Source organism: Sphaerospermopsis sp. LEGE 08334, assembly GCF_015207205.1.
Taxonomy (GTDB): Bacteria; Cyanobacteriota; Cyanobacteriia; order Cyanobacteriales; family Nostocaceae; genus Sphaerospermopsis.
In genome coordinates this window covers 57,672-114,090 of sequence record NZ_JADEXH010000002.1, presented here as the reverse complement: position 1 = coordinate 114,090, position 56,419 = coordinate 57,672, and the positions used below count along the sequence as shown (strand labels likewise).

Here is a 56,419-nt window from a genome sequence, read left to right as displayed (position 1 = left end):
GCTTACGTTTTTGACGTAAATACTTCAAATTAGTGCCTGGTTTAACGGTTCTAATTTAAGATTTTGGATTTTGGGTTCTAACTTTGTGCATAAAAGATAAAAAATATACCATACAATAGTGTAATAATGTCTAGAATATTGTAGAGATATCAATTACATTCTTGTTTAAGATGCAAACTGTAAAACCTTCCTCCTCAATGCTGTCTATTACGCCAAAACTATGTCAACCTTTAAAAATTGTCGCTTTGGGGGATAGTTTAGTATATGGATATGGGGACCATGAAAAAGGTGGTTGGGTAGAACAATTAAGACGCTGGTGGATGTTACCGGATAGTGTGGGTCATGTGCTTTATAATTTGGGGGTAAGGGGCGATCGCACTCAGCAAGTCTCACAACGGTTAGAAGTAGAATTTCGTCACCGTGGAGAAATTAGAAACCGAGTTCCTGATTTAATTATCCTCTCTGTTGGCGTTAACGACTCACCCCGTTTAGGTCGTCCCACTGGGAAAAATTATACAGATTTTGCGGAATTTGAAACAGCGATCGCCACATTATTAGATCAAGCACAACAACTTTGTCCAGTCCTCTTTGTCGGTATGGTCCCGGTTGATGAAGCCAAAATGCCTTTTCTCGATTGTTTATACTACAATCATGCTGATCAATACCGCTACAAAGAAGCTACCCGTCAAGCTTGTGAACAAAGAAAAATTCCCTATTTGGATATTTTTGATCAATGGATGTCACATAATGAAACTTGGAGAAGTCAACGCATGACAGCAGATGGACTTCACCCCAACACTCTCGGTTATCAGGACTTATTAGAAGCTGTCCTCAACTGGTCTGAACTATCTCAATATCATTGTCAAGTAGATTATCAACTTAAACTATAGTATGTAAGAATTCAGGAGTCAGGAGTCAGGAGTCAGGAGTCAGGAGAAATATATATATATATCGTGTTCCCTGTTCCCTGTTCCCTGTTCCCTATTTACCATTTTTAATTTTTAATTTTTAATTTTTAATTTTTAATTGTTATGACTCCCACTTTATTTGGTCGGTGGCAAACTCGATTATTATTATTAGCAACTGTTGGTGTATTAGTATCCATACCTTTTGCTTTAGGGTTAATAGGTTCTGGTGCGAATATAGTTTATTTCTTTATACTTGCTTATGTTGCTATTTTTGGTTTAGTTTGGGATGTTGTTTATAATTATCTGCAAAAGTCTCGCTGGGATAGAGACTGGCCAGCAGCTTATCAATTTTTTGCAGGTATTTGGGAGATGATATTTGTTTTTTGTGGAGTAAAGATTTTTGGGTTTTTACCTATACCTATACCCAAAGAAGAATTATCAATAGGTGCGTTTTTATTACATTATTCTGTAGTTTGGTTGGCGGTTTTTATGAGTTCGCAAAGTTTAATGAGAATTATTTTTCCCCGTTGGCGTTTTCGTGGTGGACAGTGGTTATAAAAGACAGAGTTTTTTTCACGCAGATGCGCAGAGGAGTACGCAAAGTTTAATGGTTAAATGTTTATGTGGGTTATCTAAAATTTGATCTTCTAGATTATGATGGGAAATAAAGTTTCTAATTACTCATATTACAACACAACTTTTAAAGCTTGCTCGATAATATTTACATATTCCTCTACTTTATACATCCGATAGGCAATTTGATCAATTTGATTTCTGATTTCTATTTGTCTGAGCAAAACTGTTTCTAAATCTGCTCTACCTACTTCCTGTGTAACTCTATTCGCAATCACTTCTAAAGTACGAAGATTACTAAATCTATCTTGATCATATCTCTTAACTTTAATGACATCAAAAGCAATATTCACTAAGTTTCCTATTTCCCGTGATAATTTTTGTTTGCGACGGAAAGAAGCATCAAATTCAGTTAAATAAATTAATCTTGCTAACAGATATCTCCGTAAATAAGAATTACGAATATTCACGTTAGCTATTTCTATCCATTCTCTATCCCCTTCTTTCCAATCTTCATCATCGGTAATTTCTCCCCACATTATATATCCATTTGCAGTTGGTTCAATTTTTAATGCTAATAAATGTCCTTCTGCATTTGCATTAGCACTTTCCCATTCAATATCAATAGCATAATCACCTGTTAATTGATGATATTCATTTAACGATACTTCTTTACTAGGAATTTTCCCAGCTTTAGCTTCATAAGTCGTGATAATTTGATAGCGATTTTGCCATATTTCATGAGCTTCACGACTTAATTTTATTAATTCTTGATAATCATAATTTGTCTCATCATTAAATGGGAGAATTGGTAAATCACCAACTTGATTTTCAAAATATTCAAATATTCCTTTTCCTGTTAATTTGCCAATTCCACCTAATGCACGATAGCGAAACTCTAAAACTTGGGAATTGATTAAAGCACAGATATAGTAAAGGATATTAACATCAGTATTTGCACATTTGATATAAGCAGCTACATCACTTTTAAAACCAAAAATTCCCTGTTCATCAACAAAAAACTTATTAGAATTTGCACGACGGGGAAAGAGAATTTTTGCATCTCTCATTCCGTAACGTGGCCGATGCAAATGAAACCACTCATAACTACTGGTTTTATTTCTATAAACATCTCTGCTTTCTAATTCTGAACGATTTTCCTGTAAATAGGTTTTGACAGACTGTGGTAATTCTTCCCATTCTGTTTGATGAGTATAGTACAAAATTTGTGTATCTGGTGGTTCACAACCATAGGAATTAATATCAGAAATCGCAACTCTTTGTAAATAATATTCATCAGGAAATCTTTGTTTAAATTCACCTTCAAAAATAGAATCACGACCTGTAGTAATACCTTCTGTATAACGTACCCAGTCTATATCTCTTAATTTAGTACCCGATTTATCAATTTTCTCAAAAATATGATTATAGGGTGAAATTTGCCAACGATTATCATTTAAACTAGATTGGGTAATATCTACCTGGGTTACACCATCAATTAAACTTAAACAATTATCATCATTCTTAAAAGTATTTTTCACAATATCCAAATCCAGAACATAAAAAGTAGTAAAAGTATCTTCTGGTTGAGGATTTTTCCTTTGCAATTGCATAATACAGGTAGCAATTCCCGCTTGAAAAACTTGATGTCCTAAAAAATCAATAATGTTAACTATCTTCGTATTTTTACAAATAAATTCTCGTAAACTTCTAGATTTATCACCTTGAATAAAAGAACGAGAAATGATAAAACTTAAATAACCATCTTCCTGTAAAATATCAAAACCCCGACGGAAGAAATAAAATAAAATATCTGTTTTATCAGTATAAATATCAGGATAGGCAAATTTTAACCATTTTAATTCTAATGCACCTCTACCAAAGGTAGCATCAACATTAAAATAAGGAGGATTACCAATTATTGCAGAAAATCCTCTTGCTGATTTTGGTAATCTAGGATCAAAAATATAAGGAAATTCCAATTCCCAATTAAATGGTTTTTTTAGTACAACTTCCTCAACCGCAGTTGATAAAATCATTAATTCAGATTTTACCCTTGCTAATTCTCCTGAAGTCCAATTTTTTAAACCCCAATTTTTTAAACCATTTTCTAAACTTTGATCAGCATGATTTTCTTGTATGATTAACTTTCTAATTTCTTCTATCTCGTTATCTTCAGCATCTCGATTTTTAATTAAATTAACTACCGAATTGATACTTTCATCACTAGCAAAAAAAGCAGTTAACACAGGATTAATTTCTTGATTAATTGCGGTAATTCTAGTTTCTAAATTACTCACAGCTTGATTTCTTTCAATTTCTGTTTGGGTAGTATCTCTAGCAATTTTAGCCAAATCTGCGACTATTGCTAATTGTGTTTCAAAAGGCTGTAAATTAGCAGGACTATGAACTAAACTATCACCAACACGAATATTTAAAGTTAGTGCAGGGAGATGGGAATAAATAGAACCATTGCGTCTACCATATTCACCGGGACGCGCACGTAATAACCTAGTCCATAATGATAATTTTGCTAATAAAACCGCTTGGGGATCTCGATCTACTCCATGCAGCATTTTTACTAAAATTTGTTCTTCAGGATTAATAATTGGTTGGGGTGCTACATGACTAAATAAATCAAAATTTGTGGGAATTTTGGCATTTTGACAAGCTAGATTATAACGTTTAATTTCTGTTAATAAATAATCAAATGCACCTAATAAAAATGAACCAGAACCACAAGCAGGATCAAGCACTGTAATTTCTAAAACCGATGCTGCTACTAAATAAGCTTGTTGTAATTCACCTGCTGCTAGTAATTCAATTGCTTGATCAATTTTCGGTTTTACTAAAGGTTGTAAAGTTTGCTGAACAATCCGACGGACTATATAATTAGGAGTATAGAAAATACCTTCTTTTTTGCGAGTTTTTTGATTTTCTAAGATTTGAATAATATCATTTTCTAAAATTAATTGATGAGCCAAAAATTGTTCATAAGCAGTACCTAAAATATCCTGGGTTAAAGTTGTAAAATCATAGTTATAAATTGAACGATAATTAGCCAATGTTCCTGTAATGGGATAAAGTATTCCCTGTTGGGGAACAGCATTAATCACAATAATTGATTCTAAATATTCAACATCAATAATTAATTCATCAATCCAGGAAGGTTGAAATAATTCAGTATTATATCCCACCCATGTATGACGAAAAGCACGCCTTAATTCTTCAATAAAAGGTAAATCAGGAAAAGTTTGCTGCCAGTTGTAATAAACTCTACCCAAATAATTAAATGGCATTTCTCGGCTAAAGGTTTCTAAAAGTCTAATTAAGAGAAATCGATTCAGAATAATTTGGGCAGCTTCACGAATTTGATCTAAACTTAAATCAGGGTGAGATTTTTTAATACCATTAGCAATAATAATTCGCCAAATTTTTAAATCTGCTAGAAATTTAGCACCTAATTCTTCTCTAGATTTTTCACTATAAAAAGCTTCTAAACGATTACTAGATAAATTTTCCCGGACTAAACAATTGTATAATGTACTAATCAATTCAGGATCATTTTTCAGATCCTCCATTGTAAAAGACCAAAAAGGTTTGCGATCCTGTAATCTTAAAATATGCCATTCTCGAAAGTTAGATAAAATAATCCAAAGAACAGGCTCTTGTGTACCAATATCTAAACTATAATTTCTGATATAATCTAATACTTGCTTTTCATTAGCTTCCCAGATATTTTTATCCCATAAACTTTTAGCTTCAAAGAGCAATTTTGGATGTTTTCCGATTTCATTACGCAGCAAATAATCCACCCATGTCGTAGTACCAATTAAACTACGAATTGCGCCTTCTAAAGTCCGGTATTCCGAAGTATAACCGAGAGCATCTAAAACAGGTACAATGAGACTATCTTTAGTATTTTCTTCTGGTTTACCACTACGTGGTGAACCTAACATAGTTTCTGCTGTTGTAATTAACTGAGTAATATTTTCGCGGAATTGTGATAGTGACATTTACTTACTCATTCATGAATCATCATCTATGATACCTAGTTTTTTATCCTTTTGATGAGGCATAAAAAAAATTTACATATAAGTGGAATAATACAAAAATCACAAAAAAATCTCCCTCAAACCTTCTTTTCTTCCTCTTCTTCACTTCCATTCCTTCGTGTCCTTCGTGTCTTCGTGGTTCATTCCTTTGCTCCTTTGCCACTTTGCGCGAAACAAAACCATAAAAAAAACCGCCTATTCCTGTAAAAAACAACAACAAAATAAGCGGCTTTACCAAAAATTTAAACCTAAAAATTAATTATTAGCAGCAGCTAATTCTGCTAAACGTTCCTGTTGATCTTGAGAAATACAAGATTGAATCAAAGTTTCTATATCACCTTCTAAAACAGGACTCAAAGTGAAATTCTGTCCCAAACGATGATCAGTCACCCGACTATCTTTATAGTTGTAAGTGCGGATTTTTTCTGAACGAGAACCAGTACCAACTTGCGATCGCCTCATCGAAGTTACAGCTTCCTGTTGTTCCCGCAACTTCATTTCATAGAGTTTCGCCCGCAAAATTTGCATCGCCCGTTCCTTGTTCTGTAACTGACTCCGTTCTTCAGTACAGAAAATGCGGATACCAGTCGGTTTGTGCATCAAGTCAACCGCCGTTTCCACCTTGTTCACGTTTTGTCCACCCGCACCACCAGAACGCGCAGTAGTCATTTCAATATCTTTCGGGTCAATATGCACCTCTACATCATCCACTTCTGGCATAATAGCCACCGTAGCTGTAGAAGTATGTACCCTACCCCCCGCCTCCGTAGCAGGAACACGCTGCACACGATGAACACCAGCTTCAAACTTCAGCTTACTGTAAACACTATCGCCTTGAATTTCCAGAATTACTTCCTTGAAACCGCCCATCTCACCCAGAGACTCGCTGACTAACTTCACTCTCCAACCTTGAGTATCAGCATAGCGGGAATACATTCTCAGCAGATCACCAGCCCAAATACTAGCTTCATCACCACCAGTCCCAGCGCGAATTTCCAACATGATGTTTTTATCATCATTCGGATCACGAGGTAGCAGCAATATCTTCAACCTGTCTTCCAGATGTTCTATCTTATCTTCTAATTCCTTCACCTCAAAAGCTGCCATTTCTTGCAACTCTGGATCACCATTAGACTCTTTAAGAATTTGACGCGCCCCAATTAATTCTTCCTGGGCAGTTTTCCAAGTTTCGTAAGTATTAACAACCTCTTCTAAAGAAGAACGAGACTTAGCAATTTTTTGATACTCATCAGGATTTTTCGCTGTATCCGGGTCAGCCAAACGGCGAGTTAATTCATGAAAAGTTTGTTCAACAGATTTAAGTTTCTCCAGTAAATATGATTCTGCCATAACGACTTCACAAGCTCCTAAAAAATAACAAGTTGGCTCAAGCATAAAATGACAAGTGACCCCACAACCATGCAGGGTCCTTGTAGTGCGGGCATCTTGCCAGCACAAGCTATAGCCAACCAGCTACTTTTTCTTTTTACCGCCTTGTTCGCCAGACATACCATACTTGCGGAGGAAGCGTTCCACACGACCCTCAGCGTCAATAATTTTCTGAGTACCAGTGTAATAGGGGTGGTTTCCAGACCAAACATCTACGTGCAATTCCGGTTTTGTAGAACCAACAGTCATCACAACTTGACCGTTACAGTAGACCTTAGCCTCTGGATACCACTGGGGATGAATATCAGGTTTAGCCATTTTTCCTTTTGTGGTGTTTCTCTATCAAAATTATAACTTTCAAACTTTGGTAACTAAGAGAATTTTAGATTTTAGATTCAACATCAAAACGCAATTAAAACCATTGATTCAGTAACCCAAATTGCTAGTGATAGTCTTCAGAGGACAGCAGGGAAGAATAACCAAGAAAAACAGGACTTACAGAAAATCTCTCTAAACCTTCTTTCCTTCGTGTACTTCGCTTCTTCGTGGTTCATGCTTTAGTGACTTGTACACAAATCAGAAAAAATTCATTCTCAACTCTAAAACTCCCAACTAGCAACTTACATTAACAGAAAACCATCTGCGTTTATCTGCGTCCATCTGCGTTGAAAATTCAAAATCCAAAATCCAAAATCCAAAATCCAAAATTGATTAACGTTTGGAGTATTGAGGAGCTTTACGAGCTTTGTGCAAACCGTATTTTTTCCGTTCTTTAGCTCGTGGATCACGAGTTAAATAACCTTCAGTTTTCAAAGGTGAACGGTTATCAGGATCTAACTGACACAAAGCACGAGCGACACCCAAGCGAATAGAGTCAGCTTGACCAGTTAAACCACCGCCTTCAGCTTTTACTAAAATGTCATATTCGCTTTCTAGTCCCAAAGTCTCTAAAGGTGCTTTGATCGCTCCTAAGTAGTTGGCATTGAATTGGAAGTATAATTCTCCATCTTTGCCGTTAACGGTAAATTTACCTTCACCGGGAACTAAGCGTACTTGTGCGACTGCGGACTTACGGCGGCCAGTACCCCAGTACACAGCGCGACCGCTATTAGCTTCTGCTACTGTCATTATTAATTTTCTCCAGGAATTGTGTTAACAATTAGTTCTTTGGGTTTTTGTGCTGCGTGGGGATGGGTAGGACCAGCGTAAACTTTCAACTTTGTAAATAGTTGTTTACCCAAGCTGTTTTTAGGCAACATCCCTTTCACAGCGTGTTCTAAAATCCGTTCAGGTAGGCGTTGTTGCAATTTAGCAAAGGTTTCTGTTTTCATCCCACCAGGACGGCCAGAATGACGACGGTAAACTTTTTGAGTGCGTTTTTTACCGGTAACTGCTACTTTTTCGGCGTTGATGACAACTACGAAATCACCAGTGTCTAAGTGGGGTGTATATTCGGCTTTTCTTTTGCCTCTGAGAACCATAGCAATTTCGCTTGCTAGTCTACCCAGGCGTTTATCGGTGGCATCTACTACATACCACTCGCGCTCAAGTTTTTCTTGAGGAGGAAGGTAAGTTTTACTACTCATTGTTATTTTTCCTTTGTCGGTTTTGAGTGGTCAGTAATCAGCTTTCAGTAATCAGCTTTCAGTAATCAGCTTTCAGTAATCAGTAATCAGCAATTAGTTGTAAGTTTTACTAATAACTAATGACTAATGACTAATGACTAATAACTAATAACTAATGACCAAACACTAAATATGGTTGGGTGTCGTACCAAATTTCCTGGGGAAAGGGAAAATCAGGATATCCTACCCTTAACAAGCATAAGCCTTGAGGTGGTGCGGCGTATTTCACTTTTTCCCGGTTTTCTGTTTGCCAGATGTTGGTGAAATCTTCGAGCGATCGCTGTCCAGAACCAACTTCTACCAGCATTCCTACTAATAACCGCACCATACCGTATAAAAATCCATTTGCCTGAATTTCAATATGCAGCAATGAACCTTTTCGGTAACATTCCGCCGCTTGTACTTCCACCCAGGAATGCGATCGCGCTGATCCGGCACGATGAAAAGCCGCTAAATGATGTTTTCCCAGCAGAGGTTTCAGGGCAGCTTGAATTAAATTTTCATCCAAGGGAGCATAATAATAATGCCAACTGAAGGAGTTCACAAACAAGTTTGGTAGAGCTTCAGTATAGATTGTGTATCTGTACCGACGAAACACTGCATTAAAGCGAGCGTGCCAACGGTCATCTACACCCGCCGAAGCCCTGATTAATATATCTGGGGGTAAGTAACTGTTCAAAACTGTTGCCCACTTGTGTGCGGGTATATAACCTGTAGCATCAAAATGGGCGACCTGAGCAGCTGCATGAACTCCGGCATCAGTTCGCCCTGCGCCGTGAAGTGTCACGTGATACCCCAGAACAGTAGCTATAGCTGTTTCTATCTCTTCTTGGACTGATCGCTGCGCCTTTTGCCGTTGCCAGCCGTGAAAATTAGTACCTAGATACTGAATGACCAAGGCTACTCGATAAGTTGGTGTTGGCTGGCGGCTTTCTAACATACTGGGTTTGGTAAAAGGCAAGAGGCAAGAGGCAAAAGGCAAGAGGCAAAAGGCAATAGTTCTATAATGTTTAATAGATATCTTTCCTGTTCCCTGTTCCCTGTTCCCTGTTCCCTTTGACTTTAAACTAATTCAATAATCGCCATTTCTGCATTGTCACCGCGACGGGGAACGGTGTGCAGGATGCGAGTATAACCACCTTGGCGGTTAGCATACCGATTAGGTGCTTGCTCAAACAAAGCATGAACCAGTGATTTGTCGTAGATATAACCCAAAGCTTCCCGACGTGCTGCCAAAGAACCATCTTTAGCTAGGGTGATCATCTTTTCAGCTTCACTCCGCAATACTTTAGCACGGATTAAAGTTGTGGTAATACGACCATGACGGATTAGCTCAGTGGTGAGCGATCGCAATAAAGCACGACGCTGGTCTGCGGGTTTACCAAGTTTTTTGACTTTACAACGGTGACGCATAATAATGCACTTGAAATTATTACAAAATAAAATTAGTTTGGTTTAGAACCTCTTTCCTGCGGTAAAGTAATGCCTAAACGACGCTGTAAAGCTTCCACTACCTCTTCCGCCGACTTTTGACCAAAGTTTTTGATTTCCAAGAGGTCTTCTTGGGTATAATCCAGCAAATCTGCCACGGAGTTAACTTGCGCTCGTTTGAGACAGTTATAAGCACGGACAGACAACTGCAATTCTTCAATGGGAATTTGAGCAGTTGGATCGTCTGGGATATCTGAACCCATATCTGTAGGTTCTAATGAGATATCTTTTAACGGGTTAAATAAATCTACCAAAATTCCCGCCGCTGAAGAAAGTGCTTCTTGGGGTGAAACACTGCCATTAGTCCAAACTTCTAATAACAGTCGATCTTTAAGAGTACCATCACCACGAGCTTCTTCAACGCTATAATTGACTTTTCGCACCGGCATAAATACCGAGTCAATTTGCAAAAAGTCCAGGGAAGTGGCTTCTTCTCTACCCCGTTCTACAGTACGATAACCTTTACCTCTTTCAATGCGAAACTCCATTTCCAGTTTGCCACCTTCAGCCAAAGTAGCTACATACTGGGTAGGATCAATCACATCTACTTCACTAGGCAAATCAAAATGTGCCGCTGTGACTGTTGCCGGACCGTTAACCAATAACCGACCGATTTGCGGTTGAGAAGAATAGCTTTTGAGAATCACTTCCTTCATTCGCATGAGAATTTCTAGCACATCTTCCCTGACACCGGGAACTGTGGCAAACTCATGAGTAACCCCAGCTATTCTGACTGCTGTAACTGCTGTCCCTTCTAAATTGGACAACAAAACCCGCCGCAATGCGTTACCTACAGTTGTTCCTTGACCACGTTCTAATGGTTCGAGAACAAATTTGCTGTAATGGCTGCGACTTTCCTCTGTATTAGACTCTACACATTCAATTTGAAACTGCGCCACGGAGTAGCCTCCCTTTTAAGGTGCTGCTATCAGGCAATTAATTTGCCTATCGAATTAACTTTATGCTCTGATCTGTGACTGTGATGGATCAAACTGCCAACATTTAAACCAATATTTAAAGCAGGGAAAGTTTGATTTACCAATTCAACCCGCAGGCATGATAATATTCTGTTTTTTCTGTTTTTTTGAAAGTTGAGCAGCCTTCCCAGTGGGAGGGCTGTTATGCTTTTAAATCACCAATTGCTTCTGAAGTTTACTTTATATTTTCCAGATTGCCTTGGCTGTGATTTACCTGAGCATGAACTTTCTGACCGAGCGTGTTTAACAGCTTTAGTAAGCATTCAGCTATCAGTGGTCAGCAGTCAGTTTCTTAACAGTTAAGCCAAAAATTTCTATTGGATCATCTACTGATTTATCAAACTTTCTAACTCCTGACTTCGGTTGGTGAGCGAAGTCGAACCACTGACTCCTGAATTCTTACAGTGTTTAAACTCGACGGCGCTTAGGTGGACGGCAGCCATTGTGAGGAATAGGGGTAATATCACGAATGAGGGTAATTTCTAATCCTGCTCCTTGCAACGCCCGGATCGCAGTTTCCCGACCGGCTCCAGGTCCACTTACCATCACCTCAATTTGACGCATTCCTTGGTCCATAGCGCGACGGCCTGCACTTTCAGCGGCGGTTTGGGCTGCGAAGGGAGTTCCTTTTTTTGCCCCTTTAAATCCACTTGAACCAGCACTTGCCCAGGAGATGACATCTCCATTTTGATCGGTAATGGTGACAATGCTATTGTTGAAAGTAGACTGAATGTAGGCCATGCCGTTAGGTACGTTCCGTTTCTGCTTTTTGCTCCCGGTTTTTTTAGTTGGTTGTCTTGCCATATTTGTTTGGTGAATTTAAGGTAAAACTTGCTGCTATGAGCAAGCCTAGAAAGTTTATTTATTTGCCAGGGGCTTTCTTCTTACCAGCCACTGTTTGTCTTCTACCGCGTCGGGTTCTGGCGTTGGTGCGGGTTCTTTGTCCTCTGACGGGTAAGCCCATACGATGACGACGACCACGATAACAGCCAATATCCACTAGACGCTTGATGTTCATCGCCTCTAAACGGCGTAAGTCACCTTCTACCTGATAATTACTTTCTATTTCGGCTCTCAAAGCCGCTACATCAGCATCACTCAGGTCTTTAACGCGGGTGTCTGGGTTCACACCAGTAGCCGCTAAGATTTCTTGCGACCTTGTTAACCCAATTCCATAAATGTAAGTTAGACCAATCTCTACGCGCTTATCGCGGGGCAGGTCTACTCCCGAAATTCGTGCCACAATGAATCTCTCCCTCTTTTGTTCTTAATCGCAGTTACCAGATCGTGATTAATCACATTCTTGGTTTTTGATGGTGATCTTTCGATAGCACCAAAGCTCTGGTAATCAGAGTTTTATCCTTGACGTTGCTTGTGTTTGGGGTTTTCACAAATCACCATAACGCGACCACGGCGCTTGATCACGTTGCATTTTTCACAAATTTTTTTGACTGAGGCTCTGACTTTCATGCCTGTTCTAATTGACTCCAAATAGTAAATTATAGCATTTCTAGGGAAATTATTTCAGTTAAGCAAATGGGTAAATCCCAAATAAGCTGATTTATGGTAAGATTCTCTACATAGTTTTATTTCTTCCGTAGTCGATAGGTAATGCGGCCTTTTGTCAGGTCGTAGGGGGTTAACTCCACCTTGACCCGATCACCAGGTAGAATTTTGATGTAATTACGGCGAATTTTGCCGGAAATGTGTGCTAGAACATTAAAACCGTTGTCCAAGTCCACACGAAACATGGCATTGGGCAATGATTCGGTGACAGTCCCTTCCATTTCAATCAAATCTTGTTTAGACAAATTTTTTCCTCAACTCGACAATTTTCTGTTCCGTTGCCACAAATGCAATCGGTAAGAATACACAAATTGCGAAATATATCAACAGTTTATTAATATATCTTAGCTAAAAGGAATTGGGGACTGGGGATTGAGGATTGGAATATTTGCTCCTTTATTTCCCCTGTTCATCCCCTAAACAGTTATGACCTTTTTTAATGCAGTGGTGACTTCTTCTTGGGACTGATTACCGTTAACAGTCAAAAGTTTTTGGCGATCGCCATAATATTTGATGAGTGGTGCAGTATCTCGACGATAAACATCTAAACGATGACGAATCACGTCTTCAGCATCATCTTTCCGTCCACGTCCCAGCAACCGAGCAATCACTATCTCATCGGGTGCATCCAGGTTAACCACCTTTTCCTCATCCTTCTCCACTTTTGCCAACAGTTCTCCCAAGAAAATTGCTTGGGCGACTGTGCGGGGGAAGCCATCAAGAATCCAACCGTGTTCTGCATCTGGTTTTTGGAGTCGTTCCTCAACCATATCTTCCACCAGTTTGTCAGGGACTAAATCACCCTTATCCATGTATTCTTGGGCTTTTTTACCCAAATCTGTTTGGTCTGTAATGGCTTGGCGTAAAATGTCCCCAGTGGAAATATGAGGAATATTTAAAAAATCAGCCAAGGCTTTAGCCTGAGTTCCTTTACCCGCACCAGGTGGTCCCAAGAAGATTAATCGCGTCACTATTGTTTCACCATTCCTTCATAGCGTTGAGAGATAACGTAGGTCTGAATTTGCCTTGCCGTATCAATTGCCACGCCCACTAAAATTAATAAAGAGGTAGCACCCAACCCTCTAAAAGTTGGCACGTTTAAAGTGCTTTCTACAGCAGTGGGAATAATAGCCACTAAGCCCAAAAAGAGTGCGCCTAAAAAAGTCAATCTGTTACTGACACGCTCAATATACTCACTGGTAGCCTTACCGGGACGAATACCGGGAATACTAGAACCCATTTTCTTCAAATTTTGCGCCACGTCTACTGGGTTGAGAATCAACGAAGAATAGAAATAGCTAAAGAAGATAATAGAAACCATGTACACCAAAGCATAAACCCAAGAACCAGAACCACTGGGACTGAGGTATGTATTGACGATATTTGCCAAGTCAGCATTTTTAGTGAAATTGGCTATTAGCAGTGGCAAACTGAGGATAGCAGCGGCAAAAATAATTGGCATCACACCGCCTTGATTGAGGCGTAAAGGAAGAAAACTCCGTTGTTCTGCCAAAACTCGTCTACCTACTTGACGACGTGCAGAAATAATGGGAATGCGGCGCATTCCTTCCTGCACGAACACGATACCGATAATGGTAGCTATAAAAACCAGTACGAGGACAATCACACGACCAACTATTTCCCGTCCGCCCACTTGTACCAAGTCAATGGTATCGCCTAAAGATTTAGGTAAAGAAGCAACAATGTTGACAAAAATCAACAAAGATGCACCATTCCCAATACCTCTTTCTGTGATCAGTTCCGATGCCCACATGACAAACATGGAACCAGCAGTGAGAGCGATCGCCGTTTCTGCCACAAAAACTGGTCCGGGATTAACGGCAAATTGTTGTAAGAACAATGCTGAAAAAGCCGTACTTTGAACCACAGCCCAACCAACCGTCACATAGCGGGTAATTTGCGATATTTTCCGCCTTCCAGCTTCCCCTTCATTTTTCTGTAAATTTTCTAAAGAGGGAATGGCAGCAGTCAGTAATTGGATGATAATAGACGCATTGATAAAGGGCAAAATCCCCAGAGCAAATACCCCCAGTGTAGAGAGTCCCCGTCCCGAAAATATATCCAATAAACCGAAAATGGAATTATTGCCGGATATAGCTTCTGCAAATCTCTCGCGATTAATTCCTGGAACTGGTAAAAAGATACCCAGGCGAACCAAAATTAAAATACCGACTGTGACCAGCAGCCTTCCTCTCAGTCCAGCTGCTTGCGCCATCTGCATAAAAGTTTCTTGAGCCGTTGGGGCTTTGTCTCGACTGATCATAGAGTGCTACCTTTATAGTTAACCAGGCGCTGGAAGCGAGTTGACTAGCTGGGAGTGCTGTTTCCTGGCTCAGTCTAAGACTTCACAACTTCCGCCAGCCGCCTCAATTTTGCTACGAGCTTGGCCTGTGAAAGCCGCCGCTTGCACCTTGAGCGGAACGCTCAATTCCCCATTACCCAAGATTTTCAAGGGTCCCTTCACCGCAGTGAGGATACCAGCTTCCTTTAAAGAAGCCAAAGTTACTTCTGAATTAGCAGGTAGGGAGGCCAACTTCTCTACATTTATCGTAGTGTAAACTTTACGATTAACGACGGGAAAACCTTTGAGTTTGGGTATCCGGCGGTACAATGGCTGTTGACCACCTTCAAAACCTGGTCTAGTGCTGCTACCAGAACGAGATTTTTGACCCCGCATACCTAGACCTGCACTAGCGCCTTGACCAGCAGAAATACCTCTACCTACACGCTTACGGCGTTTTTTCGAGCCTTTTTGGGGCTTAACATCGTTGAGTCTCATTTTGATTTGGGATTTTAGATTTGGGATTGATAATCTCGTTGTGCTTATGGATTTTATATGGAGAATCCAATATCAAAGCATGACTAAATATAGAGATTCTCTACAGAAATGCCCCGATCTTCAGCGACTTCCGCGAATGTCCGCAGTGTAGATAGAGCATTAACAGCGGCTCTAGCATTATTCAGAGGATTATTAGATCCTAATTGTTTAGCGAGAACGTTACGTACTCCAGCCAACTCTAATACAGTCCGCACTGCACCACCGGCGATTACACCAGTACCAGGTGCGGCTGGACGCATAATAACTTTAGCTCCTCCACCAATGCCATCAATTGGATGAGGAATAGAATTAGATTTGGTGATAGGGATGTCAATCAGATGTTTTTTACCATCTGCCACACCTTTTTTCACAGCGCCGATCACATCAGAGGCTTTACCTACTCCCACACCAACTTGACCGCGTTCGTTACCAACGATCACAATTGCTCGGAAACTGAGTTTTTTACCACCTTTAACTACCTTACTAACACGACGGATTTGAATCACTCGTTCCTGCCAGTTGGTTTCTTCTTTTTTTGCTTTACTTGCTTTACGACGACCCGTTGCCATAATTCATGCTCTCTCAACGTTAGTTGTCATTGGTCATTAGTCAATTGCCAGTTGCCAGTTTTTGGTTTTCAGTTATTACTGTTCCCTGTTCGCTGTTCCCTGACAGATGACTTTAGAAATCTAAACCTGCTTCGCGCGCTGCTTCAGCTAGTGCTTTGATGCGACCATGATAGAGGTTGCCACCGCGATCAAAAACGACTTTGGTAATACCTTTTTCTAAGGAACGCACTGCTATCAACTTACCAACTTGCGCTGAGGCATCACAGTTAGCACCAGAATCTAAGTTAGATTTCAACTCTGGTTCTACAGTTGATGCTGCGACAATAGTTTGATGTTGTGTATCATCAATGACTTGAGCATAAATATGCTCATTAGACCGGAATACGGCTAAACGTGGGCGTTCTGGGGAACCGCTAACTTTACCACGCACGCGCCGATGACGACGCTGTTTTGATTCTCTACGAGTAAGTTTCATGTTTACTTCTTACCTTTACCACCAGTCTTACCAGCTTTGCGTCTGACCACTTCACCGGCGTAGCGGATACCTTTACCTTTGTATGGTTCAGGTGGACGTACAGCGCGGATTTTCGCTGCTGTGTTGCCTACCACTTCTTTGTCATAGCCACTGACGATGACGTTGGTGTTATTTTCTACAGCAAACTGAACTCCGTCTGGTGGTTCAATTTGTACTTGATGGCTATAACCGATATTCAAAACTAGGTTACGGCCTTGAACTTGGGCGCGATAACCGACCCCTTGAATTTCCAAGCGCCGTTGAAAACCTTGGGATACGCCTTCAACCATGTTGGCAACTAAAGTCCGGCTTAAACCGTGCATTTGTCTAGAGGTACGGGTTTCATCCCGACGAGTTACCAACAGTGTTTCCCCTTCTTGGGAAACAATGACATTGGCAGGTAGGTCACGGGAAAGTTCTCCCTTGGGACCTTTCACCACTACCTTTGTGCCATCAATCGCCACTTGTACTTTGGCGGGAACAGTAATTGGACGTTTACCAATACGAGACATGATTTAATTTTGTCCTTTGTCAGTTATGAGTTGTGAGTACGAGAATGAGTCGTGGTTAATAACCCTGAAAAAATTCTGAACTCCTGAACTCCTAAACTCCTGATAGCGAAGCGTGGCGTTAGCCATACTCCTGATCTTAGTTTTTACCAAACGTAGCAAAGCACTTCACCACCCAAGTTCTGACGACGCGCTTCACGGTCAGTCATAATCCCACTGGATGTAGAAATAATGGCAATACCGATGCCACCTAGCACTCTTGGTAATTCTTTTCTGTTGGAGTAAACTCGCAAACCAGGTTTACTTACACGCTTCAGTGCTGTAATTAAGGGTTGGCGATTTTTACCTTTGTATTTCAGGGAAATTACTAAGTTACGCTTGACCCCTTCTCCGGCTTCTGAAACTTCAGAAATAAAGCCTTCTTGTTGTAGTACCTTGGCAATACTACGAGTCATTTTTGTCGCTGGCACTTGTGTTGTTTGATGCCTTGCCAGGTTAGCATTGCGGATGCGCGTCAGCATATCTGCAATTGTGTCGTTAGCCGCCATCGTTCCCTCTTTAGATGAACTTATTGATCGCGAAAGGGCATTCCCATTTCTTTAAGTAAGGCACGCCCTTCTTCGTCGTTTTTCGCTGTGGTGATGATAGAAATATCTAAACCACGGATTTGATCGATGCTGTCGTACTCGACTTCTGGAAAAATTAGCTGTTCTCGTACACCTAGAGTATAGTTACCCCGCCCATCAAAGCTTTTGGGGCTAACACCGCGAAAGTCGCGGATTCTAGGTAATGAGAGGCTGATCAGACGGTCGAGAAAGGCATACATCCGTTCGCCTCTGAGAGTCACCATGATGCCAACAGGCATACCTTGACGAATTTTGAAGCCAGCGATCGCCTTTTTTGCTCTTGTCACTACTGGTTTTTGACCAGTGATCAGTGCAATTTCGTTTAAAGATGCTTCTAATGCTTTAGCATTTTGAGCAGCTTCACCCAAACCCCGGTTAACAGTGATTTTCACCACTTTAGGTACTTGATGTACGTTAGTGTACTGAAACTGTTGGGTTAGTTTGGGGACAATTGTCTCTTGATATACAGTTTTGAGTCTAGTTGTCGCCATAGTTATTTGTCCTGATTATCCCTGGGCTTGGTCAGGGAATTTTAGATTTTGGATTTTAGATTTTGGATTGAATATCTTTAAATCTACTCAAATCTAAAATCTCAACCTGTTTACAGGCTTATTTATCTAAAATCTCACCTGTTTTTTTCAACATTCTCACTTTCTTCCCTTCAGAGGTAAAAGTGTAGCAGACACGACTAGCGACGTTTTGCTTGGTGGAATAGAGCATCACATTGGAACTATGAATAGGATACTCTTGGTTAACAATCTGACCAGATTCACCTTCTTGCTGAGGTTTAACGTGCTTGGTCTTAATGTTGACACCTTTAACAATAACTTTGCTGTCTTGGGGTAGTGCTTTAATCACTTCTCCCACTTTGCCTTTATCTTTACCAGCTATCACTTGTACAGTGTCGCCGGTTTTGACGTGCATTTTATGAAACACTTTAGGTTTTGGCTTTGCCATTACAGCACCTCCGGCGCGAGAGAAACTATTTTGGTAAAGTTTTTATCGCGTAATTCCCGTGCCACTGGTCCAAACACCCGTGTACCTCTGGGATTGCCATCTTTGTTGATGATGACTGCGGCATTATCATCAAAACGAATGCTCATACCGCTGTCACGATTAATACTTTTCTTGGTGCGAACAATTACTGCCTCCACAACATCAGACTTTTTGACAGCCATGTTGGGGTTAGACTCTTTCACAACAGCGATAATTTTATCGCCTACGCCACCATAGCGACGATTACCTGCGCCTAATACGCGGATGCACATGAGTTTTTTGGCACCGCTATTATCTGCGACATTCAGATAAGTTTGGGGTTGAATCACAACTTAGTCTCCCGGTTAGAGTTGTTAATTTTCTAACAACCATTTATGTTGTAGCTTTAGCGTTAAGAATTTCTGTAACTTGCCAACGCTTAGTTTTGCTCAGGGGTCGAGTTTCCTGAATCCGCACGCGATCGCCCACTTTGCAGTTATTATCTTCATCGTGAGCCTTATAGCGCCGGGTTTTAACTACGATTTTGCCGTACTTGGGGTGAGGAGCGCGGTTTTCTACAGCGACAACCACGGTTTTTTGCATTTTATCGCTCACTACCAAGCCAACTCGTTCTTTGACTGCCATAATCTCCTACTTTGCTTCTTGAGTCGATTGACTTGCTGCCCGTTTCCGTTCTCCCTCTACTGTCAACAGTTGAGCTAGGCGATGGTGGGCGTGTCTAAACTGGTGAGGTTTTTCTAGCTGTCTGGTGGCTTTTTGCAAGCGTAATTGAAATAGTTGTTTCTTAACAGCGACTATTTCCTCAGCTAGTTTTTCATCACTTAATTCTCTAGCTTCTGAAATCTTGGGAAGAGCCATAACCTATTCTTGCTCCTGTGGTTGAGAGCGCACAATAAACTTAGTTTTGATGGGCAACTTATAAGCCGCCAATCTCATAGCTTCACGAGCTATTTCTTCGGATACACCAGCGATTTCAAACAAAATCCGACCTGGTTTAACTACAGCTACCCAAAATTCGGGATTACCTTTACCGGAACCCATCCGGGTTTCTGCAGGACGCATGGTAACGGGTTTATCTGGGAAGATGCGAATCCAGATTTTTCCACCCCGGCGAATGTAACGAGTCATTGCCCGACGGGAAGCTTCGATTTGCCGGGAAGTAATCCAGCATGGTTCTTGTGCCTGTAGGGCAAAATCCCCAAAGTTCAGGGTACTGCCACGGTGTGCTAGACCCTCCATGCGTCCGCGTTGTTGTTTGCGGAATTTCGTTCTTTTAGGACTTAACATGATTAGTCATTAGTCATTGGTCATTGGTCATTAGTCACTTGTCATTGGTCATGACTAATGACTATGTTTCATTTGAGCGGTCTTCAAATTGTTGGCGACGGCGTTTTTGGTCACGACGACGGGGTTCACGCTCCCTTCCTGATGGTTGTGGTGCTTCTTCTTGTCCAGGGATAATCTCACCCTTGAATACCCAAACCTTGATACCCAAAATTCCGTAAATTGTTTGGGCTGTACAGTATGAATAATCAATGTCAGCACGCAGTGTATGTAAAGGCACTCTACCTTCACGAGTCCATTCTGTCCGGGCAATTTCCGCACCATTGAGGCGACCACCCACTTGAACTTTAATTCCTTGTACTCCGGCTCTTTGGGCGCGTTGAATCGCTTGGCGCACTACCCGACGGAAGGAAACACGGCGTTCTAATTGTTGAGCGATGTATTCGGCAATTAAATAAGCATCAGCATCAACTTTTTGTACTTCCACAACGTTAATGCGAATTTGCCGTTGACCACCTAACAAGTCTTGCAGTCCGGTACGCAGTGATTCTATACCTTGTCCACCCCGACCTACTACCACACCTGGTCTAGCTGTCCGTAACTCTAAGTCGATTTGGTCAGCTTTGCGCTCAATGCGGATTTCGGAAATACCAGCGTTATTTTGAGCGTTTCTTCCCAGTTTTTTCTCTATGTATTGACGGAGTTTGTGGTCTTCTTGCAGCAGTGCTGGATAACGGTCAGGAACTGCGAACCAACGGGATTGATGTTCTTGTGTAATACCCAGACGAAAACCGACTGGATGAATTTTCTGTCCCACAAATGCTTCCTCTAAAATTTCTTACTGTACGCAATTAGTTGTGGCTGTATGAGTGCTTATTTGGCTGCTTATTTAGCAGCAGTAGCACCTGCACCGACAGCAACAGTAATATGACAGGTCGGTTTGCGAATTTGGTAAGCTCTTCCTTGCGCTCTGGGTTGGAACCGTTTTAAAACTGGACCTTGGTCAGCATAAGCTTGAGTAATTACCAATTCTGCACGATCTAAACCTGCATTGTGTTCAGCATTAGCGGCCGCACTTCTTAACACCTTTAATACTGGTTCACAGGCGCGGTATGGCATAAATTCCAGGATGATTAGTGCTTCCCGATATGAACGCCCCCGGATTTGATCCAGTACACGACGCACTTTGTAGGGAGAAATGCGGATATAACGAGCGATCGCTTTAACTTCTGTAGTATCAGTTGCCATAATTTTCTCCGTTTTGGTCATTTGTCATTGGTCATTTGTTCTTAGCTCATGACTAATGACTAATGACTAATGACTATCTCCCCGATTTTTTATCACTCTTACCATGACCTCTGTAGGTGCGGGTTGGAGCAAATTCTCCCAGCTTATGTCCTACCATTTGTTCGTTCACAAATACGGGGACGTGCTGTTTACCGTTGTGTACAGCGATGGTATGACCCACCATAACGGGTATGATTGTTGAAGCTCTCGACCAAGTTTTGATGACTTGCTTTTCGTTTTTCTCGTTCAGCTTTTCGATTTTGCTGAGTAAGTGATCAGCAACGAAAGGACCTTTTTTTAAAGAACGACCCATAGTTCAATTTTGGATTTTTGATTTTCGATTTTGGATTGATAATTTCGGATTTTGGATGATTCAAGCTACTTGTCAAGACTGCTATTATTTTCATAATTTTGCAGATTTCCACAAGTTAACCGAATCTAAAATCCAAAATTTAAAATCTAAAATTCTAAGACTGACGACCGCCACGACCCCGTTTAGAAGACTTACGGCGACGACGTACAATTAATTTAGTGCTGGCTTTTTTGCGCTTGCGGGTCTTAGCACCTAACGCTGGTTTACCCCAAGGTGTCACAGGACCTGATCTACCAATGGGCGCTCTACCTTCACCACCACCATGTGGGTGATCTACAGGGTTCATGACGCTACCTCTGACCTTGGGACGGCGACCTTTCCAGCGATTCCGTCCGGCTTTACCAGCACTCAGGTTTCTCGCGTCGGTGTTGCCTACTTGTCCGATGGTAGCGTAGCATTCACGGCGAATCATCCGCACTTCACCGGAAGGTAATTTCAATGTCACATAGTTACCTTCTTTAGCCACTACTTGGGCTGTTGCACCAGCAGCACGAACGATTTGACCGCCTTTACCTGCTGTCAGTTCTACGTTGTGAACGTTAGTACCCAAGGGAATGTTAGACAGAGGCAGAGCATTACCATCTTCAAAAGGTGCTTCAGGTCCAGCAATAATTTTCGCGCCTACTTTCAAGCCATTGGGATGTAATATATACCGCTTTTCGCCATCTTCGTACTGAACTAAGGCGATTCGCGCATTCCGGTTAGGATCGTATTCAATTGCTGTAACTGTAGCTGCTATATCCCGTTTATCTCTCTTAAAGTCGATAATCCGGTATAGTTTTTTGTGTCCGCCTCCCCGACGACGGCTGGTTATCCGCCCTTGATTGTTCCGGCCTTTGGCACGGTGAACTGATTCAGTTAGTGATTTTTCTGGCTCAGTTTTGGTGATTTCCGCAAAGTCGGAGATTGTAACTTGGCGAGTACTGGGGGTATAAGGGCGATAAGAACGAGTACCCATAAACGATTTTGTTTTGCTAATTGGTGATTGGTGATTGGTGATTGGTGATTGGTAATTGGTAATTGGTAGTCAATACCTTTCTCAATTCCTGATCCGCCATTCGCCAATTTTTAAACATCTGGGAAGAGAACTTGTCTGATTTTGTCTTCGTCCCCAGCGGCGACGGTAACAATCGCTTTTTTGTACTGAGGCTTAAAGCCGATAAATTTACCTACACGGCGTTTTTTGCGTGGTGGTAAAGTAGTGTTAACCTTGACAACTTTGACTGCAAATAAGTCTTCAATTGCCGCTTTAATCTGTGTCTTGGTGGATTTAGGAGTTACTTCAAATGTGTATTTGTTTTGCTCCATGAGGATGGTCGCTTTCTCGGTGAGAATAGGACGACGCACCAAGTCGGGTAGGTTACGGGGGTCAAAGTTAGGCACTGTAGACCTCCTGAATTTTTGTTAAAGCTGAGGATGTAACTACAATTTTGTCGGCGTGCAGTAAATCAAAAACATTTAACTGATCAGCTGCAATTACTTTTAAATTTTCTACATTGCGGGCTGATAAATTCACGTTTTCTGCGATCTCAGACAAAATTAACAAGGTTTTTTGCTCTGGTGCTGCTCCCCAACGAGCTAATGCTGCTACCAATTCTTTGGTTTTGGGGCGTTGTAGTTCGTTGCTAAATTCTTCTACAACAATTAAATCTTCTGCACGACTAACAAAGGCTGTCCGCAGTGCTAAACGTCTTTCTTTGCGGTTTAGCTTCAAGTTGAAATCTCTGGGTTTTGGTCCAAAGATCACACCACCACCACGCCATAATGGTGAACGAATAGAACCTGCACGGGCGCGACCGGTGCCTTTTTGTCTCCAAGGTTTGCGTCCGCCACCTCGTACTTCTGAACGGGTTTTGGTGCTGGCTGTACCTTGGCGAGAATTAGTCATTTGTCTGACGAGGGCGCGGTGTACTATGTGCGCCGCTGTTTCTTCTTTGGCAACTCGCAACTCGAAGCTGGTTTGTCCAACTTCTTCGCCTTGCCAATTTTTAACTACACTCTCAACCATGTTTGTGTCCTTTGTTAGTGGTCAGTTGTCAGTTAATGCTGACAGCTAATCAACTAAAACTATTTATTACCAACTTTGTTTGTGGGTACTACGTTCACTAATCCACCTGGTTTGCCAGGAATCGCGCCTTTAATCAGGATCAGGTTGCGTTCTGCATCTACTTTGACTACGGTCAGTTTGCGAATTGTAACGCGAGTTCCACCTAGTCTTCCTGCCATCCGTTTGCCAGGATAAACACGACCAGGGGTTGTACCTGCACCGATAGAACCGGGCGCTCTATGGTTTTTAGAACCGTGTGACATGGGTCCGCGTCCGAAGTTGTTACGCTTCTGGTTGCCGGCAAAACCACGACCGATACTTGTACCGATTACGTCTACAATTTGACCTTCACTAAAAATATCTGCTTTAATTTCTTGTCCTAAAGCATATTCACTGGCTGCATCAGTACGATACTCGTTCAAATGCCGCAATGCTGGGGCAGATGATTTTGCCAAGTGTCCTAGTTTCGGTTGATTCAATGCCTTGGGTTTAACTTCGCCATAGCCAACTTGAATGGCGGAGTAACCGTCGGTCTGTTTTGTTTTAACTTGTGTGACAGTGCATGGACCTGCTTTGATTACGGTTACAGGAATGGCTACTCCTGCTTCATCAAAGATTTGGGTCATGCCCAGCTTGGTGCCGAGAATACCTACAGACACAGTAACTGGTTCTCCTTATCTAGTTGCTGACCTGGAAATCGGATTTCTAAGAGACAAGTTTTTTTTAACGTCATTGTGAAGATTCTATCCCCGCAAATTTGGACTGGCGTTTGACAGTGCAAATTCTTGATGACGCAACAAACTGTTTGTCTACTGTTTGGTGAATCCGTCTATTGTTTCACTTTCTTGTCCACCAGAACAGTGATAATTACCTTTTTTATGGGAAGGTATTATTTCTGGTATCAATGCAAGACGCTATTGCTTTACGTTTTTGTGCAGCAATGCTTTCGTCTAAGCCATTGCTCTAGCACTCTCCGTTGGTAGTAGGACTTAAATGGATGTTTCCATTCAGTATCCATTTCCTGAAAACTGCTGTTCAGGCTCTACTGCTTTTAATACCTTAAACTATTGTTTGAGGATTTGCCTTGTTTTAGGGGCTGCGGGAGTGAATTCGGACTGAAGCTTGGTTTTGGCTGTGGGTTATGAGCCTTTAGCTTCTTGTTTTGACCTAAATGCTTTTCTAGCTTACCAGTCTCTTGCTCTTTTCTACCAGATATTGCTGGAAGATTGTTTTTCAGTCATCAATCACTGATGCTGTTTTGGCTTGAGGTTGCTAATTTAGAAAGTTACCTGATTTAACAGTTTGGTCACAATCTAACAATATAATATATTAAGTTGTGTTTGTCCAGTGGTTGATGGGGAAGATTTTTTTTGAGAGGGGTTGATGGTGAGACTTGATAAAATTCTATAACTTAACTTAACTTAATCTACCATCCAAAGGTAAATAATAGAAATATCTAAGTGAAATAAGACGAAAATCTATGGCACTAATTACCACTGGTAGCGGTTTCATCCGAGATTTGGAGAAATTTGGCGCTCTGGGTGTATATGTTCCTTTGGAGGGAGGCCACGAAGGTCGGTATCGCCGTCGTTTACGGGCTGCGGGCTATGTTAACCTCCATATTACAGCTAGAGGTTTGGGAGATGTGGCGGCCTATTTGATGGGAGTTCATGGTGTGAGACCTCCGCATTTGGGTAAAAAAAGCACTGGTAGCGGTGCGGCGGTGGGTGATGTGTATTATCTACCACCTTTGATTGGTTCTCATTTGGAACAACTACCTCCTAAGTCTAAGGGTTTATTGCTGTGGATTATTGAGGGCAATATTCTTTCTGATCAGGAAGTGGAATATTTAGCGAACTTGCCGAAGTTAGAACCACGGGTGAAAGTGGTGATTGAACGGGGTGGCGATCGCTATTTCCGTTGGACTTCACTGGAAAAAACTCTGTTAGCTAGTTAGTTAATGGTCAGTGGTCAGTTGCTTTTTGGCTGACTGCTGACTCTAAATCATTGCATTTGTGCTGCAAATGATGGCTGGTAATCAGAACAGTGTAGATAGTTGATGCAGCGTTTTCTTACAACAAAGATATAAATTCTTCAACGGTTAAACCACTATCTCTAATAATTGCTCTGAGAGTTCCCGTTGCTAATTCCTGATGGTCTGGAACTACAACTTGTACAAAGGGAGCATTTCGGCGCATAATAATATGACTACTCTCTCGACGTTTTTGATAAAAACCTATCTTCTCAAGAGCTTTCACACATTCCCTTCCCGAAATTTTTGGTAACTTGCTCACACAACCACCAGGAACGCTTCAAAATTTTCTTCGGGAACAGGTAAACCATCTTCTTCTAAAGCAGCTATATAACCTGTAATTGCCTCTTTAATATTGAGTAGTGCTTCTGCTTTCGTTTTACCCTGACTCACACATCCTTTGAGGCTGGGACATTCTACGACCCAATAATCACCATCCTTATAAGCTATTACCTGCCTCATATTCTATCTTTCCTCTCTGATGGACAGTTTACAATTAAGACTTATGCAAAAAGACAGCATCTTTTATGTTGTTGAGGTACACCACCAGCTACCAAGATAGTCCTACTAATACACATACAGCATTTTGCGCGTCTATCTGGTACAGGTTATATCTCATTTTCAATTTGATGTAATGATATGCCCTAAATTTTTGTACCTAATCGTTACGCAAAGTGCTGTATATAAAATATAATAATATACTTACTTATTATTACATGATTTAAGCAGCTAAGATGCCCACCCCACAAGAATTAGCAGAATTACATGGAAAATATGGGACAATTTTCCTCAAGAGTCGTCATACTGAAGTAAGGAGAGAAGCAACCACTCCCTCCTCAAAATTGGCGTGAAGGTGATCAAGCAAAAATGAGACGTAAATCAACTGGTAGATCAGCTACTGCTTCTAAAACCTCTGTTTTCCAATCTCCTCTCTTTAATTTCACCACTATTGCCGTTTTGGGAGGGGTGTTGATTTTAGGTATTGGGATTGGTATTGCTTTTAGTTCTACAACTACTTTAAGTCCATCCAATGTGGCTTCCCGTGAATTTATTGATACTAAAGCACCAAACCCGGAAATTTGTGTGCAGTATGGGGCTAGTGCGATGGTGATGGATGCAAGATTATTTGTCACTCTGAACCCTTTTAATGTCTATGTTGCCCAGCCTAGTATTCGTCCTGGATGTGTATTGCGGCAAAATAACTGGGCTATTTTGGAAAATAAGAGATTGGTTACTTCTGATCAGGTGAGAGAGTGTAAAAATCGCTTGAATACTTTTGGCTTTACTGGTGATTTGGACAGTGAAAAGCCAGATATTAGGTGTATATATCAAAATGAATCTGCTCAAAATTTCTTCTTGTCTCAACCAGGTGCAGTAGCACCGACTCAAGAGACGGAAAGGTTCTAGGAGAAGGAGTTCAAGGAGTCAGAATAATTTTAGATTTTAGATTTTAGATTTTAGATTGAAGTTGACAAAAACAATCCAAAATCCAAAATCCAAAATCCAAAATTGTATTCTCAGTCACCAGTCACCAGTTAGTTGTGGGTATGGGTTGCCCAAATTCAATGATAGGAACGCTAAAATTTTGATTTGAATAGTTCTGTGAATTAGGAATATTTGCAGAATAATTAGGAATTGTAATCATGTTGGTGTTTTCTGAAGAATTGGCAGAATTGGGGGGGATGATGGTTAAGTTGGATAATAGAGAGGGGTTTTGAGAATTTAGGGGTGGTGCTGTTACTAAAGGTTGTTGGTTGGTGGGTAAGTTGGTGGTTGGTGGTGGGAGAGTCATGAAAGATGATGGAGATGGTTGATTTTTGGTAGTGGTGTTATTATGATGGGAGAATATGGGGCGTAATACCCAGCGCGTGGGGTTTTTTGGGGAAGCGGGTTGCAGTTTTACTTTGTTGACATCGACAAAAGTTCCTGGTTTTAAGTCGATGACTAGGCGGGTGATGTGTGGGCTATATTGGGAAACGCGAATTTTCTGGATTGTTCCAGAATAGCTTTTTTGGGTGTTGACATTGCCTAGTTGGGTGTTAGGCAAATCTACAACTAGACGGGGGGGTTGATCCAGGTAGAAATACTCTGGTTTGGTGTTTGCGGAAAGGGTAATTTCTAGCTGTTGAGATTTGGGGTTAAGTTGCCATTTGTTGAGTGTTGCTTTTGGTTTTGGTAAATTGGCAATTGCCAGATTAATGCAAGTATTTAGGATTATTGTTGTAGATAATAACAATAAGCTTAACTGCAAAATATTTGATGGTAAAACTTGCCTGGTTTTGAGTAGACTTTTCATATTTTAGATGTTGTTGATGATTGGTGATTACGAATTACGAATTATGTATTGTTTCTTGGTAGCTGGTTTCTAGTAGTAGGGAACTCAGATGAGAGGTAACTTGACTATAACGACGGGTGATAAGTAGGGAAGAACGACATTGAATAGCAAGTTCATCTGTGTATCTTCCTAGAGTTTGTCTTTCGATACCCCAAGCGCGACTAGTACCTGCAATGGTTAAGTCAACATTTTCTGAGGCTGCAAGTACGGCTGACATGGGTTCTGGATCGCTGATGGTTTTGATTTCTATGCGATCGCGTACATTGGCTGGTAGTTGGGAAATCATTCCGTTTAATTCATAACTTAATTCATCTTGGGTTTGATTTGCTGTTAAGACTTGTAAAATCTGCAACATACAGGTATCACGGTTGATGAGTAGTCGCAGGGCAAGGATCAGGGCTAAGTCATCATGGATATTTGCAGAGTAGGGAACTAGCAAATTTTCCTGGCGATCGCCTCCTCTATCTATGAATACTGCTACATCTACTGGTGCGGTGCTGAGAATTTGTCCCACTCTACCACCTAAACGATTATTACTAAAGGCTGGGCGATGCCATCCTACAAGTATTAAGTCTGGTTGTTCTATTTGGGCTATTTGGGCTGTTTCTCTGGCGACATTACTAGAGATACGAACGATAGGATGGATATAAGAGCGAATGATTGGCGGTTCTAGAGTATCAATTAATTCTTCTAGTTGGTGATGACGCTCGGTAATTAAGCGGTTAGCTTCTGTGGGTGTATTTTCAAAACCGTAGTCTTCCTCTAATTCGATTAAACTGAGAGGATTGATCACCGCAGGTTGTCGATAGTTGAGGGCGATCGCTACTGCTAATTGCACTAAACCTTTTTGGGTGCTGGGGTTAGCTACAGGTACTAAAATCCGATATGGGGTAACAAAAGATTCTATTGTTTCTATTATTTCTGTGTTTGTATTTGTCTCTTGTTTTGGTTCTGGTTCAACAACATCTAATTTAATTAACCGTTTGGGATATGTCCATTCTAATAATGGTGATGTCATAAATGTTGTTACCAAAGCCATCACTACCAACATGGTAAATAGTAAAGGTGATATTACTCCTAATTCCAAACCAATATTTAAAACAATTAATTCTGTTAAACCGCGAGTATTCATTAACCAACCCAGGGCTGATGCTTCTCTTTTATTAATCCCACTGACACGGGCGGCGAAATAAGCACCAAAATATTTACCTGCTATGGCTACTCCTAAAACTAATGCACATAGTAACCATAATTGTGGACTGTTGAGTAAACCGATTTGTGTTCTTAAACCACTATAGGCAAAAAAAACAGGGAGGAGAAAAATTAAGACGAAATCTTCAGTTTTTATGGCTAATTCTCTGACTAATTCAGCATTTTTGGGCATGACTGCACCTAATAAAAATGCACCGAAAATCAGGTGAATACCGATAAATTCAGTAATGAGAGCAGATGCAACTACTCCCATATAAATTAACGCTAGAAGAAATTGGCTTAACTTTCTTGTGCGGTGATAATGGGTAAGAAGACGTTGGAGAAACCACCGCCCAACGGTGAACATAAAACCAATGTAGATGAGACTTTCAACAATGGTGAGGATAGCTTTTTGATCGATGCTACCATTACGAGCAACGGCGATCGCTATTGCTAAAATACACCATGCTGTTACATCATCAACGGCGGCGCAAGTTAAAGCTAATGTTCCTAATTTTGTGCCTTGTAAATTATTTTCGGTGATAATTCTCGCCAATACAGGAAAAGCTGTGATTGACATTGCTGCACCTAAAAATAAAGCAAAGGCCGTAAAGGATACACTGGCATTAGCAATGAGTGGATACAGCAGCAAAGATAAAATCCCAGCTAGAGAAAACGGCACAATTATGCTGATATTGGAAATAATAATAGCTGATTTTAAATTACCGCTGAGATATTTGGGATTTAGCTCTAAACCTATCAAAAACATGAAAAATATTAGTCCTACCTGAGATAAAACATTCAGGAAAGGTATGGTTTCTGCTGGAAACAGTGTAGCTGCTGCATGGGGAGCAATGAAACCAAATAATGATGGTCCCAACATTATACCAGCGACAATTTCACCGATGACTAAAGGTTGTTTAATTGATTTAAATGCCAATCCTACTAACCTTGACATTCCAATTACAATTAACACCTCAACCAGAACGAGAATAACTGTGTGCATAGTTTCCTCTTGACTCTTCGGGTTCCCTAAGATGATTCTTTAAAGGATGGCAAAATGTCAACCTTGTTAGACACAATACAGGTGTATTCTATTTATTTTGATGTTAATTATTGTTAAGTAGCAAAAAGCTGTCAGGAGTCAGGAGTCAGGAGTCAGGAGTTCAAGAAGTCAGTAATAAGCTATCAGTAATCAATAATTAGTAATTAGTAAACAGTAATCAGCTAATAGCAGCATGAGCAAGAATTGAGAAGTTTTAATTTCGTGAAGTTTTAATTTCGTGAATTTTATCTGTTTCTGTTTATTTTCGTTCTTTGTATTTCAATATTTCAGGTACTGAAGGAAACGGGAGCATCTCAATTTTGAAAAAATAACCGCTGCAACACCAAAAACTCTCTAAAAATCTCTTACCTTTGTGTCCTTCGTACCTACCCTTCGGGAACACCTTCGGTGAACGTGGTTCGTTCATTTCACGTCTTGACCTCAAGCAAAAAATAAACTTACACATTTGGGATGCTCCCGAAGGAAACCGACGGCTAAATGCTGAAAAAAAATCAATTCTTTCTCCTGACTCCTGACTCCTGACTCCTGAACTCCTGAACTTTTGAACTCCTGAACTCCTAAATTCTTGTAAATATGTCGTTAAATTTTGTTAAGATTGAGTATGGCGTTAGCTTTACCCCTTATATCCCCTATCTGAGAGATATTTCATGTTGCGACTGGAACACATTAGTAAAATTTACCCTACAGGCGAAGTTTTAAAGGATATCAACTGGGAAGTGAAACCAGGCGATCGCATTGGTTTGGTTGGTGTTAACGGTGCGGGAAAGTCTACCCAACTGAAAATTATCTCTGGGGAAATTGAACCCACTGCTGGGGAAATTATCCGCCCTGCTAGTTTACACATAGCTTACCTCAACCAAGAATTTGAAGTTGATCCAACGCGGACAGTTAATGAAGAATTTTGGACAGTTTTCAAGGAAGCTAACGCAGTTCAGTTAGCTTTGCACGAAGTACAACGGGAAATGGAAACTGCCACTCTGGAGGAATTAGATAAACTGATTCATAAGTTAGATAAATTACAGCGTCAGTTTGAAGCGTTGGATGGTTATGGTTTAGATGCTCGCATTGGTAAGATTTTACCGGAAATGGGCTTTCAAGTGGAAGATGGCGATCGCCTAGTCAGTGCTTTTTCTGGCGGTTGGCAAATGCGGATGAGTTTAGGTAAAATTCTCCTGCAAGAACCAGATTTATTACTACTAGACGAACCGACAAACCATTTAGATTTAGAAACCATTGAATGGTTAGAAAATTACCTGAAAAAATTACTCACTCCAATGGTGATAGTTTCCCATGACCGGGAATTTTTGGATCGACTTTGTACACAAATTGTCGAAACTGAAAGAGGAGTTTCTAGCACTTACCTGGGTAATTATTCAGCATATCTACAACAAAAAGCAGAAAATGAATCTGCACAAATGAGTGCCTTTGAACGTCAACAAAAAGAATTAGAAAAACAGCAAGCATTTGTAGATAGATTCCGCGCTAGTGCAACTCGCAGCACCCAAGCAAAAAGCCGAGAAAAGCAATTAGAAAAAGTTGAAAGAATTGAAGCACCAACCGCAGGAGTTAGAACTTTACATTTTCGCTTTCCCCCCGCACCTCGTAGCGGTAGAGAAGTAGTAGAAATTAAAGAGTTAACCCATGTTTATGGGGATAAAATTCTGTTTTTAGGTGCTAATTTGTTGATAGAAAGAGGTGATAGAATCGCCTTTTTAGGTCCTAATGGTGCAGGAAAATCTACACTGTTAAAAATGATTATGGGTGTAGAACCTCCCACAGAAGGAACTGTGAAACTGGGAGATCATAATGTTATCCCTGGTTATTTTGAACAAAACCAAGCAGAAGCATTAGATTTGAATAAAACAGTCATGCAAACAATACATGATGAAGTTCCCGACTGGACAAACGAAGAAGTGCGTACACTGTTAGGTAAATTTCTATTTACAGGTGATACCGTTTTTAAGAAAGTGGGAGCTTTAAGTGGAGGAGAAAAAGCCAGGTTAGCACTAGCGAAAATGTTGCTAGAACCAGTGAATTTAATCATTTTAGATGAGCCTACTAACCACTTAGATATTCCAGCTAAGGAAATGATGGAAGAAGCTTTGCAAAACTATGATGGTACTGCCATTGTAGTATCTCACGACCGTTATTTTATCTCCCAAGTTGCAAATAAAATTGTTGAGATTCGGGATGGAGAATTTCGGGTTTATTTGGGAGATTATCATTATTATTTGCGGAAGATTGAAGAGGAGAAGGAACAAGCAAAGTTAGCTGCAATAGAAGCGGAAAAAGCAGCGAAGAAAGCAGCGAAATCAGCAAAATCAGCAGCGAAGAAGAAGTAGGTTTGTTTTTAAAAACAATAAAAACTAATATTTGGTAATCCTCAACTATTAATAAGTTGGGGATTTTTTTGTCTGATTCTGACACTTATCATTGATTTACTAAATAAAATCACCAAACCAATTTTCTATTTTGAGATTGTGAAACTCACTAAAATCTGCAATATTATTTGTTACTAAAATTAAATCATTTACCTTTGCTATTGCTGCAATTTGTCCATCTGGCTATGCAGGAGTTTTTCCTATTCCCACAAGTCGCGCTCTTTCGTTAGCAAACCATTCGGCAGCTACATCATCATAGTGTAAAATTGGTATTTTTGGTTTAATTATCTGGTGCAAATAGTTAGTAATTTTATTTTTCTTTTTAGAAGGTGGTAAACGATAGCAACCAAATAATAGTTCATGCCATGTTACTGATGCCATAGCAATTTCTAATTCATATTTTACCATTTTTTGTAAAACTGCTTGATTCGGTTCTATCTTTAAAGGTTCAGAGATAATATTAGTATCTAATAAAAAGCGAATCACCAAATTACCTCTCTTCCTGGATGATAATCACGAATATTGCCCCAAATTTCATCAGGGTTAATTTCTATTTCTTCTTCTATCAATTCTTATCGGAATTTTGCTATACATTCACCAAGAGTTAATTTCTCAATTTCGTTTTCATTGAAGTTAGTATTTTGTGTTTTTAGATTTTTAATCATTATTATAAATTCTGCTATTTGCGTTTCTGTCATGGTTTCTATTTCTGCTAGTAATTCTTCTTTCAATGTCATTGTTTTAATTCCTGAATCAAATATTTTTAGTTTCTATACCATTAAAATAATCTACCCAGACACTTGAATCTACAATAATCATCAGTTGATTCTCTTTTCTTCTAAATTATCTTCCCATTGCAGTTTTCCTCTATAGGATTTGATTCTTTCTTGTTGTTTGAGTATTTTTAATTGGTGTATTTCTTGTTGAAAATTATGCCAATAATTAAACTGTTCATTGGGGAAATTTTGATGATGATATTCAGCTTTTTCACTACAAACTCTTTCTAGTAAAGTTAGTAAATTATTGATACTTTTAGTAAAATCATCGTCATTAGGTAATCTATCCAAGAGTGTTTGATATATTTTTTGTTCCAGTTCATCCACTAATGATTCTTGTTTAAATGTCATTGTTTTAATTCCTGAATCAAATATCTTTATTATATCATTACTTGTCTGAATCAGGATGTCCAGGATTTGAGGATTAACAGGATTGTTATTGTTTACTTTTCTATCGCAATACAGTTTTCAACTACGCGACATAAATAACATCCTTTTTTACTGAACTTATTACTTGAGGTTTTAACATCTTTTTAGTTACTAAATCAACGGATAAACCTAAATTATCTTCTAGGAAAAATTTCAAATCCATATATTGATCAAAGGTAACTTTTCCTTGAAATTCTACCAGTAAATCAAGATCACTGGTAGTTTTTGCTTCATCTCTTGCATAAGAACCAAATAAAGCTAAGGAAGTGACACCATAACTTTTTATTTTGGTTAAATTTTCTCTGAGGAAATTAATTAAAGCTTCTCTATTCATGATTAATCCTCTCATCCTCAAAATCCTTTAATCCTGGATATCCTGATTCTGACAAAATAAATCCTAATGTAAAAAATATAATACCTCTAATTAAGTAATACTGTAAAGCAGAAATAAAATAACTTATGTAAATTTTTATTGAACATGGTATAATGATGGTATAGTAAGTTAATGTATCTTAATTTGTATGGATCGTAATCAAGGTTTACAGGATAGTAATTGATTAATTGACTCTTAGTATTAAAAATGATAAAATATTAATTGAAAACATCTATATATCATTGTGAAAGCAGGAGGCAGATATTATGTTATCAACCCAAATTGAGCAAGAATCCGTGATTAAGAGAGTTGAGAGAGTAGTATATATTTTAATGGAAGAGAATCCCATATTTAAAGAGGATCTTGATTATGCTGCAATAGTCAAACATATATTAAAAATTGTTCAGGAAAATTTAACACCTGAAAGATTTAATAATATGTCTGATGAAAAGTTAAAGGAAAATTGTGATTTTGTAATGTCAACAGAAGTATTATCCAAAATAGGGGAAGATTTGACACCTGAACAAATGGCCATTTTTGATGAAGCAATTAAACGTAAGTAAGGAAATTCATAAATAAATACATGGGTTATTTGTTAGATACTAATATTGTTTCTTTAGCTATTAAAAATGATTTTCGCATCAAACAAAGGCTACAAATAAGCAAATTTGAGGGGATAGATATTTACATTAGCTGTATTACCTATTTTGAAGTTAGAAGAGGGTTTCTAGCGTTTGACGCTCCTAAACAAAGAGAAAGATTTAACCAACTTTGTCAAAAATATCCAATAATTTTTCTAGATGATTTGGCGATTTTAGAAAAAGCTGCGGAAATTCATGCGAATTTAAGATTAAAAGGTTTACCAATTCAAAGTGAAGATGTTTTAATTGCTGCTACGGCAATGATTAAAGGTTTAACTGTGGTTTCTAATGATAGTGATTTAACTAGAGTTGAGGGTTTAAGTTTAGAAAATTGGTTGGTGTGATAAAATTAATAAATTGAGAATTTTAGAGGTTTAATAAATGTTATCTAAATTCAGAGTTCAACATTATAAAAGTCTGTTTGATACGGAAATAGATTTAGAACCATTAATTGTATTTATTGGTTCTAATGGTTCTGGGAAATCGAATATTTGTGAAGTTTTGGCAGTATTATCTGATTTTCTGCAAAGGCTTATGGATAATAAAAAAGGTAAACAAATTATTTTCCCTTTTTTTTCGGAATCATTAAAAGCTGTAAGTAAAAATCAGCAGAGTATAGAGTCTAAATTTTGGCATGGAAAGCTAGATTATCTTTTGTTTGAAGCTAGTACCAATAATACAATAAAATCCACTGATCATGAAGATAATCAAGATTTTTTAGATATATTAATTACTCTAAATTATCCTCACAAAACTGTTACCATAGCAAACAAAAAAAGAACCTTATATCGAGAGAGAAACTCTACACCTGAACTAAGAGAACTTTTAGTTGATTGCAAATTTCCAGATTCTCCTATTGGTCATTCTCTTAAAAAGATTAATATTTACGACTTTGCGCCCAGTTCTATTGCTAGTAAAGCCACATCAAATGGTTACATGGAAAAAACTGGAGAAGGAATAGCTTATGCTTTGCTGGATATTTTATTAGCTAATCGTGAAGGATTTGATGAGTTGCAGGAAAGGTTAACACTGCTTGTTCCTAATATTAAGAAAATCGTCTTACCTCGTAGTGAAAATAACACATTTTCCCTAGAATTGGTTGATAAATATTCAGAACATCATATTCCTGCTGCTGATATTTCAGATGGGACATTAAGAATTTTAGCTTTTTTAACTGCACTTTATCAAGAAAATACTCCCAGTATTATTTGTTTTGAAGAAATAGAAAATGGTGTGCATCCTTGGTTATTGCATAAAATGATGGAGTTGCTAAAAATTGTTTCCACTGAGGGAATAACTGGAAACCCAGTACAAGTTTTAATTACAACCCATTCTCCTGTGTTATTAAATTACGTCGAACCTCATCAAGTGCGTGCTGTTGAGTTAGATAAAGAAGGTAAAACCCAAGTTCATAAATTACCTCTTGAGTCTGTGAGATTTCAAAAAGCTTTAGAAGCTTATGATGGTGCTTTAGGTGAACTTTGGTTTACAAATGTGTTTGGAGGGAATCCAACATAAGTCGGAGGATTCGCATAGGTTTGATAGCTGAAGGGGAAGCAGAATTAGGTGCAAGTGTTCCCTATATTAAACCAGAAGCTGGGGGTAAAGTAATTCCCAGAGAAAATGAGGGTGTATTGCATACTTTAATCAGATGAGAATTGCTAAATGCTGGTTTTCTAGATTGTGATTTCATCCAAAGACATCCATCAATTAGAGAAAATAAAAAACTAACTTTAAGAACTGGACATTCCATTTTAGACCCAAAATATTTAGCCCAAATTGTGATTTTATGGAAACCTGAAGAAGTAGATATGATTCTGATTGTGGTTGATGCAAATGATAACATAAATAATCAGAGAAAAATTGATTTAGACAGGTCTGTAAATAAAATTCGGGATAACCATTTAGATGTTAATAAACAACCGATTAATGATCGCTCTGCTGAAGGTTTAGCAATTAGGAATTTTGAAACTTGGTTATTGGCTGATACTGAAACTGTGGCGACTGTTTTGGGTGTAGAATTGCCAAATTTGGAAAATTTAGAAGATTTAAACAATACAAAAGATATTTTAGAGAAGGCGATCGCCCAATCAACCTATCTTACAGAAAATCTTGATAATCAACGTCCGCTAAAAGTGCGTTGGAATTTGGCTTTTCAGGTGGATTTAGAGAACTTAAAAAGTGTTTGTCCTGTGGGATATGCTGCTTTTGCAGAATCCTTGCTGACAGCGACAAAAGCCGTGATACCAATTATTGAAATGGATTGAAGTAGAGATATGGGCGATCGCGGTGATAGGAATAAACACTTACTTAACAGACCAATCAGCAGAATTAACTTATCATTGGCGGTTAGTAGTGGTATCATTCGGATATTACAAAAAGTAAAGGGCAATTTTACTATGACCAAAGCACCTGTTGCTCCTGTGGTGCTAGTCATTTTAGATGGATGGGGCTACTGTGAGGACAAGCGAGGAAACGCGATCGCTGCTGCCAAAACTCCAATCATGGACAGTTTATGGGCAGTCTACCCCCATACCCTCATTCGCACTTCAGGAAAAGCCGTAGGGTTGCCAGAAGGTCAAATGGGCAACTCGGAAGTTGGTCATTTGAATATTGGCGCTGGGCGTGTCGTTCCCCAAGAACTGGTACGCATTTCGGATGCAGTAGAAGATGGTTCTATAGCATTAAACCCAGCACTTGTAAACATTTGCCAGGAAGTGAAATCACGAAATGGCAAGTTACACTTGGTTGGCCTTTGTTCTGACGGTGGGGTACATTCCCACATCACCCATCTCTTTGGGTTACTGGACTTAGCCAAATCACAGCAAATTGCTGATGTATGTATTCACGCTATCATGGATGGGCGTGATACACCTCCCTCAGATGGAATAAAAGCCATCGCACAACTGCAAGACTACATAGACCGTGTAGAAATAGGGCAGATAGCCACTATTAGCGGTCGTTATTATGCGATGGACCGCGATCGCCGTTGGGATCGAGTCCAACGTGCTTATGATGTAATGACGCAAGAAGGCGCTGGTAACGGAAAAACAGCGTTAGAAGTCTTGCAAGCCTCTTATGCTGAAGGCGTAACCGACGAGTTTATTGTTCCCGTCAGAATTACTCCTGGCGCAGTTGCACCTGGCGATGGGGTGATCTTTTTCAATTTCCGTCCCGACCGCGCCAGAGAATTAACTCAAGCTTTTGTTAGTGTTGATTTTCAGGGTTTTGAAAGACAGCAAGTTACACCCCTGTCTTTTGTGACATTTACCCAATATGACCCAGAGTTACCCGTCTCTGTGGCCTTTACTCCCCAGAACTTGACGAATATTCTGGGAGAAGTGATTGCAAATCATGATCTAAAACAGTTCCGCACTGCGGAAACGGAAAAATACGCTCATGTCACCTATTTCTTTAATGGGGGACTAGAAGACCCCTATGAGGGAGAAGATCGGGAACTGATAAGCAGTCCAATGGTGGACACTTACGATAAAGAACCTGCAATGTCCGCCGAGGCGGTGACAAAGGTGGCGATCGCTGCTATTGAAAAGGGTATTTACTCTTTAGTAGTCATGAACTACGCTAACCCTGACATGGTAGGCCACACAGGAAAAATTGAAGCCACCGTCACAGCGATTGAAACCGTTGACCGATGTTTAGGCAGACTTATAGAAAGTGTCGGCAAAGTTGGCGGTACAATGCTAATTACAGCCGATCACGGTAACGCTGAGTATATGGCAGATGAGGATGGTAATCCTTGGACGGCACATACAACTAACCCCGTTCCCTTCATTTTGGTAGAAGGGGAAAAAGTGAAAATACCCGGATATGGTGCAAATGTTGACTTACGACATGATGGTAAGTTAGCTGATATTGCACCCACTATTTTGGATATTTTACAAATTCCTCAACCAGAAGAAATGACTGGTAAATCTCTACTAAGAGCCGCAGAATATGATTTACAACTTTCTCGTACTCCTGTACAAGTAGGGTTGTAATCTATTTCTCTTCTTTGACAGTTAACTTTTCACAGTTAACTGTTTTTTAGAGGTAATGGGTAATGGGTAATGGGTAATTGGTAATTGGTAATTGGTAATATTATCCCAGTCACCAGTCACCAGTCACCAGTCACCAATCACCAATCATCAAATTTTTAATTAACCGTGTTACGTTAAATAATATTCAAGATCATCTTTGGGAATTTTTAATTACGTATGTCGATTACTAACATTGTGCAAGGAATTTGGGCGTTTTCTGCCTTAGGTTTAATTGTCCTGGTTTTACTACATAGCCCTAAAGGTGATGGTATCGGTGCTATTGGTGGCCAAGCTCAACTCTTTAGCAGTACCAAAAGCGCAGAAAATACATTAAATCGTGTCACCTGGGCGTTAGTAGTAATTTTTCTCGGTTTAACAGTGGTTTTAAGTGCTAACTGGCTACCTAAATAAGTAAAACCTAGATAAGTAAAAATGGGAAAAATATCCCAAAAATCAATATCCAAAACCCAAAATAGAAATCATCATTTTTTTGGGTGGAAATTATTAACAGTTCTGACTTTATTCATAATTTCAGGACTGTTAGTTATTTTGACGAATTTTCATACTCAAGCCAAAGAACCTAACCCCCAACCCCGTTCCCTAGCAGGGAAGGAGACTATAATTTCCCCTTTCCTTGTAGCAGAGAGGTTAGGGGAAAGATCAATACAAAAACCCCATCCTTTACCACTAAGTTTAGAAAAATGGCAAGATCAAAATAATAGTGGTGATTATTTTGAGCAAATTCAACCTACAAAATATGGTTATTTAATTTGGTCACATTTCCCGATTAAAGTAAATATTGAAACTCCTACAAATATCAATCAACAACAAGCGCAAACATGGGTAAATCAAGTTTCACAAGCTATTAAAGAGTGGAATAATTTTTTACCTTTAGAATTAGTAGAAAATTCAGAAATTGCTGATATTAAAGCTGATATTAAAATTATGCGTCAACGTCCACCTTTACAAATAAACCCCATTAGTAAAATTCCCCGTGCGCGTTCTGCATTAGCGACATACGAGTTATATAATCAAAATAATTTTTTATTACACCGTTTTACTATTTTATTAAGTCCCACTCAAACAGGGGAACATTTGCAAGCAGCAGCACGTCATGAAATGGGACACGCTTTAGGAATTTGGGGTCATAGTCCCGTAGAAACTGACGCACTTTATTTTTCTCAAGTTCGTAACCCTGTATCTATTTCTAGCAGAGATGTGAATACTTTAAAGAAGATTTATCAACAGTCTACAAGTTTGGGGTGGTCAAGTGTGAAAAAGTAATATAGTAGGAGTCAGTGGTTCGACTTACTTCGACTGCGCTCAGTACAAGTCGCTCACCAACCGGAGTCAGAAGTCAGGAGTATAAGCCTATTTTAGTAAGACTTTCATGATAAATTGATGTCTTAACTACCCTGTGTTGGGCTATAAGTTAATATTTGTGAAATATGGAAGATTTATAACTTCTGATAGATGTATAAAATTTAAAGTTGCAAATTTAAAGTTGCAAATTACAACAATGAATGAAACTGATTTAGCTTTTACCCCAGCTTTAGAGTTAGCACAATTAATTCGTCGTCGGGAAGTTTCACCTCTCGAATTGACAGAACTATATTTAGATAGAATTTCTCGCTTCAATCCCCAATTAGGAAGTTATTTTACTGTCACAGCAGATTTAGCTATTGCTGACGCTAAAGCAAAAACAGAATTACTCACAACCGCTTCAGAATTACCGCCATTTTTTGGTGTTCCCATTTCTATTAAAGATTTAAACGCCGTAGCTGGTGTTACTTGCACTTACGGAAATCCAGCTTTCGTTAAAAATATCTCTAACTATGATGATGGCGTAGTGAGCAAGATTAAACAAGCCGGTTTTACAATTTTGGGAAAAACTGCCACGTCTGAATTAGGTTCTTATCCTTACAGTGAACCTACAGGTTTTCCCCCAGCTAGAAACCCTTGGAATTTAGAATATACTCCTGGGGGTTCTAGTGGTGGTGCTGCGGCCTCTGTGACAGCAGGATTATGTGCGATCGCTCAAGGTTCAGATGGTGGTGGTTCAATTAGAGGACCTGCGGCTTGTTGTGGTGTAGTGGGAATTAAACCAGCAAGGGGAAGAGTCACACAAGCACCGGTAGGCGATCGTATGGGAGGAATTGCTGTTAATGGTCCCATAGCCAGAACTGTAGCAGATGCAGCAGCCATGTTAGATGTAATTTCTGGATATATTACCGGAGATCCTTATTGGTTGACAAATCCAGAACCTTCATTTTTAGCAGCAACCAAAGTAAAAAACCAGAAGTTAAAAATAGCTTTTAGTACCAGTATTACTCCCTTGGGAGATGCTGACACAAACTGCAAACAAGGAGTATTAAAAACAGTTAAATTATTAGCAGAAATGGGACATAAAATAGCAGAAAAATGTCCTGATATGAGTGGTTTAGTAAAACCATTTCAAATAGTATGGCAATCTGGAGTCGCAGCATCAAGAATACCCCCCGAAGCACTGCAACCATTGAATAAATTTTTATTATCGAGAACAGGTTCTGCGGGTGAATATTTGCAAGCATTAGCACAAATGCAGATAGTTTCCCGGCAAATTGTCGCCTTTTTTGATAATATTGATGTGTTAGTATTACCGGTTTATTTGCACTCACCCATTAAAATTGGTGAATGGCAAAATTTAACCCCAGAAGAGACATTTCAAAATATTATCAAATGGGTTGCACCTTGTCCCATAGCAAACGCAACAGGATTACCCGCAATAGCGATTCCTGTAGGTTTTGATAGTAATGGTTTACCCATGAGTGTGCAATTAATTGGTAAACCTGCTGCTGAGTCTACTATTATTAGTTTAGCAGCACAATTAGAAACCGCTAATCCTTGGATTCAACATCGTCCAAATCTCTGAGTTAGTGTTAATAAAAACCAAGATCCCCGACTTATAGAATAATTTGTAATTTTCGATATGATACAATCAAAGAAATCGCGTATCTGAACATCATGATTTTAGTATTTACAGGATTTTAATCGAAATGTAGAGAATTACATGATTATCAGGATTTAGATTCATTCAAAAGATTGTCACGATCAAACAATTTTGTTTTTGATAATCAAATAATTTTCAGGTGATGAATTAACTTTTAATAGGATAAAAATCCTAAATTCACCATTTAAAATATCACATTTCCAAAAATCCTGTAAATCCTAAAATCCTGGATATCCTGATTCAGACAATCAAAATTCTGAAAATCCAAAAACACTAATCATACTGATGCTGTCTTTTATCAACAACTAAAACTAAACAAAGTGCAGCAACAGCTTTTTCCCATTCCTGACGAACTTTGACATCTTCCACACCATCAAATAAACTTACCAAACGAGGAACAGCTTCTTCCAAAGCTGCTGGTGAAACTTGACGATGTAACTCAACCAAATGATTTAAACTTTCTTGATGATGGAGAAAATTAATTACCCATTTTGTTGTATGATCTGGACTATCAGGAACACGCTTAACCCCTAATTCGTTTTTTAACCAATGATAAAAAGGCGGTAAATTTTCAGCTAAAACTTGTCCTGCTGTGGGTAAAGTCTCGCGCAATAGTTGAATATCTAAACTGTCTAATTCTTGTTTTAATTCCTGTGAGTTAAGCACCTCATTTAAAGGTGTGGAAAGTATTGCTTCTATTTCCGATTGAGAAAAATCTAAATGTTCAGTAAAAGTAGAAATTGCAGATGACATTTACTCATCTCCCAAAATGATTAAAAAAGATTAATTAATATCTGCTGACTTTTCAGAAAGGGTGAGCAGAAATGATAAATTAGATTCAGCTTGTAAAGCATGAGAGGTATTAGCAGGTATAAAAATAAAAACTCCGGGTTCGAGTATAATTTCTTCCCCTGATAAAGTTAATAAACCTCTTCCTTCCACAACATTGACAGTAGCATTGCGCGTAGAGGTATGTTCAGAAATTTCCGTGTTAGCAGCTAAACAAAAGAGAGTATATTGACAAACTGTATCTTTTGCCAGTACCTTGCTGAAAACTCCCTCACGGGGATATTCAATGTGTTCTTGTAATCGAGTTACAGTAGGATTCATATCAATTTTCATGTTTCTCTCTTCCTACTACCTTTACATGGTAGCTTTGCACTAGAGAAATATCACTATAACCAAAGGTAGAAGCTAATTCTAAAATCTATCAACTGGTAGAAAATTCGCCCATTGGCATTATTTTTATAACGAGTTGGCACAGTCAGCGTTGAAACTATGAATACCATTGAAGAAATGCTAAAAAAATGAAGCTGTAAATTTTCCAATTTATCACCCAAAAGAGCCTCAACTATGGCAATCTGAGAAACATAACCCCTTGCAATCTGATATTTTAGCTACAGAAAATCTACCTGTTGAGGCTATGCAAACCCTACCACCCCTTGAAACTAACAACATTACATCCAGTCAACCCGTCTTTGACACCACCATCAAACGCCGCAAAACTCGTCCTGTGAAAGTGGGAGATGTCACCATTGGCGGAGGCTACCCCGTGGTGGTACAATCAATGATTAACGAAGATACCCTCGATATTGATGGTTCTGTAGCCGCTATTCGTCGTCTTCATGAAATTGGCTGCGAAATTGTCCGCGTTACAGTTCCTAGTATGGCTCATGCCAAAGCCTTAGCGGAAATTAAACAGAAATTAAAGCAAACTTACCGTGATGTTCCCATTGTCGCCGACGTACATCACAACGGTATGAAAATTGCCCTGGAAGTCGCTAAACATATCGAAAAAGTGCGTATCAATCCAGGGTTGTATGTATTTGAAAAACCCAACACCAACCGCACAGAATACACAAAAGCTGAATTTGACGAAATTGGCGAAAAAATCCGTGAAACCTTAGAACCCTTGGTAGTTTCCCTGCGAGATCAAGGTAAAGCTTTGCGGATAGGAGTCAATCATGGTTCTTTAGCAGAAAGAATGCTATTTACCTACGGTGACACTCCCGAAGGAATGGTAGAATCTGCCTTAGAATTTATCCGCATTTGTGAATCTTTGGATTTTCGCAACATCGTGATTTCCATGAAAGCTTCACGAGTTCCCGTCATGGTAGCCGCCTATAGGTTAATGGCCAAACGCATGGATGATTTAGGCATGGATTATCCTTTACATTTGGGTGTAACCGAAGCCGGAGATGGGGAATATGGCAGAATTAAATCTACTGCGGGAATAGCTACATTATTAGCCGATGGTATAGGTGATACAATTCGCGCATCTTTGACAGAAGCACCAGAAAAAGAAATTCCCGTTTGTTACAGCATTCTGCAAGCTTTAGGTTTGCGGAAAACAATGGTTGAGTATGTCGCTTGTCCTTCTTGTGGAAGAACTTTGTTTAATTTAGAAGAAGTGTTACACAAAGTCCGGGAAGCAACCAAACACCTAACAGGTTTAGATATTGCCGTCATGGGTTGTATTGTGAATGGACCTGGAGAAATGGCCGATGCTGACTATGGTTATGTTGGCAAAAATCCTGGCTTTATTTCTTTATACCGTGGCAGGGAAGAAATTAAAAAAGTTCCAGAGGATCAAGGTGTAGAGGAATTGATCAATTTGATCAAAGCTGATGGACGTTGGGTAGATCCTTAAAATTAGGTGACAGGTGACAGGTGACAGCGAAGAAGCAGGGGAAGCGGGGGAGGCAGGGGGAGAATATTTGTACCAATCCCTAATGCTAAATGCCCAGTCACCAATCACCAATTACCAATCACCAATCCCCAATCACCAATCCCCAATCCCCAAATCCTGTGTTAGATTGGGCATACTGACAATAGATTTTCCCTCTGACACAACTGTCATTATGGTGATTACAAAAAGTAGACTTGTTTTAGGTGCTACAGCAGTGACGCTTTCTACAATTGCGGTTACGAGTCTTGGCATTAACTCTCGTGGTCAAGCTTTATTTAAAGCAAGTCCCAAAGAATTGATAGACGAGGTTTGGCAAATTGTTTACCGTCAATATGTGGACGGGACTTTTAATCAAGTAGATTGGCAAGCTGTTCGTAAAGAATATTTAAGCAAGTCCTACAGTAATCAGCAGGAAGCTTATACATCCATCCGGGAAATGCTGAAAAAGCTAGAAGACCCTTATACCCGGTTTATGGACCCAGAGGAATTTAAGAGTATGCAGGTTGATACCTCTGGAGAATTAACAGGTATTGGTATCACTATCAGTCAGGATGAAAAAACAAAGGAATTAGTTGTAATTTCCCCTATTGAAGATACACCAGCCTTTAAAGTGGGAATTTTGGCTAAAGATGTCATCTTAGAAATTGATGGCAAAAGCACTAAAGGCATGGATACTACCCAAGCTGTATCTTTAATTCGGGGTGAAGCGGGAACTAAGGTCAAGCTAAAAATTCTGCGAAATGGTCAGCAAAAAATATTTGACATCACCAGGGCGCGGATTGAAATTCATCCGGTTAAGTTTGCTGAAAAACCAAGTCCAGCAGGTAATATTGGCTACATTCGACTGAATCAATTCAGTGCTAATGCTGGTAAGGAAATGAGAGATGCGATTAATAAGTTAGAAGCTAAAAACGTCACTGGTTACGTTTTGGATCTGCGTGGTAATCCTGGTGGTTTATTATTTTCCAGTGTAGAGATTGCCCGGATGTGGTTGGATAAAGGTACAATTGTGTCCACTATTAACCGTCAAGGTGAGCAAGAACGGGAAATAGCCAGAGGACGTGCTTTAACGACTAAACCTTTGGTGGTTTTGGTGGATAAGGGTTCTGCTAGTGCTAGTGAAATTCTCTCCGGTGCTTTGCAGGATAATAAACGGGCGACGATAGTGGGTACACAAACTTTTGGTAAGGGTTTGGTACAATCTGTGCGTCCTTTGGACGATGGTTCTGGGTTAGCGGTGACTATTGCTAAATATCATACACCCAGCGGTAAAGATATTAACAAGCATGGTATTGACCCTGATATCAAAGTAGATTTAACTGATGCCCAAAGACAAGATTTGTGGTTAAGGGAACGTGAGAAATTAGGTACTTTAGAAGATCCGCAATTTGCTAAAGCTATTGAGGTTTTAGGTAAACAAGCTGCTCAAAATACTACAACAAATAATAAGAATTAAATTGTCAGGAGTCAGGAGTCAGTAGGGGTAAAGCGCATTGCTTATTAGTGTCAACTTAACGTAAAACCCATAGCCCAACTGGGAATGAATTCCCAGTCTAATAGCAAAAGTCATCTGAAGATGACTAAATAACCATAAAAATTTTTAAATTGTTTAGTAAACTTCAGTTTACTTTGGCTATTAGACCGGAACTTAAGTTCCGGGCGGGTTTGGAAGCTAAACAAAAAAGCTATTAGTAGCCTAAGTTGACACCAATGAGCAGTGCTAAACCCGTACAGGAGTCAGGGGGAAAAGTGAGCAGTTTTTGATGGTTTTAATGTCTATTCCTGGGATTTTCTTACCTTTTTTACCCCTGAATCTCTTGATTCAGTTTTATATTTATATGCTTAATGGCACGCAGCGCGTTAGCGAAGCTTTCGCTTTAGCGATACTGCATCCCCTACTTATTTTGTTATTTATATAGTATAACCAGTTGCCAAAAATACGGAATCTATGTTACTCTACTTAGAGTAGATTTAAACATATTATTATTACTTTATATTCTTAATTTTCGTACTGGTGATGAATAACAGTCATTTATTGATGGGACTGATCTTTGCGTGATGACCTATTGTATCAATCCTCACTGTCCCAAACCTATTGACCCAGCAAATGCAAATAATCCTATTTGTCGTAACTGTGGGTCACAATTACTGCTGCAAAATCGCTATCGGATACTGAAGCAACTAGGTCAAGGTGGTTTTGGGAACACTTTTGAAATTGACGATGGTGGTAAAACTAAAGTTTTAAAAGTGCTAACAGAAAATAACCCCAAAGCGGTGGAACTGTTTCAACAAGAAGCCAAAGTTTTGAGTCAGTTAAATAGTGTGGGTATTCCCAAAGTCGAAGCAGATGGTTATTTTACAGTTTTACCTAAAAATAGTTCTCTACCATTGCATTGTTTAGTAATGGAGAAAATTGCAGGGGTAAATTTAGAGCAATGGATGGAATTTCGTAATTATCAAACTATTTCTGAAAAAGAAGCTCTTAATTGGTTGAAACAAATAGTAGAAATTCTGGCTTTAGTCCACGCTCAAAAATATTTTCATCGTGATATTAAACCTCAGAATATCATGCTGCGACCAAGTGGGCAACTTGTGTTAATTGATTTTGGTGCAGTGCGACAAATCACAACCACAATTTTAGCGGGAAATTCCCATACTAGAATTATTTCTCAAGGTTATTCACCACCAGAACAACAAAATGGTTATTCTGTACAACAGTCTGATTTTTTTGCTTTGGGACGGACTTTTATATTCTTGCTCACAGGTAAAGAACCCCAGGATAAAGCTATTTATGATCCTCTGACTAATGAGTTACATTGGCGAAAATATGCAGTTAATATTTCTCCTCTTTTAGCAGATTTAATTGATAATTTAATTGCTCCTACTGCAAATCAGCGTCCTGAAAATACGAGAGTTATTTTACAGAGATTGCAGAAAATTGAAAAGGCATTAAATCAACCGCAAATTTTCGGAAATACCACTAATATTCAATTAAAAAATAGTTCTTTACCGACGGTTTCTGTTAGTCCAGGTAAACCTGTACAACCTGCGGCTAAACCAAGTCAGAAAAATCGCAAAAAGTGGAAATGGTTGATTGGTTTAGGTGTGGGATATTTTGCGATTGCTGCATTGAATCAACCTAATAATAAAAATATAGTTGGAACTGAAGAAAAAATACCTGTTGTTAGTCCTAGTATTTCTAATTCATCACCAGTTATCCCCATTTCTGAATCTACACCAAAGGCTAAAACGCAAATTCAGCCAAGTCCGGTAAATGTAATTTCATCTGAAGATTTGCAAGCTAAAAAAGTGAAAAGGGAAGAAATAGAAAAACGTGAAGCTGCTTTAAAAGCTGAAGGAAAGAGAAAAGAAGCTATAGAGAAACAAAGGAAATTAGAATCAGCAGCTAAAGCCGAACAAGAAAGACTAGAGGCTATTAGGAAAGAAAAAGCAGCTAAAGAAGCACAGGAAAAGCTAGAAGCTGTAATTAGAGAAAGGGAAAATCAGGCTGCGATATTGGCACAAAATAAAGAACAAGCTGCATTGCGAGAGAAACAACGACAACAGGCAGAAATGCAAGCTAAAAAGGCTAAACAATCTTTGCGAAGAAAACTACCAAGAATAATTGTGTTAACTCCAAAGAAACGACAATTACCAGCTAAACCACAAAAAGCGAGGAAAAAACAAGAAAATACACCACGTTCACATGATAATGTAGTTGATGCCACTAAACCTTGGGAAAATACACATCCCATTCCTAAAGCTTCCGATGAATTAGAACAGGTAATCAGAGAAGGTAATCAATAATGAAATTCACAGTTAAAGGTTTAATTGCTTTATTTGTAACTAGCTCGGCTTTGTTTTTAACGCCAATGAAAAGTGATGCTCAGGTTAATATGAAATCACTGGCTGAGGTGGCTGATAGTTGTCAGAAAGATGTTCCTTCTAAAAAATACTATCAACAAATGCTATTGAATTTTAATAGCAATTTAAACGAATGTATCAGATCTCGATATCATTACTCCTTGATTTTGGATAAATTTCCTGAACTCGCTTCAACAGGAGAAATCTTACCTGGATATCCTGGTTCTGTAGCTGTTGGAGAACTAGCAATAACCTTTAGTTATTATAGCTCTGACACGAAGTTGTTAGACTGTATTATTGCTAACGATAGCTCTAGTAATGTATGCTGGGAGAGCAGGAAACAAATTTCTGAACGCGGGCAATATAGATATCATTTTAGAGATAATACGAATGGGATATCATACTACCTACCATACATTTGCCCTTCTTGTGTTGTAGCTCATGACGAAGTATCAGGTTCAGGAAAGGTAATTTTAAACGCTTTTATTCAATGGTTTCTTAAACTTGATAAACCACAAAGAAGAGAAGTGATTTCTCTTTTAGGGGATGAAGATGAAGCTAGAACACTGCGGCAATCACTAAAGAATGAATCCGAAAAAGCAGTAGAAGAATATCAGGAAACACGCGAAAGGGTTGAGCAGCAGGAACAGGAGCGACGGAGAAGAGAATTACTTGGTAATTAGGCTTTTGTAATTTAGTAGGTTGGGTTGACGCAAGGAAACCCAACAATAATCAATAACAGCGTAACGTAGAATTAATGATAATAAGCTACAACATACGATACATCAGATAGAATCATGACCACAAATGCAGAATATAAAGCAAGAATTACCAGCTATAACTGGGATGATTTAATCAAATTATGGTCAGAAATTGAATCAGGTAATACACCCAATTGGGATGCAGGTAAAGCGTTAGAATATCTCGTTTTACGAGCATTTCAACTCAACAACACCGAAGTAACCTGGCCTTACAGCGTGTATTTAGATGGAGAAGAAATAGAACAAATTGACGGAGTAGTTTATGCAGATGGCTTATCTTGTATAATAGAATGTAAAGACACAGCAAAACCTGTTAAAATTGAACCTATAGCCAAGCTAAGAAATCAACTATTACGCAGACCAGCAGCAACTATTGGGAGTATATTTAGTCGTAGTGGATTTACAGAAGCATCGGAAACCTTAGCTGGATTTGTTGCACCTCAAACTATTCTATTGTGGGGAGGAGAAGAAATTAAATATTCTTTAGAAAATGAGTGTATACGTAGAGCATTAATCAAAAAGTATCGTATTTGTGTTGAACAAGGACTAGCTAATTACAACATTAAAACTGAGGTTCTATCATGACTTTATCTTATATAGTATTAGAAGGTAATAAAAACCAAGAAATCATAGAAAAGCTACTACCTAAAAATTTAATTCAAGACGTAAAAATAGTAGTAGGTGACAGTCAGTATCAGGTAAGATCATTAGCAAGTTCCCTCATTGCTACTAGACATATTCCTGTAATCTTAATTTTAGATGCAAATACAGATAACGAATCTCAAATATTTGAAAAAAGGGATTTAGTTAATTATTTATTACGTCGTGCTGCGGCTAAAACTCCTTTTCAAGTATCTTTAGCTATTCCCGAAATAGAAATTATATTCCTCCAAAATAAACCATTAATTGAAAAAATCGCCCAACGTCAATTTTCTGATTTAGAATGGCAACTAGCACAAAGTAAACCTAAAGAATTTTTAGAAACAGTATTAGGTAAACAAACATCAATCAACGAAAAAATATTTAGCAATATCAATGATGAAGAAATTAAAATATTACAACAACATCCATTAATTCAAGAAATAATCACATTCTTATCATCACTTACTGCATCTTCCATAGCAATTAACTAGCCATTTTCATCTATGATACAATAACAATCCTGTAAATCCTCAAATCCTGGACATCCTGATTCAGACAAATTATGACTCGTAGAAAAATATTATCAGAAAATCAATCCTACACATTCCGATCTTATTTTGAAATGACCTATGAAGCTGATGAAATATTAGCAGAATTAGGTTACTCTTTAATCAGAAGACATATTGATTTACCTAAAAGTAATCATCCTTTAGAAAGATTAGCAGAATTAAAACAAAGAATTGAAGAATCTTTAACTCTAGTCAGTTTAAGCAGCGAAACAGCGCGACGAGAAACTTTAGTAGCACCTACATTATTAGAAGTTGCTCGTTATTGTCAATGTCAAATCAGAATTGAGTATCCATTATCTGTGAATAATTGGTTAAAAGGTAATTTAGATTATTTCCTGAAACGAAATCCCGGTTTATTAGTAGTTGAGGCAAAAAATGATGATTTAACACGGGGTTTTACTCAGTTAGCTGTAGAATTAATTGCTATTTCTGAAGTTGAAGAAGGTGATATTTTTTATGGATGTGTAACTATTGGGGATGCTTGGCGCTTTGGTAGGTTAGATAAAACAAATCGGCAAATTTATCAGGATATTTCACTATATCGTATTCCTGATGATTTAGAATATTTAATGAGAATCTTGTTAGGAATTTTAGAATAGTATGATTACAACATTTTAGTAATAGCTTGGGTTGACGCAAAAAAAACTCAACATTAATTTCAAAAATCAAAATTTCCGCAATAGTAAAGAGTCAAACCCCTTGACACCACCCGAAAACCCTGTTATGATAATTTTGATGAGGAAGAACTATCTTATGTGCATAAGCAATTCAAAACCTTTCCAATCAATACTCTATTCCTCTCTGCGCCTCTGCGTCTCTGCGTGAGAAAAAAATAAAATAGGGGCAGTTTCCACAACCACCCCCCCAAAAAAAACTTGTAACTTAACTTGTAACTTAACAACTACTCAGCACTAGCCAAAGTGGGAGCAGCAAAAACTTGAGAATATAAACTTGTAGGTTGTTCACGTGCCACAACAGGCAATACTTGACGGGCATGAGCCGCAACTTCTACAGTTTTCACATCATAGGTTTCAGTCACCAACTTAGGATAGAAACCAATACCGATGATAGGCAATAACAAACAAGCAGTGATGAACAACTCACGGGGTTTCACATCAGCAACTACAGTATCTAAATGTAACTCTTCACTTTGCTTACCGTAGAACACCTGACGCAACATAGAGAGTAAATAGATAGGTGTTAAAATCACACCCACAGCAGATAAGAAAATAACTACAACCTTGAAACTAGAACTATAAACATCGCTAGTGCCAATACCCAGGAATACCATCAACTCACCCACAAAACCACTCATACCGGGTAAAGCTAAAGAAGCCATTGAACCAACAGTAAACAGCGCAAAAGTTCTAGGCATTACCTTAGCAATACCACCCATTTGGTTCATCATTAAAGTATGGGTGCGATCGTAAGTGACACCAGATAGGAAGAATAAACTAGCAGCAATTAAACCATGAGAAACCATTTGTAACACCGCACCACTAATACCAATTTCGGTATAAGATGCAATGCCTATTAATACAAAACCCATGTGGGCAATAGAAGAGTAAGCTAAACGGCGCTTTAAGTTAGTTTGAGCAAAGGCACAACAAGCACCGTAAACAATATTAACTACACCTAAAATTGCTAAAGCTGGAGCAAAAATAGCGTGGGCATCACCTAACATTTCCATGTTGAAGCGAATTAGGGCATAACCACCCATTTTTAATAACACACCAGCTAAAATCATAGAACCAGGTGCAGACGCTTCACCGTGAGCATCAGGCAACCAGGTATGAAAAGGGAAAATAGGTAATTTTACACCGTAAGCAATTAAGAAACCTGCATAGAGAGCTAATTCTAACAGTCTGGGATATTCTTTGAGTCCCAACTCTGTCATGTTAAAGGTGAAGTTATCACCATAAAACGCCATTGTTAAACCAGCTACGAGAATAAATATAGATGCGGCGGCGGTGTAGAGAATAAATTTAGTAGCTGCGTAACGGCGGTTTTTGCCTCCCCAAATAGAAATCAATAAATAAACAGGTACTAATTCAATTTCCCACATTAAGAAGAATAATAACAAGTCTTGGGCGAGGAATACACCTAATTGGGCGCTATACATCACCAGCATCAACGCATAAAATAAACGCGGCTTATTGGTTACTTTCCAAGCCGCGAATATAGCTAATGTGTTAATTAAACCTGTTAGTAGCACCAAGGGCATTGATAAACCATCAATCGCTAATGCCCAATTTAAACCAATTTGAGGTATCCAACTATAAGTTTCTGTGAGTTGTAAAGCGGAACTTTGGAAATCGTAACCTTGCCAAACCGCATAAATCATTAATGCTAAATCTGCAAAAGCTACTCCTAAACCATACCAGCGAATGGTTTTACCGTCTTTGTCAGGAATGAGGGGAATGGCTAAGGATGCCACTAACGGCAAAAAAATTATGGCTGATAGCCAAGGAATTTGTATCGGATTCATCACTGTTGACAATCAATTCTGAATTTTTCTTTTAATTAGATTATATTAAGGAATCGTTACTTTTGTAAACACATTTCTTAACATAATTTGATATTAGGTAATAAATAGTAATAAATATTTACTAAAACTGCCTAGCCGCTATTCTAATCATAAATTTTTGTAACGTCAACAAAAAAGCGGCTAAATTGGCCGCTATTTTCAGATATAATTTTTCTCCTCATAAAATTTTAACAGGCATATAGACTCAGCACTAACTTTGACACTGAGAACAAAAATGACTAGAACGCCCACTTAGTTTAATACGCTGGATGATATTACTACAAACTTTACAAGGCTCTCCAGCACGGTTGTAAACCCAAGCTTCACCGCCATAATTGCCGTTAACACCTTTAACATTGAGGAAATTACTAAAAGTTGTCCCACCTGCGGCAATACTGGCAGATAAAACATCAATTATCGCTATTCTTAAAGGTTCTATTTGTTTTTTATCTAATTCCGTACAGATGGTAGTTGGTAATATTCCACTTTTAAACAAAGCCTCATCAGCATAAATGTTACCTAATCCTGCTACTATTGACTGGTCTAATAAGGCTGTTTTAATCGGACGACGAACTTTTTGTAGTTTATTTGCTAAATACTCAACTGTAAACTCTGGGGAAAATGGGTCTACTGCTAGTTTGCCTAAACCTGTAATAATACTTTCTACAGGTACATTACCAGGAACATACCACATTTGCCCGAAGGTGCGCTGATCTACAAAGCGTAATTCTTGATTATCCCCAAAAAATAATCTTACCCTTGTGTGTTTGTGTAAGGGTTCATCTCGATTTAACCATAATAATTGCCCTGTCATTCGCAGATGAACGCCCAACCAAGAAGAAGAGGAGAGTTCAGCCAAAAGATATTTACCGCGACGATGCCAAGATTTAATGGCACTGGTTTTAATTTTTTCTATAAATTCTTCAACAAAAAAAGGGTGAGCTATGGTGCGTGGTAGCAACACATCCCCCCCCGTAATTTCTTGATTTAGGGTTAATTGATTTAAACCCCGTCGTACTGTTTCAACTTCAGGCAGTTCAGGCATTTTTAGAGTAATGAGTGCTGGGTGTTTAGTTTTGAGTAATACCTCAACATTAGATGAAGGGCATGGAATCAGCATATTTAGTTTACTGCTTTTCCATGTTTTTATACTCAATTTTCAGCACTCAGGACTCATGACTGTTGTATTGCTTACTTTTTAGCAGCAGGTTTAGCTTTGGGTGCTTCCACTTCTACTAATTCATCTAAAGCAAAGTTGTTGGTGTTAACACCAGCGTAATTAACACTGGGGAAACGGACAATTACAGGGTACTTAATTCCGCTTTGATCTACAGTAGCAACAGTACCTACTTCTTGAAACCAGTAGGACTCAGGGCGGAGAATACGTACTTTGGAACCACGTTGAACCATGATTATCTTCCCTTTGAATGTTCAATTGAGAATAAATTAGGGCTATTTGATTTCACTCTACAACTAGAAGGTCTTTACTAGCGTATTTGTTAAGTTATTTGTCATAAGTTAGGGAACTGGGGAAGAAAATTTTAGATTTTAGATTTTAGATTTTAGATTGGAATTGACAAAAACAATCCAAAATCCAAAATCCAAAATCCAAAATTGAATTACCCATTACCCGAAAAAGTATCAAACCCTACTTGACAAAGTACCTATAATAGAATAAGGTCTTTCGCAAACACTTTTTGCGAATAAATTGCCTATGCCTTTTATGCTTTGCTTAACACAAAGACGCTCCCCTCGTTACCTCTGCCAATACGCAGATCATTGTCTAGATAAGTGATGTCCAACCATCCTTGTTGTTGGTCGCTGTTGATGGCAAAATCAAAAGCAGTAAATTTTTTGCCTGATTCAATTTGTTGGATAAACGTTGCAGGTGATTTGTAGGCAATTAACCTTTGCAAGCCAAGAATAGAACGTTGAAATTTGACTTTGACTCGACGTTCGGAAACAGGGTCAAATTTAGCAGCGACGCTAACTAATCCTTCCAAAGAAGGTAGTCCATAAATTTCAGCAATGTTATAAACACTGTTAGTTTCGACTCGAATACATTGGTAAATTTGACCAAGTTTACAAAGAGGGAAACGATCCAGGTTTAATAAGGCCTTGCTGGTGGTGTAAAGTAATCGCCAATCACCTTCTAGTAAATGGCTGGCTTGCATTGGGCGGGGTGTGGGGTTAAAGTCTTCTAGACTAGCGATCGCCGCTAGAATAGCCTGTTTTTGGGTTTCAGTTGCCAGTAAACCCCGGTTTGTACCAGCAATTGCATCTAAAAGCGTATTTTTTGTTACCATAACTCTTGACCTCAAAATATAGCTATGAAATCAGGATTAACAAGGGTTAAATGTTATATGTATAGGCTGGTGTAATCGTCGAAGAATAGCTTGCTGTTTGGCATAGGGCTATTAAATAAATTTTTGTGTTTAATTCGGATAGATCAATCAAAGAGTTGAATCATTAACTAAATTATCCCGTATCAAATGATAGACTCTTAATGTCCAGAACTTGTACCTTTTTCCGTCTTCGTTGATATGTTAAATTCTCCCCTAAATGAGCAACCCCGGAACCAAAGAGCTACTGTGATTCCTTTGAAGCAAAAGTCTTCGATGTTGGACTGGTTGCAGTCTAGCGGTCGTCTCATCGCTCGTGACTTTAACGAATCGACTTTTTCGGAGCCTGAAGAAGAAATATCTGATTTTTTGGCGGGAGAAGATGGAATTGGCGACCTTGACTATGATGATGATGCCGATATCAGCATAGATGAGGATTAGCCATGAGGACTGTGGGGACTGGGTTTGATCAATAGTTTCGGTTTTCGGTTTTCGGTTTTTTAAGTGTGGAGTGAAGGGAAATTTTTTGTGGACGCTAAATTATCTCCAAATCAAGGATTAAACATTTCTGGAATTGGGCTGGCCTCTCTGTTAGCCCTCTCGCTGACTACAGCTGCATTGATTTTAGATGGGCTAGGACATAGAGTATTCTGGCAAGCTAATTCGCTGACTATGCCGTTTTTTCTGTGTGCTGTAGGCGCTGGTGCTGCTGGTTTTTGGGTTGTGCCGTTGCTACAAGCTTTGAAAACAGGACAAATAATTAGGGAAGATGGACCGCAAGCGCATCTGAAAAAAGCTGGTACTCCAACTATGGGGGGGATTTTTTTCATACCTGTAGCTGTAACAGTTGCTTGTATTTTGTCTAATTTTGCTCAGGATGTACTTGCTGTTTCTGTGTTAACACTCAGCTATGGCTTAATAGGCTGGATCGACGATTGGCAAATTTTGCATCGAAAATCAAATAAAGGTATATCTCCAAAGATGAAATTAGCTTTGCAGATTGTTTTTGCAACTGGTTTCTGTGTCTGGATGATGTTTAACAGAGATTTTAGTATAACAAATATTGCCTTGCCTTGGGTTGGTTTATCTTTGCCTCTGGGTTTACTTTTCTGGCCTGTGGCTGGTTTTGCGCTGGTTGCAGAAAGCA

Annotated in this window: 68 protein-coding genes (1 of these 68 running past the window's edge); 22 read left to right on the top strand and 46 right to left on the bottom strand. The window is 39.1% G+C overall.

Annotated elements, in window-relative coordinates:
• Positions 1-170 precede the first annotated feature (170 nt).
• Positions 171-890 (top strand): GDSL-type esterase/lipase family protein, encoded by a 720-nt coding sequence (locus IQ237_RS01715; protein ID WP_194051630.1) that lies wholly within the window; start codon positions 171-173, stop codon positions 888-890.
• A 141-nt stretch (positions 891-1,031) separates the two neighbouring features.
• Positions 1,032-1,466: a hypothetical protein gene (locus IQ237_RS01710; protein WP_194051628.1), complete on the top strand. Its 435-nt coding sequence runs from the start codon at positions 1,032-1,034 to the stop codon at positions 1,464-1,466.
• Positions 1,467-1,594: 128 nt separating this feature from the next.
• Here IQ237_RS01710 and IQ237_RS01705 read toward each other — a convergent pair whose 3' ends face one another.
• The 32 genes from IQ237_RS01705 to rplC form a co-directional block, all read right to left on the bottom strand.
• Positions 1,595-5,497, bottom strand: a complete 3,903-nt coding sequence (locus IQ237_RS01705; protein ID WP_194051625.1) for an Eco57I restriction-modification methylase domain-containing protein — start codon at positions 5,495-5,497, stop codon at positions 1,595-1,597.
• 294 nt (positions 5,498-5,791) lie between these two features.
• A complete protein-coding gene (gene prfA / locus IQ237_RS01700) occupies positions 5,792-6,886 on the bottom strand; it encodes a peptide chain release factor 1 (RefSeq protein WP_194051857.1) in 1,095 nt (364 codons plus the stop codon).
• A gap of 123 nt (positions 6,887-7,009) precedes the next feature.
• Positions 7,010-7,243, bottom strand: coding sequence for a 50S ribosomal protein L31 (rpmE, locus tag IQ237_RS01695; RefSeq protein WP_194051623.1), 234 nt, complete (start codon positions 7,241-7,243; stop codon positions 7,010-7,012).
• A gap of 393 nt (positions 7,244-7,636) precedes the next feature.
• Positions 7,637-8,053, bottom strand: coding sequence for a 30S ribosomal protein S9 (rpsI, locus tag IQ237_RS01690; RefSeq protein ID WP_194051621.1), 417 nt, complete (start codon positions 8,051-8,053; stop codon positions 7,637-7,639).
• 2 nt (positions 8,054-8,055) lie between these two features.
• Entirely contained in the window at positions 8,056-8,511 is a 456-nt protein-coding gene (gene rplM / locus IQ237_RS01685) for a 50S ribosomal protein L13 (protein WP_194051619.1), read from the bottom strand.
• A 151-nt stretch (positions 8,512-8,662) separates the two neighbouring features.
• On the bottom strand, positions 8,663-9,490 hold the full coding sequence (truA, locus tag IQ237_RS01680; protein WP_194051617.1) for a tRNA pseudouridine(38-40) synthase TruA: 828 nt from the start codon (positions 9,488-9,490) through the stop codon (positions 8,663-8,665).
• Positions 9,491-9,612: 122 nt separating this feature from the next.
• The gene (rplQ, locus tag IQ237_RS01675) at positions 9,613-9,963 is read right to left on the bottom strand and encodes a 50S ribosomal protein L17 (protein ID WP_194051615.1); all 351 of its coding nucleotides are present in this window, start codon (positions 9,961-9,963) and stop codon (positions 9,613-9,615) included.
• Between the two features lie 32 nt (positions 9,964-9,995).
• On the bottom strand, positions 9,996-10,940 hold the full coding sequence (locus IQ237_RS01670; protein WP_194051613.1) for a DNA-directed RNA polymerase subunit alpha: 945 nt from the start codon (positions 10,938-10,940) through the stop codon (positions 9,996-9,998).
• A gap of 486 nt (positions 10,941-11,426) precedes the next feature.
• Positions 11,427-11,822 (bottom strand): 30S ribosomal protein S11, encoded by a 396-nt coding sequence (rpsK, locus tag IQ237_RS01665; RefSeq protein ID WP_194051611.1) that lies wholly within the window; start codon positions 11,820-11,822, stop codon positions 11,427-11,429.
• Positions 11,823-11,880: 58 nt separating this feature from the next.
• Positions 11,881-12,261 (bottom strand): 30S ribosomal protein S13, encoded by a 381-nt coding sequence (gene rpsM, locus IQ237_RS01660; RefSeq protein ID WP_194051601.1) that lies wholly within the window; start codon positions 12,259-12,261, stop codon positions 11,881-11,883.
• Positions 12,262-12,374: 113 nt separating this feature from the next.
• Entirely contained in the window at positions 12,375-12,488 is a 114-nt protein-coding gene (rpmJ, locus tag IQ237_RS01655; RefSeq protein ID WP_013191489.1) for a 50S ribosomal protein L36, read from the bottom strand.
• Positions 12,489-12,604: 116 nt separating this feature from the next.
• Positions 12,605-12,829, bottom strand: a complete 225-nt coding sequence (gene infA, locus IQ237_RS01650) for a translation initiation factor IF-1 (protein ID WP_006276978.1) — start codon at positions 12,827-12,829, stop codon at positions 12,605-12,607.
• Between the two features lie 171 nt (positions 12,830-13,000).
• On the bottom strand, positions 13,001-13,555 hold the full coding sequence (locus IQ237_RS01645) for an adenylate kinase (protein ID WP_194051599.1): 555 nt from the start codon (positions 13,553-13,555) through the stop codon (positions 13,001-13,003).
• Positions 13,555-14,868: a preprotein translocase subunit SecY gene (secY, locus tag IQ237_RS01640; protein WP_096570386.1), complete on the bottom strand. Its 1,314-nt coding sequence runs from the start codon at positions 14,866-14,868 to the stop codon at positions 13,555-13,557. Before secY ends, IQ237_RS01645 begins: the two co-directional genes overlap by 1 nt.
• A gap of 69 nt (positions 14,869-14,937) precedes the next feature.
• Positions 14,938-15,384, bottom strand: coding sequence for a 50S ribosomal protein L15 (gene rplO / locus IQ237_RS01635; RefSeq protein WP_194051597.1), 447 nt, complete (start codon positions 15,382-15,384; stop codon positions 14,938-14,940).
• An 83-nt stretch (positions 15,385-15,467) separates the two neighbouring features.
• Entirely contained in the window at positions 15,468-15,992 is a 525-nt protein-coding gene (gene rpsE / locus IQ237_RS01630; RefSeq protein ID WP_194051595.1) for a 30S ribosomal protein S5, read from the bottom strand.
• Positions 15,993-16,104: 112 nt separating this feature from the next.
• Positions 16,105-16,467, bottom strand: a complete 363-nt coding sequence (rplR, locus tag IQ237_RS01625; protein ID WP_194051593.1) for a 50S ribosomal protein L18 — start codon at positions 16,465-16,467, stop codon at positions 16,105-16,107.
• 2 nt (positions 16,468-16,469) lie between these two features.
• Positions 16,470-17,018 carry a 50S ribosomal protein L6 gene (gene rplF / locus IQ237_RS01620; RefSeq protein WP_194051591.1) on the bottom strand — a complete coding sequence of 183 codons (549 nt, stop codon included), beginning with the start codon at positions 17,016-17,018 and terminating at the stop codon, positions 16,470-16,472.
• A 143-nt stretch (positions 17,019-17,161) separates the two neighbouring features.
• A complete protein-coding gene (gene rpsH / locus IQ237_RS01615; protein ID WP_096570376.1) occupies positions 17,162-17,563 on the bottom strand; it encodes a 30S ribosomal protein S8 in 402 nt (133 codons plus the stop codon).
• Positions 17,564-17,583: 20 nt separating this feature from the next.
• Entirely contained in the window at positions 17,584-18,132 is a 549-nt protein-coding gene (gene rplE / locus IQ237_RS01610; RefSeq protein WP_194051589.1) for a 50S ribosomal protein L5, read from the bottom strand.
• Between the two features lie 118 nt (positions 18,133-18,250).
• Positions 18,251-18,598: a 50S ribosomal protein L24 gene (rplX, locus tag IQ237_RS01605; RefSeq protein ID WP_228019511.1), complete on the bottom strand. Its 348-nt coding sequence runs from the start codon at positions 18,596-18,598 to the stop codon at positions 18,251-18,253.
• Entirely contained in the window at positions 18,598-18,966 is a 369-nt protein-coding gene (gene rplN / locus IQ237_RS01600) for a 50S ribosomal protein L14 (protein WP_096570371.1), read from the bottom strand. Before rplN ends, rplX begins: the two co-directional genes overlap by 1 nt.
• Before the next feature lie 43 nt (positions 18,967-19,009).
• A complete protein-coding gene (rpsQ, locus tag IQ237_RS01595) occupies positions 19,010-19,261 on the bottom strand; it encodes a 30S ribosomal protein S17 (protein WP_194051587.1) in 252 nt (83 codons plus the stop codon).
• A gap of 6 nt (positions 19,262-19,267) precedes the next feature.
• Positions 19,268-19,495 (bottom strand): 50S ribosomal protein L29, encoded by a 228-nt coding sequence (rpmC, locus tag IQ237_RS01590; RefSeq protein WP_194051585.1) that lies wholly within the window; start codon positions 19,493-19,495, stop codon positions 19,268-19,270.
• 3 nt (positions 19,496-19,498) lie between these two features.
• A complete protein-coding gene (rplP, locus tag IQ237_RS01585) occupies positions 19,499-19,924 on the bottom strand; it encodes a 50S ribosomal protein L16 (RefSeq protein WP_096570365.1) in 426 nt (141 codons plus the stop codon).
• Between the two features lie 61 nt (positions 19,925-19,985).
• Positions 19,986-20,738, bottom strand: a complete 753-nt coding sequence (rpsC, locus tag IQ237_RS01580) for a 30S ribosomal protein S3 (protein WP_194051582.1) — start codon at positions 20,736-20,738, stop codon at positions 19,986-19,988.
• A 68-nt stretch (positions 20,739-20,806) separates the two neighbouring features.
• Complete coding sequence (gene rplV, locus IQ237_RS01575; RefSeq protein WP_096570361.1) at positions 20,807-21,169, bottom strand: 50S ribosomal protein L22; 363 nt, start codon at positions 21,167-21,169, stop codon at positions 20,807-20,809.
• Between the two features lie 73 nt (positions 21,170-21,242).
• Positions 21,243-21,521, bottom strand: coding sequence for a 30S ribosomal protein S19 (rpsS, locus tag IQ237_RS01570; RefSeq protein WP_096570360.1), 279 nt, complete (start codon positions 21,519-21,521; stop codon positions 21,243-21,245).
• 154 nt (positions 21,522-21,675) lie between these two features.
• Positions 21,676-22,539: a 50S ribosomal protein L2 gene (rplB, locus tag IQ237_RS01565; protein WP_194051580.1), complete on the bottom strand. Its 864-nt coding sequence runs from the start codon at positions 22,537-22,539 to the stop codon at positions 21,676-21,678.
• 110 nt (positions 22,540-22,649) lie between these two features.
• Positions 22,650-22,964, bottom strand: coding sequence for a 50S ribosomal protein L23 (locus IQ237_RS01560; protein WP_096570355.1), 315 nt, complete (start codon positions 22,962-22,964; stop codon positions 22,650-22,652).
• Complete coding sequence (rplD, locus tag IQ237_RS01555) at positions 22,957-23,589, bottom strand: 50S ribosomal protein L4 (RefSeq protein WP_194051578.1); 633 nt, start codon at positions 23,587-23,589, stop codon at positions 22,957-22,959. The genes IQ237_RS01560 and rplD overlap by 8 nt, the downstream gene beginning before the upstream one ends.
• Before the next feature lie 59 nt (positions 23,590-23,648).
• Positions 23,649-24,287 carry a 50S ribosomal protein L3 gene (gene rplC, locus IQ237_RS01550; RefSeq protein ID WP_194051576.1) on the bottom strand — a complete coding sequence of 213 codons (639 nt, stop codon included), beginning with the start codon at positions 24,285-24,287 and terminating at the stop codon, positions 23,649-23,651.
• Between the two features lie 821 nt (positions 24,288-25,108).
• Here rplC and IQ237_RS01545 point away from each other — a divergent pair.
• On the top strand, positions 25,109-25,585 hold the full coding sequence (locus tag IQ237_RS01545; RefSeq protein ID WP_194051574.1) for an NAD(P)H-quinone oxidoreductase subunit N: 477 nt from the start codon (positions 25,109-25,111) through the stop codon (positions 25,583-25,585).
• Positions 25,586-25,700: 115 nt separating this feature from the next.
• On the opposite strand, the gene IQ237_RS01540 is transcribed toward IQ237_RS01545, so the two are convergent.
• The gene (locus tag IQ237_RS01540) at positions 25,701-25,922 is read right to left on the bottom strand and encodes a type II toxin-antitoxin system HicA family toxin (protein ID WP_194051572.1); all 222 of its coding nucleotides are present in this window, start codon (positions 25,920-25,922) and stop codon (positions 25,701-25,703) included.
• The gene (locus tag IQ237_RS01535; protein WP_194051570.1) at positions 25,919-26,122 is read right to left on the bottom strand and encodes a type II toxin-antitoxin system HicB family antitoxin; all 204 of its coding nucleotides are present in this window, start codon (positions 26,120-26,122) and stop codon (positions 25,919-25,921) included. Before IQ237_RS01535 ends, IQ237_RS01540 begins: the two co-directional genes overlap by 4 nt.
• 405 nt (positions 26,123-26,527) lie before the next feature.
• Here IQ237_RS01535 and IQ237_RS01530 point away from each other — a divergent pair, with 405 nt between their 5' ends.
• Positions 26,528-27,067 (top strand): DUF3172 domain-containing protein, encoded by a 540-nt coding sequence (locus tag IQ237_RS01530; RefSeq protein WP_194051568.1) that lies wholly within the window; start codon positions 26,528-26,530, stop codon positions 27,065-27,067.
• Between the two features lie 121 nt (positions 27,068-27,188).
• On the opposite strand, the gene IQ237_RS01525 is transcribed toward IQ237_RS01530, so the two are convergent.
• Both IQ237_RS01525 and IQ237_RS01520 read right to left on the bottom strand, forming a co-directional pair.
• A complete protein-coding gene (locus IQ237_RS01525; protein WP_194051566.1) occupies positions 27,189-27,956 on the bottom strand; it encodes an AMIN domain-containing protein in 768 nt (255 codons plus the stop codon).
• 34 nt (positions 27,957-27,990) lie between these two features.
• Positions 27,991-30,192: a cation:proton antiporter gene (locus tag IQ237_RS01520; protein ID WP_194051564.1), complete on the bottom strand. Its 2,202-nt coding sequence runs from the start codon at positions 30,190-30,192 to the stop codon at positions 27,991-27,993.
• A 707-nt stretch (positions 30,193-30,899) separates the two neighbouring features.
• Here IQ237_RS01520 and IQ237_RS01515 point away from each other — a divergent pair.
• Positions 30,900-32,594, top strand: coding sequence for an ABC-F family ATP-binding cassette domain-containing protein (locus IQ237_RS01515; RefSeq protein ID WP_194051561.1), 1,695 nt, complete (start codon positions 30,900-30,902; stop codon positions 32,592-32,594).
• A 222-nt stretch (positions 32,595-32,816) separates the two neighbouring features.
• Here the strand turns inward: IQ237_RS01515 and IQ237_RS01510 are convergent, their stop codons facing one another.
• From IQ237_RS01510 to IQ237_RS01495, 4 genes are all read right to left on the bottom strand, one after another.
• On the bottom strand, positions 32,817-33,119 hold the full coding sequence (locus IQ237_RS01510; RefSeq protein ID WP_309225564.1) for a PIN domain-containing protein: 303 nt from the start codon (positions 33,117-33,119) through the stop codon (positions 32,817-32,819).
• A gap of 86 nt (positions 33,120-33,205) precedes the next feature.
• Positions 33,206-33,370 carry a hypothetical protein gene (locus IQ237_RS01505; protein WP_194051871.1) on the bottom strand — a complete coding sequence of 55 codons (165 nt, stop codon included), beginning with the start codon at positions 33,368-33,370 and terminating at the stop codon, positions 33,206-33,208.
• Positions 33,371-33,451: 81 nt separating this feature from the next.
• A complete protein-coding gene (locus tag IQ237_RS01500) occupies positions 33,452-33,760 on the bottom strand; it encodes a hypothetical protein (RefSeq protein ID WP_194051559.1) in 309 nt (102 codons plus the stop codon).
• A gap of 121 nt (positions 33,761-33,881) precedes the next feature.
• Positions 33,882-34,172 (bottom strand): nucleotidyltransferase family protein, encoded by a 291-nt coding sequence (locus IQ237_RS01495; RefSeq protein ID WP_194051557.1) that lies wholly within the window; start codon positions 34,170-34,172, stop codon positions 33,882-33,884.
• A gap of 305 nt (positions 34,173-34,477) precedes the next feature.
• Between IQ237_RS01495 and IQ237_RS01490 the strand changes: the two genes are divergently transcribed.
• The 8 genes from IQ237_RS01490 to IQ237_RS01455 all read left to right on the top strand — a co-directional run bounded on the left by IQ237_RS01490 (position 34,478) and on the right by IQ237_RS01455 (position 41,800).
• A complete protein-coding gene (locus tag IQ237_RS01490; RefSeq protein ID WP_194051555.1) occupies positions 34,478-34,774 on the top strand; it encodes a hypothetical protein in 297 nt (98 codons plus the stop codon).
• A gap of 20 nt (positions 34,775-34,794) precedes the next feature.
• Complete coding sequence (locus tag IQ237_RS01485; RefSeq protein ID WP_194051553.1) at positions 34,795-35,196, top strand: type II toxin-antitoxin system VapC family toxin; 402 nt, start codon at positions 34,795-34,797, stop codon at positions 35,194-35,196.
• A gap of 37 nt (positions 35,197-35,233) precedes the next feature.
• Entirely contained in the window at positions 35,234-36,370 is a 1,137-nt protein-coding gene (locus IQ237_RS01480; RefSeq protein ID WP_194051551.1) for an AAA family ATPase, read from the top strand.
• Positions 36,371-36,510: 140 nt separating this feature from the next.
• Positions 36,511-37,119, top strand: coding sequence for a hypothetical protein (locus IQ237_RS01475; protein ID WP_228019508.1), 609 nt, complete (start codon positions 36,511-36,513; stop codon positions 37,117-37,119).
• Between the two features lie 132 nt (positions 37,120-37,251).
• The gene (gene gpmI, locus IQ237_RS01470; RefSeq protein ID WP_194051549.1) at positions 37,252-38,850 is read left to right on the top strand and encodes a 2,3-bisphosphoglycerate-independent phosphoglycerate mutase; all 1,599 of its coding nucleotides are present in this window, start codon (positions 37,252-37,254) and stop codon (positions 38,848-38,850) included.
• Positions 38,851-39,066: 216 nt separating this feature from the next.
• Complete coding sequence (gene secG, locus IQ237_RS01465) at positions 39,067-39,300, top strand: preprotein translocase subunit SecG (RefSeq protein ID WP_096570332.1); 234 nt, start codon at positions 39,067-39,069, stop codon at positions 39,298-39,300.
• Positions 39,301-39,321: 21 nt separating this feature from the next.
• Positions 39,322-40,173 (top strand): peptidase, encoded by an 852-nt coding sequence (locus tag IQ237_RS01460; RefSeq protein ID WP_096570330.1) that lies wholly within the window; start codon positions 39,322-39,324, stop codon positions 40,171-40,173.
• Between the two features lie 235 nt (positions 40,174-40,408).
• On the top strand, positions 40,409-41,800 hold the full coding sequence (locus tag IQ237_RS01455) for an amidase (protein WP_194051547.1): 1,392 nt from the start codon (positions 40,409-40,411) through the stop codon (positions 41,798-41,800).
• Positions 41,801-42,151: 351 nt separating this feature from the next.
• Here IQ237_RS01455 and IQ237_RS01450 read toward each other — a convergent pair whose 3' ends face one another.
• Both IQ237_RS01450 and IQ237_RS01445 read right to left on the bottom strand, forming a co-directional pair.
• Positions 42,152-42,631: a hypothetical protein gene (locus tag IQ237_RS01450; protein WP_194051545.1), complete on the bottom strand. Its 480-nt coding sequence runs from the start codon at positions 42,629-42,631 to the stop codon at positions 42,152-42,154.
• Positions 42,632-42,661: 30 nt separating this feature from the next.
• On the bottom strand, positions 42,662-43,000 hold the full coding sequence (locus tag IQ237_RS01445; protein ID WP_228019505.1) for a cupin domain-containing protein: 339 nt from the start codon (positions 42,998-43,000) through the stop codon (positions 42,662-42,664).
• 301 nt (positions 43,001-43,301) lie between these two features.
• Between IQ237_RS01445 and ispG the strand changes: the two genes are divergently transcribed.
• The 7 genes from ispG to IQ237_RS01410 all read left to right on the top strand — a co-directional run bounded on the left by ispG (position 43,302) and on the right by IQ237_RS01410 (position 51,002).
• Entirely contained in the window at positions 43,302-44,528 is a 1,227-nt protein-coding gene (gene ispG, locus IQ237_RS01440; RefSeq protein ID WP_096570327.1) for a (E)-4-hydroxy-3-methylbut-2-enyl-diphosphate synthase, read from the top strand.
• Between the two features lie 211 nt (positions 44,529-44,739).
• Complete coding sequence (gene ctpC, locus IQ237_RS01435) at positions 44,740-46,023, top strand: carboxyl-terminal processing protease CtpC (RefSeq protein WP_194051543.1); 1,284 nt, start codon at positions 44,740-44,742, stop codon at positions 46,021-46,023.
• A 602-nt stretch (positions 46,024-46,625) separates the two neighbouring features.
• Positions 46,626-48,374 (top strand): protein kinase, encoded by a 1,749-nt coding sequence (locus IQ237_RS01430; protein WP_194051541.1) that lies wholly within the window; start codon positions 46,626-46,628, stop codon positions 48,372-48,374.
• Positions 48,374-49,114, top strand: coding sequence for a hypothetical protein (locus IQ237_RS01425; protein ID WP_194051539.1), 741 nt, complete (start codon positions 48,374-48,376; stop codon positions 49,112-49,114). The genes IQ237_RS01430 and IQ237_RS01425 overlap by 1 nt, the downstream gene beginning before the upstream one ends.
• 114 nt (positions 49,115-49,228) lie before the next feature.
• On the top strand, positions 49,229-49,777 hold the full coding sequence (locus IQ237_RS01420; RefSeq protein ID WP_194051537.1) for a restriction endonuclease: 549 nt from the start codon (positions 49,229-49,231) through the stop codon (positions 49,775-49,777).
• Positions 49,774-50,325 (top strand): hypothetical protein, encoded by a 552-nt coding sequence (locus tag IQ237_RS01415; protein WP_194051535.1) that lies wholly within the window; start codon positions 49,774-49,776, stop codon positions 50,323-50,325. The genes IQ237_RS01420 and IQ237_RS01415 overlap by 4 nt, the downstream gene beginning before the upstream one ends.
• Before the next feature lie 71 nt (positions 50,326-50,396).
• Positions 50,397-51,002 (top strand): hypothetical protein, encoded by a 606-nt coding sequence (locus IQ237_RS01410; RefSeq protein ID WP_194051533.1) that lies wholly within the window; start codon positions 50,397-50,399, stop codon positions 51,000-51,002.
• Between the two features lie 302 nt (positions 51,003-51,304).
• On the opposite strand, the gene IQ237_RS01405 is transcribed toward IQ237_RS01410, so the two are convergent.
• The 4 genes from IQ237_RS01405 to IQ237_RS01390 form a co-directional block, all read right to left on the bottom strand.
• Entirely contained in the window at positions 51,305-52,891 is a 1,587-nt protein-coding gene (locus tag IQ237_RS01405; RefSeq protein WP_194051531.1) for an NAD(P)H-quinone oxidoreductase subunit 4, read from the bottom strand.
• Positions 52,892-53,141: 250 nt separating this feature from the next.
• Positions 53,142-53,975: a DNA-formamidopyrimidine glycosylase gene (locus IQ237_RS01400; RefSeq protein WP_194051851.1), complete on the bottom strand. Its 834-nt coding sequence runs from the start codon at positions 53,973-53,975 to the stop codon at positions 53,142-53,144.
• 146 nt (positions 53,976-54,121) lie between these two features.
• A complete protein-coding gene (locus IQ237_RS01395) occupies positions 54,122-54,340 on the bottom strand; it encodes a photosystem I reaction center subunit IV (protein ID WP_096570310.1) in 219 nt (72 codons plus the stop codon).
• Positions 54,341-54,651: 311 nt separating this feature from the next.
• On the bottom strand, positions 54,652-55,236 hold the full coding sequence (locus tag IQ237_RS01390; RefSeq protein ID WP_194051529.1) for a PAP/fibrillin family protein: 585 nt from the start codon (positions 55,234-55,236) through the stop codon (positions 54,652-54,654).
• A 237-nt stretch (positions 55,237-55,473) separates the two neighbouring features.
• Here IQ237_RS01390 and IQ237_RS01385 point away from each other — a divergent pair, with 237 nt between their 5' ends.
• Positions 55,474-55,713, top strand: a complete 240-nt coding sequence (locus IQ237_RS01385; protein ID WP_194051527.1) for a DUF3134 domain-containing protein — start codon at positions 55,474-55,476, stop codon at positions 55,711-55,713.
• Positions 55,714-55,800: 87 nt separating this feature from the next.
• Positions 55,801-56,419, top strand: partial view of a phospho-N-acetylmuramoyl-pentapeptide-transferase gene (gene mraY / locus IQ237_RS01380; protein ID WP_194051525.1) — the 5' portion only. 485 nt of this gene lie beyond the right edge of the window; the window shows 619 of its 1,104 coding nt (coding positions 1-619); the start codon lies at positions 55,801-55,803; its stop codon lies beyond the right edge, outside the window.

Coding starts and splice junctions, on each gene's coding strand:
- rplX (WP_228019511.1), bottom strand. CDS start 18,598: ATGGCAAAGCCAAAACCTAAAGTGTTTCATAAAATGCACGTCAAAACC.
- ispG (WP_096570327.1), top strand. CDS start 43,302: ATGCAAACCCTACCACCCCTTGAAACTAACAACATTACATCCAGTCAA.
- rpmC (WP_194051585.1), bottom strand. CDS start 19,495: ATGGCTCTTCCCAAGATTTCAGAAGCTAGAGAATTAAGTGATGAAAAA.
- rplO (WP_194051597.1), bottom strand. CDS start 15,384: ATGAGACTCAACGATGTTAAGCCCCAAAAAGGCTCGAAAAAACGCCGT.
- IQ237_RS01405 (WP_194051531.1), bottom strand. CDS start 52,891: ATGAATCCGATACAAATTCCTTGGCTATCAGCCATAATTTTTTTGCCG.
- IQ237_RS01500 (WP_194051559.1), bottom strand. CDS start 33,760: ATGACATTTAAACAAGAATCATTAGTGGATGAACTGGAACAAAAAATA.
- IQ237_RS01505 (WP_194051871.1), bottom strand. CDS start 33,370: ATGACATTGAAAGAAGAATTACTAGCAGAAATAGAAACCATGACAGAA.
- IQ237_RS01715 (WP_194051630.1), top strand. CDS start 171: ATGCAAACTGTAAAACCTTCCTCCTCAATGCTGTCTATTACGCCAAAA.
- rplR (WP_194051593.1), bottom strand. CDS start 16,467: ATGAAACTTACTCGTAGAGAATCAAAACAGCGTCGTCATCGGCGCGTG.
- rplE (WP_194051589.1), bottom strand. CDS start 18,132: ATGGCGACAACTAGACTCAAAACTGTATATCAAGAGACAATTGTCCCC.
- rpsK (WP_194051611.1), bottom strand. CDS start 11,822: ATGGCAAGACAACCAACTAAAAAAACCGGGAGCAAAAAGCAGAAACGG.
- IQ237_RS01520 (WP_194051564.1), bottom strand. CDS start 30,192: ATGCACACAGTTATTCTCGTTCTGGTTGAGGTGTTAATTGTAATTGGA.
- secY (WP_096570386.1), bottom strand. CDS start 14,868: ATGATCAGTCGAGACAAAGCCCCAACGGCTCAAGAAACTTTTATGCAG.
- IQ237_RS01420 (WP_194051537.1), top strand. CDS start 49,229: ATGACCACAAATGCAGAATATAAAGCAAGAATTACCAGCTATAACTGG.
- IQ237_RS01545 (WP_194051574.1), top strand. CDS start 25,109: ATGGCACTAATTACCACTGGTAGCGGTTTCATCCGAGATTTGGAGAAA.
- IQ237_RS01485 (WP_194051553.1), top strand. CDS start 34,795: ATGGGTTATTTGTTAGATACTAATATTGTTTCTTTAGCTATTAAAAAT.
- IQ237_RS01445 (WP_228019505.1), bottom strand. CDS start 43,000: ATGAAAATTGATATGAATCCTACTGTAACTCGATTACAAGAACACATT.
- IQ237_RS01455 (WP_194051547.1), top strand. CDS start 40,409: ATGAATGAAACTGATTTAGCTTTTACCCCAGCTTTAGAGTTAGCACAA.
- rplF (WP_194051591.1), bottom strand. CDS start 17,018: ATGTCTCGTATTGGTAAACGTCCAATTACTGTTCCCGCCAAAGTACAA.
- rplQ (WP_194051615.1), bottom strand. CDS start 9,963: ATGCGTCACCGTTGTAAAGTCAAAAAACTTGGTAAACCCGCAGACCAG.
- IQ237_RS01395 (WP_096570310.1), bottom strand. CDS start 54,340: ATGGTTCAACGTGGTTCCAAAGTACGTATTCTCCGCCCTGAGTCCTAC.
- IQ237_RS01480 (WP_194051551.1), top strand. CDS start 35,234: ATGTTATCTAAATTCAGAGTTCAACATTATAAAAGTCTGTTTGATACG.
- rpsE (WP_194051595.1), bottom strand. CDS start 15,992: ATGGCAACGGGTCGTCGTAAAGCAAGTAAAGCAAAAAAAGAAGAAACC.
- IQ237_RS01515 (WP_194051561.1), top strand. CDS start 30,900: ATGTTGCGACTGGAACACATTAGTAAAATTTACCCTACAGGCGAAGTT.
- IQ237_RS01490 (WP_194051555.1), top strand. CDS start 34,478: ATGTTATCAACCCAAATTGAGCAAGAATCCGTGATTAAGAGAGTTGAG.
- IQ237_RS01710 (WP_194051628.1), top strand. CDS start 1,032: ATGACTCCCACTTTATTTGGTCGGTGGCAAACTCGATTATTATTATTA.
- IQ237_RS01460 (WP_096570330.1), top strand. CDS start 39,322: ATGGGAAAAATATCCCAAAAATCAATATCCAAAACCCAAAATAGAAAT.
- IQ237_RS01530 (WP_194051568.1), top strand. CDS start 26,528: ATGAGACGTAAATCAACTGGTAGATCAGCTACTGCTTCTAAAACCTCT.
- IQ237_RS01450 (WP_194051545.1), bottom strand. CDS start 42,631: ATGTCATCTGCAATTTCTACTTTTACTGAACATTTAGATTTTTCTCAA.
- IQ237_RS01385 (WP_194051527.1), top strand. CDS start 55,474: ATGTTAAATTCTCCCCTAAATGAGCAACCCCGGAACCAAAGAGCTACT.
- rplB (WP_194051580.1), bottom strand. CDS start 22,539: ATGGGTACTCGTTCTTATCGCCCTTATACCCCCAGTACTCGCCAAGTT.
- rplM (WP_194051619.1), bottom strand. CDS start 8,511: ATGAGTAGTAAAACTTACCTTCCTCCTCAAGAAAAACTTGAGCGCGAG.
- rplD (WP_194051578.1), bottom strand. CDS start 23,589: ATGGTTGAGAGTGTAGTTAAAAATTGGCAAGGCGAAGAAGTTGGACAA.
- IQ237_RS01415 (WP_194051535.1), top strand. CDS start 49,774: ATGACTTTATCTTATATAGTATTAGAAGGTAATAAAAACCAAGAAATC.
- rpsQ (WP_194051587.1), bottom strand. CDS start 19,261: ATGGCAGTCAAAGAACGAGTTGGCTTGGTAGTGAGCGATAAAATGCAA.
- IQ237_RS01525 (WP_194051566.1), bottom strand. CDS start 27,956: ATGAAAAGTCTACTCAAAACCAGGCAAGTTTTACCATCAAATATTTTG.
- rpmE (WP_194051623.1), bottom strand. CDS start 7,243: ATGGCTAAACCTGATATTCATCCCCAGTGGTATCCAGAGGCTAAGGTC.
- IQ237_RS01410 (WP_194051533.1), top strand. CDS start 50,397: ATGACTCGTAGAAAAATATTATCAGAAAATCAATCCTACACATTCCGA.
- IQ237_RS01400 (WP_194051851.1), bottom strand. CDS start 53,975: ATGCCTGAACTGCCTGAAGTTGAAACAGTACGACGGGGTTTAAATCAA.
- IQ237_RS01705 (WP_194051625.1), bottom strand. CDS start 5,497: ATGTCACTATCACAATTCCGCGAAAATATTACTCAGTTAATTACAACA.
- prfA (WP_194051857.1), bottom strand. CDS start 6,886: ATGGCAGAATCATATTTACTGGAGAAACTTAAATCTGTTGAACAAACT.
- IQ237_RS01425 (WP_194051539.1), top strand. CDS start 48,374: ATGAAATTCACAGTTAAAGGTTTAATTGCTTTATTTGTAACTAGCTCG.
- rpsH (WP_096570376.1), bottom strand. CDS start 17,563: ATGGCGGCTAACGACACAATTGCAGATATGCTGACGCGCATCCGCAAT.
- rpsS (WP_096570360.1), bottom strand. CDS start 21,521: ATGGGTCGTTCTTTAAAAAAAGGTCCTTTCGTTGCTGATCACTTACTC.
- IQ237_RS01495 (WP_194051557.1), bottom strand. CDS start 34,172: ATGAATAGAGAAGCTTTAATTAATTTCCTCAGAGAAAATTTAACCAAA.
- rplP (WP_096570365.1), bottom strand. CDS start 19,924: ATGTTAAGTCCTAAAAGAACGAAATTCCGCAAACAACAACGCGGACGC.
- rpsI (WP_194051621.1), bottom strand. CDS start 8,053: ATGACAGTAGCAGAAGCTAATAGCGGTCGCGCTGTGTACTGGGGTACT.
- truA (WP_194051617.1), bottom strand. CDS start 9,490: ATGTTAGAAAGCCGCCAGCCAACACCAACTTATCGAGTAGCCTTGGTC.
- IQ237_RS01430 (WP_194051541.1), top strand. CDS start 46,626: ATGACCTATTGTATCAATCCTCACTGTCCCAAACCTATTGACCCAGCA.
- IQ237_RS01390 (WP_194051529.1), bottom strand. CDS start 55,236: ATGGTAACAAAAAATACGCTTTTAGATGCAATTGCTGGTACAAACCGG.
- rpmJ (WP_013191489.1), bottom strand. CDS start 12,488: ATGAAAGTCAGAGCCTCAGTCAAAAAAATTTGTGAAAAATGCAACGTG.
- secG (WP_096570332.1), top strand. CDS start 39,067: ATGTCGATTACTAACATTGTGCAAGGAATTTGGGCGTTTTCTGCCTTA.
- gpmI (WP_194051549.1), top strand. CDS start 37,252: ATGACCAAAGCACCTGTTGCTCCTGTGGTGCTAGTCATTTTAGATGGA.
- IQ237_RS01535 (WP_194051570.1), bottom strand. CDS start 26,122: ATGAGGCAGGTAATAGCTTATAAGGATGGTGATTATTGGGTCGTAGAA.
- ctpC (WP_194051543.1), top strand. CDS start 44,740: ATGGTGATTACAAAAAGTAGACTTGTTTTAGGTGCTACAGCAGTGACG.
- rplV (WP_096570361.1), bottom strand. CDS start 21,169: ATGGCAACTGATACTACAGAAGTTAAAGCGATCGCTCGTTATATCCGC.